53 protein-coding genes (2 of these 53 running past the window's edge) are annotated in these 57,671 nt (G+C 36.6%); 25 read left to right on the forward strand and 28 right to left on the reverse strand.

All coding sequences use genetic code 11. The features are described from left to right. From G7Y57_RS02830 to gldN, 9 genes are all read left to right on the forward strand, one after another. Positions 1–357 carry the 3' portion of a plasmid pRiA4b ORF-3 family protein gene (locus tag G7Y57_RS02830; protein WP_165020876.1) on the forward strand. Its footprint begins 207 nt before the window's first position, so only the last 357 of its 564 coding nucleotides appear in the window; its start codon lies beyond the left edge, outside the window; the stop codon is at positions 355–357. Beyond that, entirely contained in the window at positions 354–1,259 is a 906-nt protein-coding gene (miaA, locus tag G7Y57_RS02835; RefSeq protein WP_165020653.1) for a tRNA (adenosine(37)-N6)-dimethylallyltransferase MiaA, read from the forward strand. The genes G7Y57_RS02830 and miaA overlap by 4 nt, the downstream gene beginning before the upstream one ends. Before the next feature lie 146 nt (positions 1,260–1,405). Then, positions 1,406–1,900, forward strand: a complete 495-nt coding sequence (locus G7Y57_RS02840) for a hypothetical protein (RefSeq protein ID WP_165020654.1) — start codon at positions 1,406–1,408, stop codon at positions 1,898–1,900. A 73-nt stretch (positions 1,901–1,973) separates the two neighbouring features. Continuing rightward, complete coding sequence (locus tag G7Y57_RS02845) at positions 1,974–3,179, forward strand: DUF763 domain-containing protein (protein ID WP_165020655.1); 1,206 nt, start codon at positions 1,974–1,976, stop codon at positions 3,177–3,179. 42 nt (positions 3,180–3,221) lie between these two features. Then, the gene (locus tag G7Y57_RS02850; protein ID WP_165020656.1) at positions 3,222–5,264 is read left to right on the forward strand and encodes a WG repeat-containing protein; all 2,043 of its coding nucleotides are present in this window, start codon (positions 3,222–3,224) and stop codon (positions 5,262–5,264) included. A 16-nt stretch (positions 5,265–5,280) separates the two neighbouring features. Next, positions 5,281–5,841: a hypothetical protein gene (locus G7Y57_RS02855; RefSeq protein WP_165020657.1), complete on the forward strand. Its 561-nt coding sequence runs from the start codon at positions 5,281–5,283 to the stop codon at positions 5,839–5,841. Between the two features lie 91 nt (positions 5,842–5,932). Next, the gene (locus tag G7Y57_RS02860) at positions 5,933–6,880 is read left to right on the forward strand and encodes a type IX secretion system membrane protein PorP/SprF (RefSeq protein ID WP_165020658.1); all 948 of its coding nucleotides are present in this window, start codon (positions 5,933–5,935) and stop codon (positions 6,878–6,880) included. A gap of 77 nt (positions 6,881–6,957) precedes the next feature. Continuing rightward, positions 6,958–8,382: an SUMF1/EgtB/PvdO family nonheme iron enzyme gene (locus G7Y57_RS02865; RefSeq protein ID WP_165020659.1), complete on the forward strand. Its 1,425-nt coding sequence runs from the start codon at positions 6,958–6,960 to the stop codon at positions 8,380–8,382. A 5-nt stretch (positions 8,383–8,387) separates the two neighbouring features. Continuing rightward, the gene (gene gldN / locus G7Y57_RS02870; protein ID WP_165020660.1) at positions 8,388–9,401 is read left to right on the forward strand and encodes a gliding motility protein GldN; all 1,014 of its coding nucleotides are present in this window, start codon (positions 8,388–8,390) and stop codon (positions 9,399–9,401) included. 59 nt (positions 9,402–9,460) lie between these two features. Here the strand turns inward: gldN and G7Y57_RS02875 are convergent, their stop codons facing one another. Next, positions 9,461–12,706 carry a UvrD-helicase domain-containing protein gene (locus tag G7Y57_RS02875; protein ID WP_165020661.1) on the reverse strand — a complete coding sequence of 1,082 codons (3,246 nt, stop codon included), beginning with the start codon at positions 12,704–12,706 and terminating at the stop codon, positions 9,461–9,463. Next, on the reverse strand, positions 12,684–13,028 hold the full coding sequence (locus G7Y57_RS02880) for a translation initiation factor (RefSeq protein ID WP_165020877.1): 345 nt from the start codon (positions 13,026–13,028) through the stop codon (positions 12,684–12,686). Before G7Y57_RS02880 ends, G7Y57_RS02875 begins: the two co-directional genes overlap by 23 nt. A 153-nt stretch (positions 13,029–13,181) precedes the next feature. Between G7Y57_RS02880 and G7Y57_RS02885 the strand changes: the two genes are divergently transcribed. From G7Y57_RS02885 to G7Y57_RS02895, 3 genes are all read left to right on the forward strand, one after another. After that, complete coding sequence (locus G7Y57_RS02885; RefSeq protein ID WP_165020662.1) at positions 13,182–13,589, forward strand: DUF4332 domain-containing protein; 408 nt, start codon at positions 13,182–13,184, stop codon at positions 13,587–13,589. A gap of 210 nt (positions 13,590–13,799) precedes the next feature. Continuing rightward, a complete protein-coding gene (locus tag G7Y57_RS02890) occupies positions 13,800–14,270 on the forward strand; it encodes a porin family protein (protein WP_165020663.1) in 471 nt (156 codons plus the stop codon). A gap of 127 nt (positions 14,271–14,397) precedes the next feature. Further along, positions 14,398–14,901, forward strand: a complete 504-nt coding sequence (locus G7Y57_RS02895) for an outer membrane protein (protein ID WP_165020878.1) — start codon at positions 14,398–14,400, stop codon at positions 14,899–14,901. Between the two features lie 84 nt (positions 14,902–14,985). Here the strand turns inward: G7Y57_RS02895 and G7Y57_RS02900 are convergent, their stop codons facing one another. Next, on the reverse strand, positions 14,986–16,257 hold the full coding sequence (locus G7Y57_RS02900) for a peptidase U32 family protein (RefSeq protein WP_185153910.1): 1,272 nt from the start codon (positions 16,255–16,257) through the stop codon (positions 14,986–14,988). Between the two features lie 12 nt (positions 16,258–16,269). Next, a complete protein-coding gene (locus tag G7Y57_RS02905; RefSeq protein ID WP_165020664.1) occupies positions 16,270–16,812 on the reverse strand; it encodes a DUF4924 family protein in 543 nt (180 codons plus the stop codon). 340 nt (positions 16,813–17,152) lie between these two features. On the opposite strand from G7Y57_RS02905, the gene G7Y57_RS02910 reads away from it, so the two are divergent. Continuing rightward, on the forward strand, positions 17,153–17,986 hold the full coding sequence (locus tag G7Y57_RS02910) for an MBL fold metallo-hydrolase (protein WP_165020665.1): 834 nt from the start codon (positions 17,153–17,155) through the stop codon (positions 17,984–17,986). Positions 17,987–18,169: 183 nt separating this feature from the next. Here G7Y57_RS02910 and G7Y57_RS02915 read toward each other — a convergent pair whose 3' ends face one another. From G7Y57_RS02915 to G7Y57_RS02925, 3 genes are all read right to left on the reverse strand, one after another. Next, entirely contained in the window at positions 18,170–18,535 is a 366-nt protein-coding gene (locus tag G7Y57_RS02915; RefSeq protein ID WP_165020666.1) for a DUF3868 domain-containing protein, read from the reverse strand. A gap of 65 nt (positions 18,536–18,600) precedes the next feature. Continuing rightward, positions 18,601–19,473, reverse strand: a complete 873-nt coding sequence (locus G7Y57_RS02920; RefSeq protein ID WP_165020667.1) for a helix-turn-helix domain-containing protein — start codon at positions 19,471–19,473, stop codon at positions 18,601–18,603. A gap of 309 nt (positions 19,474–19,782) precedes the next feature. Further along, complete coding sequence (locus G7Y57_RS02925; protein WP_165020668.1) at positions 19,783–20,499, reverse strand: pirin family protein; 717 nt, start codon at positions 20,497–20,499, stop codon at positions 19,783–19,785. 145 nt (positions 20,500–20,644) lie between these two features. Here G7Y57_RS02925 and G7Y57_RS02930 point away from each other — a divergent pair, with 145 nt between their 5' ends. The 6 genes from G7Y57_RS02930 (at position 20,645) to G7Y57_RS02955 (ending at position 29,114) form a co-directional block, all read left to right on the forward strand. Further along, positions 20,645–21,559 (forward strand): LysR family transcriptional regulator, encoded by a 915-nt coding sequence (locus tag G7Y57_RS02930; protein ID WP_165020669.1) that lies wholly within the window; start codon positions 20,645–20,647, stop codon positions 21,557–21,559. A gap of 64 nt (positions 21,560–21,623) precedes the next feature. Beyond that, positions 21,624–22,400: a hypothetical protein gene (locus G7Y57_RS02935; protein WP_165020670.1), complete on the forward strand. Its 777-nt coding sequence runs from the start codon at positions 21,624–21,626 to the stop codon at positions 22,398–22,400. 510 nt (positions 22,401–22,910) lie between these two features. After that, entirely contained in the window at positions 22,911–26,066 is a 3,156-nt protein-coding gene (locus G7Y57_RS02940; RefSeq protein ID WP_165020671.1) for a SusC/RagA family TonB-linked outer membrane protein, read from the forward strand. 19 nt (positions 26,067–26,085) lie between these two features. Beyond that, the gene (locus G7Y57_RS02945; RefSeq protein ID WP_165020672.1) at positions 26,086–27,699 is read left to right on the forward strand and encodes a RagB/SusD family nutrient uptake outer membrane protein; all 1,614 of its coding nucleotides are present in this window, start codon (positions 26,086–26,088) and stop codon (positions 27,697–27,699) included. 139 nt (positions 27,700–27,838) lie between these two features. Beyond that, positions 27,839–28,420: a DUF1287 domain-containing protein gene (locus G7Y57_RS02950; RefSeq protein WP_165020673.1), complete on the forward strand. Its 582-nt coding sequence runs from the start codon at positions 27,839–27,841 to the stop codon at positions 28,418–28,420. Positions 28,421–28,547: 127 nt separating this feature from the next. Further along, positions 28,548–29,114 (forward strand): hypothetical protein, encoded by a 567-nt coding sequence (locus G7Y57_RS02955; RefSeq protein ID WP_165020674.1) that lies wholly within the window; start codon positions 28,548–28,550, stop codon positions 29,112–29,114. Between the two features lie 6 nt (positions 29,115–29,120). Here the strand turns inward: G7Y57_RS02955 and G7Y57_RS02960 are convergent, their stop codons facing one another. From G7Y57_RS02960 to G7Y57_RS03015, 12 genes are all read right to left on the reverse strand, one after another. Beyond that, positions 29,121–30,104, reverse strand: a complete 984-nt coding sequence (locus G7Y57_RS02960; RefSeq protein WP_165020675.1) for a tetratricopeptide repeat protein — start codon at positions 30,102–30,104, stop codon at positions 29,121–29,123. Between the two features lie 291 nt (positions 30,105–30,395). Next, positions 30,396–30,884, reverse strand: a complete 489-nt coding sequence (locus tag G7Y57_RS02965) for a hypothetical protein (RefSeq protein WP_165020676.1) — start codon at positions 30,882–30,884, stop codon at positions 30,396–30,398. A 189-nt stretch (positions 30,885–31,073) separates the two neighbouring features. Further along, a complete protein-coding gene (locus tag G7Y57_RS02970) occupies positions 31,074–32,573 on the reverse strand; it encodes a PspC domain-containing protein (RefSeq protein ID WP_165020677.1) in 1,500 nt (499 codons plus the stop codon). 10 nt (positions 32,574–32,583) lie between these two features. After that, positions 32,584–32,919: a PadR family transcriptional regulator gene (locus tag G7Y57_RS02975; RefSeq protein WP_165020678.1), complete on the reverse strand. Its 336-nt coding sequence runs from the start codon at positions 32,917–32,919 to the stop codon at positions 32,584–32,586. An 11-nt stretch (positions 32,920–32,930) separates the two neighbouring features. Beyond that, positions 32,931–33,518, reverse strand: a complete 588-nt coding sequence (locus G7Y57_RS02980; RefSeq protein WP_165020679.1) for a PspC domain-containing protein — start codon at positions 33,516–33,518, stop codon at positions 32,931–32,933. A 312-nt stretch (positions 33,519–33,830) separates the two neighbouring features. After that, positions 33,831–34,619, reverse strand: coding sequence for a tetratricopeptide repeat protein (locus G7Y57_RS02985; RefSeq protein WP_165020680.1), 789 nt, complete (start codon positions 34,617–34,619; stop codon positions 33,831–33,833). 223 nt (positions 34,620–34,842) lie between these two features. Next, the gene (locus G7Y57_RS02990) at positions 34,843–36,237 is read right to left on the reverse strand and encodes an alpha-L-fucosidase (protein ID WP_165020681.1); all 1,395 of its coding nucleotides are present in this window, start codon (positions 36,235–36,237) and stop codon (positions 34,843–34,845) included. Positions 36,238–36,509: 272 nt separating this feature from the next. Further along, a complete protein-coding gene (locus G7Y57_RS02995; protein ID WP_165020682.1) occupies positions 36,510–38,792 on the reverse strand; it encodes a TonB-dependent receptor in 2,283 nt (760 codons plus the stop codon). Positions 38,793–38,993: 201 nt separating this feature from the next. After that, entirely contained in the window at positions 38,994–39,563 is a 570-nt protein-coding gene (locus tag G7Y57_RS03000; protein WP_165020683.1) for an RNA polymerase sigma factor, read from the reverse strand. Positions 39,564–39,585: 22 nt separating this feature from the next. Further along, positions 39,586–40,002, reverse strand: a complete 417-nt coding sequence (locus tag G7Y57_RS03005) for a hypothetical protein (RefSeq protein ID WP_185153917.1) — start codon at positions 40,000–40,002, stop codon at positions 39,586–39,588. Positions 40,003–40,181: 179 nt separating this feature from the next. Continuing rightward, positions 40,182–40,391 carry a 4Fe-4S binding protein gene (locus G7Y57_RS18160; RefSeq protein WP_165020684.1) on the reverse strand — a complete coding sequence of 70 codons (210 nt, stop codon included), beginning with the start codon at positions 40,389–40,391 and terminating at the stop codon, positions 40,182–40,184. A 183-nt stretch (positions 40,392–40,574) separates the two neighbouring features. Further along, the gene (locus G7Y57_RS03015) at positions 40,575–42,008 is read right to left on the reverse strand and encodes an alpha-L-fucosidase (protein WP_165020685.1); all 1,434 of its coding nucleotides are present in this window, start codon (positions 42,006–42,008) and stop codon (positions 40,575–40,577) included. A 239-nt stretch (positions 42,009–42,247) separates the two neighbouring features. Here G7Y57_RS03015 and G7Y57_RS03020 point away from each other — a divergent pair, with 239 nt between their 5' ends. The 3 genes from G7Y57_RS03020 to G7Y57_RS03030 all read left to right on the forward strand — a co-directional run bounded on the left by G7Y57_RS03020 (position 42,248) and on the right by G7Y57_RS03030 (position 44,461). Beyond that, entirely contained in the window at positions 42,248–43,117 is an 870-nt protein-coding gene (locus tag G7Y57_RS03020) for a cation diffusion facilitator family transporter (RefSeq protein ID WP_165020686.1), read from the forward strand. A gap of 25 nt (positions 43,118–43,142) precedes the next feature. Next, complete coding sequence (locus G7Y57_RS03025; RefSeq protein WP_165020687.1) at positions 43,143–43,661, forward strand: DUF2867 domain-containing protein; 519 nt, start codon at positions 43,143–43,145, stop codon at positions 43,659–43,661. A gap of 146 nt (positions 43,662–43,807) precedes the next feature. Continuing rightward, positions 43,808–44,461 carry a YceI family protein gene (locus G7Y57_RS03030; protein ID WP_165020688.1) on the forward strand — a complete coding sequence of 218 codons (654 nt, stop codon included), beginning with the start codon at positions 43,808–43,810 and terminating at the stop codon, positions 44,459–44,461. Between the two features lie 51 nt (positions 44,462–44,512). On the opposite strand, the gene G7Y57_RS03035 is transcribed toward G7Y57_RS03030, so the two are convergent. The 6 genes from G7Y57_RS03035 to G7Y57_RS03060 form a co-directional block, all read right to left on the reverse strand. Beyond that, complete coding sequence (locus tag G7Y57_RS03035) at positions 44,513–45,412, reverse strand: DMT family transporter (protein ID WP_165020689.1); 900 nt, start codon at positions 45,410–45,412, stop codon at positions 44,513–44,515. Between the two features lie 75 nt (positions 45,413–45,487). Beyond that, positions 45,488–46,030, reverse strand: coding sequence for a hypothetical protein (locus G7Y57_RS03040; RefSeq protein WP_165020690.1), 543 nt, complete (start codon positions 46,028–46,030; stop codon positions 45,488–45,490). Between the two features lie 76 nt (positions 46,031–46,106). Beyond that, entirely contained in the window at positions 46,107–48,383 is a 2,277-nt protein-coding gene (locus G7Y57_RS03045) for a GH92 family glycosyl hydrolase (protein WP_165020691.1), read from the reverse strand. 164 nt (positions 48,384–48,547) lie between these two features. Then, complete coding sequence (locus tag G7Y57_RS03050; protein ID WP_165020692.1) at positions 48,548–51,031, reverse strand: TonB-dependent receptor domain-containing protein; 2,484 nt, start codon at positions 51,029–51,031, stop codon at positions 48,548–48,550. A 238-nt stretch (positions 51,032–51,269) separates the two neighbouring features. After that, positions 51,270–51,620: a hypothetical protein gene (locus G7Y57_RS03055; RefSeq protein WP_165020693.1), complete on the reverse strand. Its 351-nt coding sequence runs from the start codon at positions 51,618–51,620 to the stop codon at positions 51,270–51,272. A 2-nt stretch (positions 51,621–51,622) separates the two neighbouring features. Further along, the gene (locus tag G7Y57_RS03060; protein ID WP_165020694.1) at positions 51,623–52,006 is read right to left on the reverse strand and encodes a DUF6249 domain-containing protein; all 384 of its coding nucleotides are present in this window, start codon (positions 52,004–52,006) and stop codon (positions 51,623–51,625) included. Positions 52,007–52,161: 155 nt separating this feature from the next. Here G7Y57_RS03060 and G7Y57_RS03065 point away from each other — a divergent pair, with 155 nt between their 5' ends. Both G7Y57_RS03065 and G7Y57_RS03070 read left to right on the forward strand, forming a co-directional pair. Beyond that, on the forward strand, positions 52,162–52,716 hold the full coding sequence (locus tag G7Y57_RS03065; RefSeq protein ID WP_165020695.1) for an RNA polymerase sigma factor: 555 nt from the start codon (positions 52,162–52,164) through the stop codon (positions 52,714–52,716). Next, positions 52,713–53,108: a hypothetical protein gene (locus G7Y57_RS03070; RefSeq protein WP_165020696.1), complete on the forward strand. Its 396-nt coding sequence runs from the start codon at positions 52,713–52,715 to the stop codon at positions 53,106–53,108. The genes G7Y57_RS03065 and G7Y57_RS03070 overlap by 4 nt, the downstream gene beginning before the upstream one ends. A 70-nt stretch (positions 53,109–53,178) precedes the next feature. Here G7Y57_RS03070 and G7Y57_RS03075 read toward each other — a convergent pair whose 3' ends face one another. Then, positions 53,179–54,984: an alpha-L-fucosidase gene (locus G7Y57_RS03075; protein ID WP_165020697.1), complete on the reverse strand. Its 1,806-nt coding sequence runs from the start codon at positions 54,982–54,984 to the stop codon at positions 53,179–53,181. Positions 54,985–55,113: 129 nt separating this feature from the next. On the opposite strand from G7Y57_RS03075, the gene G7Y57_RS03080 reads away from it, so the two are divergent. After that, entirely contained in the window at positions 55,114–56,028 is a 915-nt protein-coding gene (locus tag G7Y57_RS03080; RefSeq protein ID WP_165020698.1) for a dimethylarginine dimethylaminohydrolase family protein, read from the forward strand. Positions 56,029–56,100: 72 nt separating this feature from the next. Here G7Y57_RS03080 and G7Y57_RS03085 read toward each other — a convergent pair whose 3' ends face one another. Further along, entirely contained in the window at positions 56,101–56,403 is a 303-nt protein-coding gene (locus G7Y57_RS03085; RefSeq protein ID WP_165020699.1) for a hypothetical protein, read from the reverse strand. Between the two features lie 401 nt (positions 56,404–56,804). Next, on the reverse strand, positions 56,805–57,671 hold the 3' portion of the coding sequence (locus tag G7Y57_RS03090; RefSeq protein WP_165020700.1) for a helix-turn-helix transcriptional regulator. Its footprint extends 33 nt past the window's final position; 867 of the gene's 900 nt are visible here — the last part of the coding sequence; the start codon falls outside the window, past its right edge; its stop codon occupies positions 56,805–56,807.

Below are 57,671 nucleotides of genomic sequence, written 5' to 3' on the forward strand. Positions count from 1 at the left end.
TCCGACGAAGATTCCTTCACGATGAAAACATCTGTTTTAGATTATTTCTTAGAAGATGAAAAACAGAAAATGATGTATGTGTTCGATTATATGACCGAACGTGCATTTTTCATGGAACTGCGTGAAATCATTACCGGTAAATCTCTCGAAAAAGCTGTTTGTACGAGATCAGAAGGTGAGCCTCCTGCCCAGTTTGTAGATTTCGATACACTCGAAACTGAAGCTGTTACAATAGATACCGGCGAAAATTTTTATGGTGATGAGGGTTATGACCTGGATGAACTTGATGCCGAAGGTTTCGATGGTTTGGATGATGGCACAGATGGTGCTGCCCCGAGTGAAGAGGAATTTATATGAAACAATTAATTGTTCTGCTGGGACCTACCGGAGTAGGTAAGACGGCACTTAGCCTTCGTTTAGCAGAGCATTTTAAAAGTCCTATTATCTCGGCAGACTCACGGCAATTTTACCGTGGATTAGAAATCGGAACAGCCGCTCCTACCGCAGAACAAATAGAGCAAGTCGAACATTTTCTTGTTGGTAACTTAGATGTTACAGATTATTATAGTGCCAGCGAATTCGAGAATGATGCTCTCTCAATAATATCGCAACAACATAAATTGCATGATGTAATAATTGCATCGGGTGGTTCTATGCTCTATATCGATACCCTATGTAATGGTATTGATGAAGTGCCCACTATCGACGAAAATTTGCGTAGCGAGGTTTACGATTTATTTGAAAAAGAGGGGTTGGATCCCATTCTTGCTCAACTGAAAGTGCTCGATCCTTTTTTTTATGATCAAGTGGATTTGAAAAACTACAAGCGTGTAATTCATGCTTTGGAGGTTTGTTTAATGACAGGCAAGCCTTATTCATCCTTTCGAACTAAAACAAAAAAACACCGCCCGTTTAATATTATAAAGATTGGCTTAATGCGCAATCGGGAACAACTTTACGAGCGTATCAACCACCGTGTGGATGATATGATGAAACAGGGATTGCTTGATGAGGCGAAACGGTTTTATCCACAGCGACAGCTTAATTCGCTAAACACAGTAGGGTACAAAGAACTCTTTAAATATTTGGATGGTGAATGGACACTGGACTTTGCAATCGAAAAAATAAAACAAAGCACCCGAATTTATTCTCGCAAACAAATGACATGGTTCAAGCGAGATCAAGAGATATATTGGATAAACCTTTCGGAGGTAAATGAAGAGGAGGCTATGGAACAAATATGCCATCTTGTTTGTTAAGTTAAGATATTAAGGATTGGAGTGTGGTGCTTTGGATAATAAGCTTACCATTAACTATTTATATTTCAATGTGTAAAAGTGGTTCCAATATTTTTTATTATTTTTGTATTTAATTGTAGAAAATTTAAATAAACACAATAGGATATATGAAAAAAAGATTCTCTTCATTGATTAAATTATCGCTGGTAGCATTGCTTGTCTTAGGCGGCTTTTCGGGTTGTACGAAAGAATATTATGATGTTTTTAATAATACCACAGTAGTAGGTACCGAATTGTATAATGGCTATTTTACTGTCAGACAAAACCAATGGCAATGGAATGCTGGTACTCAGCGTTATGAGCGTTACGAAGATGTTAGAGAAATAGATGAATTTATTTATGATAACGGTAGCATAACTGTTTCTACTTTTCTACTTTTTGATGATGGTTCGGAGAAACAAACAGCTCTGCCTTATCCACAAGCTCATAAAATTGCACCTAACGTTACGCTTGTAGAGAATATCGGTTACGAAATCACTCTGGGAAATCCGACTAGAATCTGCTTCTTCATGCAGTATCTTGAAGGTTCGAATTTAGTGCAAACAACAGACTTTCTTGCCGATTACGAATTCAAGGTTTCATTAGTTTGGGTAGAACCCTAAATTTCTATAGATGATATATCTAAAGCAACCGTAAATTGAAATATGGTTGCTTTTTTTATCTACTTTCGCAGCTATGAAAAGAGGACATGCCGATTTACCGCTTCATTATGGAACAGTACCCCCGTGGCTGGCTCAGCGAATGAGTCTGTTGGGTGGTGCTATTGTTGAAGCTATAGTGTTGGAGTATGGGCGCACGGCTTTGCTTCAACGGTTGAGTGATCCTTTTTGGTTCCAATCATTAGGGTGTGTTTTAGGTATGGACTGGCATTCGTCAGGAATTACCACTTCCGTAATGAACGCCCTGAAAAAAGCTATCAATAAACGCTCCGAAGAATTAGGAGTTTATGTCTGTGGTGGGCGGGGTAAATCGTCTCGTCAGACGCCTGCCGAACTCATTCAGATAGCAAATAAAACCGGATTGAACGGTGATGAACTCGTTCGTAATAGCAAATTATCGGCTAAAGTAGATAATACAGCCGTACAAGATGGTTTTCAACTCTATCTTCATTCGTTTATTGTAACGGTCGAAGGTGAATGGGCTGTTATTCAGCAGGGAATGAATCCGAACGAACGGATGGCAAGACGCTATCATTGGCTATCGTCGGCCATCGATTCGTTCATCGAAAATCCTCACACATCGGTTTGCGGCAGAAACCAAGGGCTTATTCTTAATCTTACTGATAAACTAGCAGCTCCGACCAAAGGGGGAATACTTGAACTTACTCACGAATTACCCGATAAATTAATGCGTGAAATATCGCTTATCTTACCCCGTCATCACGAAGTGGAGGCTAAAGATGTTAATCTCAAGCGTCTTGGTGCTGCTCTTATTCTAGCGCATGAGACTAATATCAAAGATTTTGAGTCGTTATTGTTACTCGAAGGTATTGGTCCTCGCACAGTACAATCGTTGACATTGGTAAGCGAGGTGATACACGGTACACCATCACGATTCTCCGATCCTGCACGATTTGCTTTTGCTCATGGAGGAAAAGATGGACACCCTTTCCCCGTACCTTTAAATATTTATGATGAAACGATCGACATATTCGATAAGGCAATCCATCAGTCTAAATTGGGGGATAAAGACAAATCGGATGCCCTGAAAAATCTGTCGCGTATCTCGCAGGAGATGGAAAAAGGTTTTGTTCCGAACAATTATTTTGATGATTTGGTGCAAAAAGAACGTGATACATCTTATCTTTACGGTGGCAAAACAGTATTTGGTAATGCAAAGAAGCCAAAAGATAAAGGGCAACAACTGAAGTTGTGGGATTAATTTCCTGACATATTTATATAACACAATAATTACAAACTCAGAATGAAAAAAAAGATCGTACTAGTCAATATATTACTCCTTTTCACACTTTTAACAGTAAAATCCCAGAACGAATATAAATTCCCGGAAGGAACAACCATTCAGGGCGCTAAAGAATTATTAGAAAGAGAATTGCCGCATATAGACGATTTTTTAGAACTTAGAGCTATTGCCGGACTTAAGATTGGTCCGGGTGATGTGGATGAAACTGAAGAAGAGGAGGACGATGTAGTCAATTTGAGTAGCATTAAGCCAAAGCTTCTCTCTAAAAAGGAACTAAAGAAGCAACTCACTGCTTTTTTTAACACGGTTGAATTCTATCAGGAATTAGGATATCCTCAGTCTAGGATAAATCCGAGCTATAGTTCATATTCACTGGAAGATATTATTCGCCTCGAATTGAATGATTCTGATACAGCGTCTTTTGTTTTGAGAAAGTTGTTCTATAAGGATGGGACAACCGATATCTTGGCGCAAGATAATATATCAAGGCTTAATCTTCCCAATATGAAGACTGTAGATAGTGCTTTGGTTGATCTGAGTTTTAATTATCCGATTGATTTTACTAAAATATCTATGTCAGAACGCAATCAGAGATACGAGGAAGGTGAAAGTTTTATCCAATTGCAGTCGATAGGAGGTAAGGAAGTCGAATTGGTTTGTAGTAGGGATTTGTATAAGAAAATCAGTAAACAAGATGGAACTACAAAAGACGGCAAGACCGAAGCAACGAGAAGGAGTTCTTATAATTCTGCACCTTCGCCCGAAATGTTTGATTATGTCGAAAAACTTAAGGTTTTTATAAATGAAATAATCGCTAATATTGATGCCGGAAAATATCAGACAATAGAGGATTTGGAAGAATACGTAAAATTAAATGTACCGCAGGATATTTCTGTTCAGTCAGAAAAGCAAGATATTACATTGTCATATTATTTCCCCAAAAAGATTGATGAAATAAATCTTTATTTTCCCATATACGATACGTTCAAGTATTCAACCATTATAAGAAATGTTCAATTGGACTCATATGAACGGGTTAATTTTTCTATTGCAACAGATACCGAAAAAGAAAAGAGGGGAATTGTTGATAAATCGGGAAATTGGATCGTAGAGCCGCAATATACTTCTTTAGTTCATGTTTCGGGGGTATTTTACAGTGGTTCTCTTGAAGAGGAATATCTTCAGACATCATATAAGTTAGATTCAATAGGAAAAAAATTAAACCCTTATGGGTTTTTGATCGATCGTGTATTCGATTCTTTCTTACGTATACAAAATGAAAACGAGCTTTTTGGTATAGCTGATACAGATGGCAACGTTGTAATACCACCGCGATATGCACAAATAAAAGATTATGAATATGGTTCGCTTTTTATTGGTGTAAATTATATCGATAGTCTTTCGCAAACAATGGAGCTTTACGACTTTAAGGGACAGAAGGTTCTGCCAGATATATATAATACGATCGAAATAAGCAGTGATATAATGGAAGCCGTCTCTATATCAGAGGGCAAGATTCATCTTGCAATTTATGATAGAGAAACAAAAGAGGAGTTGCAGAACGAGTGGTTTGACGAAGCTGAATATGAAAGATCAAGATATCTTTACAGGCACTATGATTTTGATCAGGGAAATTATAACTATGAAAATATGCAAGGTACAATTGTGATACCCGCACTTGATGGTTATGAATTTGTAGATGAAGAGTTTTTCGGACAACTAGTGCGTGTATCTAAAGAAGATGCTGAGAATGAAGATGAAAAACTATATGGCTATGTAAATATAAAAGGGCAGCTGGTGATTCCTGCGATCTACGAGAATGCTATGCCATTCAAAGGAAAGTATGCTTATGTAGAAAAAGACGAAAAGGGAATGCTTATCGATGCTAATAACAATATTCACAGAGAGTTTTCGTCGCGGCTATGGAATGATATTTATTACTACTTAGAGCCAAGAACCGTATACATTCTTGCAGATGGGGAATCGTACGATATAAACGGAGATAGGATAGGATTGGAGTTTACAGATCCTGTGATCGAATAACATACTCCTGAATTAAATGAGAATTAAGTTTATAATACTATTGTATTTTTGCCTCACAACTTCGACTATATTGGGGGTAAATCTGGCTCAGAATGACTGTCTTTTGGAGCTGGATGAAAAGGGTGTAATTCCGGAACGTAATCAGCAGATTATAGATAGTGTAATTAAGTATGGTCCCTTCATCTCATCGACATATAAGAAAGCTGTTTGTACCGAATTGATTATTCCTATAATAGCGAAGTTTCATAAATTGGATAAGATAGATAAGAATCGTATAAGGATTATTACAAATCAGAATATCCAAACTTTACTCAAGGAAAATTCGCCTATACCGAAAGGAGTGTATTACGCTCTGGTAGAAAAAGGAATAGGGGCGTCTATTGATAAAAAGGAAGATGTATTACCTGGCGATTTTGTGCAATTTTGGACATCAACATGGGGTCATTGCGGTATTTTGAAAAGCATTAATATCGAAAATAATACAATGGAGTTATATTCATCCTTCCCTTCTACTAATGGATATGGTGTACAACGATTTCGAATTCCGGAGTACTGTTTTTTCGTAAGAATGAAGTGAAAAGTAGTCTGCAATACAATTTATCGACCGTTTAATCGTTTATTATTAATAAATTGTCGTTATTTTGCAGTCTGATATTGCAGTTTTGTGAATGAAGATTAGATTATTAGTATTACTCATCATATTTTTAAGTGTTGGTGTCAATTCCATATATGGACAATGGGATGCCCAGGTGAGTCAGTACTGGAAAATAAAAAACTACTATAATCCATCATTCATCGGAGAAACTGAGAGTATTGAGAATGTTTTGTTACATCGCCGTCAATGGGTAGGTATGCCCAAGGCGCCAAATACATCGATGGCTTCGTTCAATATGCCTTTCGAATTTTTCGGGAAGAAACATGGCTTTGGTTTTTTGGTAGTAAATGAAGATATAGGATTGTTTTCTAATACAACAACCGCTTTACAATATGCGTATAAGTTCAAATTTAAAAAAAACAGATCGTTGAACGTTGGTATTCAGGGAGCTTTAGCTAACATCAATTTTGATGCCGGTCAGATTCGTATTCCTGAGAGCGATTATCATGATCCTGCCGATCCTGCTATACCGGGTGGTGGAAGTGATAAAACTATTGATGCTTCTCTCGGGGTATCGTGGGTAACGCCTAATTATTATATTGGGTTTTCGGCTAGTCATTTGTGGGAGCCGGCTTTTGATCTTGATGAGAATCATTCGTCCTATATGGGGCGCGCCTTTTATCTGATGGGTGGATACAATATAAAGCTACGGAATCCGTTGATAGAATTTCAGCCGTCTGCTTTTATTAAGTCCGATGCAGTCGTTACACAGGTAGATGTGACAGCTAAAATAGAATATAATAAGATGTTCAATGGTGGAATATCTTGGAGAAAAGACGATGGTGTTGTATTTTTGCTCGGTGTTAGAATTAGAAACATAGATGCAGGTTATTCTTATGACTTAACAACCTCCGATATTTCGACGGTTAGTAATGGAAGTCATGAGTTATTTCTGCGTTATATCATACCCCTCGAAAAGAAAAAACCGATGGGTGCACAAAAAAGTGTGAGAATATTATAATTTGAATTTTTGAACAAAAAAAGAAATAAAAGGTTTTAGTATATAATATCTAAACCTTGAGATATGAAAGAACAACTATGAAACATTTATTATTTGCAATCATAGCATCTTTGGTACTATTAACATCCTGCGGCAAGTCGATAGGAACAGGTAGTATAGGTGGCGAAGTTGTTGGAGAGAAATCTTCATCATGGGCAGAGCCTTCACCCTTCGGTATGGTATTAGTTTCGAGAGGTTCCATCGAAATGGGACCGGCCGAAAGTGATTCGCTGTGGGATATAAAAGCTAACCCTAAAGGTGTGTCAGTCGATAATTTCTGGATGGATGAAACAGAGGTAACTAACTCCAAATATCGTCAGTTTGTATATTGGGTGCGCGATTCTATTATTCGCGAACGCTTAGCTGATCCGGCTTATGGAGGAGATGAAACTTACAAAATCACCGAAGACAGATATGGCGATCCGATCAAACCATATTTGAATTGGAGAAAAGCTATTCCTAAAAGACCATTAGAAGACGAGGAGCGTGCAATAAACAGTGTTACATTTATCCATCCTATAACAGGTGAAAGACATATCGATCCGAGTCAATTAAACTTTATCTACGAATGGTACGATTATACAGAGGCTGCGAAGCGCGGTAACCGTCTGAATCCGCAAGATCGGGTGTTGAATACCGATATTACAGTAAATCCGTCGCAAGTTGTAATGATATCGAAAGATACTGCCTATATGAGTGAAGATGGTTTACCTGTGAATGAAACGGTTGTTCGTCCGTTGACATCTTTGTTTGATTTTCTTCATACTAAAATTGTGAATGTATATCCCGATACTACGGTTTGGGTGAACGATTTCAATAATGCATATAACGAACCTTACATGCGGATGTATTTCTCGCATGCAGGTTACAACGATTATCCGGTGGTAGGTGTTACTTGGGAACAAGCAACGGCTTTCTGCGAATGGAGGACAAAGTTCTATCGCATGGGACAATCTAACAACGCACGTCCTATCGAACAATACCGTCTGCCAACCGAAGGTGAATGGGAATTCACTGCTCGTAACGGGCGTACTGAAAACAAATATCCTTGGGATATAGATGGTACAATGAATGAAAAGGATTGTTTTATGGCCAACTTCAAACCGGGCGAAGGTAATTATACAAAAGACGGAAATCTTATTCCAGCGCGTGTAGCTTCGTACGCTCCCAATCGTTTTGGTGTGTACGATCTGGCAGGTAATGTTGCCGAGTGGTCATCGACTGCTTATGCCGAATCCGGACCAGCTATGATGGATGATATAAACCCTCAGTATCGATACGATGCGGCAAAAGAAGACCCTTATGCTATAAAGAAAAAAGTAGTAAAGGGTGGTTCATGGAAAGATATCGGTCGTAATATTCGTGGTGATATGAGAGATTCCGAATTCCAGAATCAGCCACGATCTTATATTGGCTTCAGATGCGTGAGAAGTCAGGTAGGCTTTGCAAAATCGAAAAAGTAATGATGATGAAAAAGATATTTCAACTAACTGCAATATTGTTTAGTTTTTTATGTGTAGCTCAGTTCGGGTATGCGCAGGAGGAACAAACCGAGTCGTTGCGGGAAAGACTGGCTCGCAGGCAGCAAGAACAACAGCCTCAAGGTGCGACTGTACCGCGATTGTCGGTGCGTGCAGAAAAAATGAACGAGACACAAACAAAAGATTTGTCGAATGCTACATGGGTACGCGAAGTATATCGTGTGCTTGATCTCGGGAAAGGAACAAATGCAGCTTTATACTATCCGGTGGAGCCTATTGGAGACAGAATGAATTTATTCACTATGATCTTCAAGCTTATGGCGCAAGGAGATTTAGTGGCATATAATTTTCTTGATGGACGTGAAGTCTTCAATGATGAGAATAAAGTCAATTTCAAAGATGTGTTGGAGAGGTTAAATATTCCTTACCAACAAAATGGAAATACGTTTATCTTCAATGAGATGGATATTCCAAGTAACGAAGTTTTGGCTTATTATGTGAAAGAGGCTTGGTATTTCGATCAATCCAACTCTGTTCTCGATACGAAAACGATTGCTATTTGTCCCGTATTGCTTCGTCAGGATGATTTTGATGTGATTTCGGGTAAATACCCTCAGTTCTGGATTCCGTACGAAAATTTACGTCCTTATGCTGCTCGTATGCCTATTATGACTTCCGACCTGAATAATGCGATAACTAAAACGGTTGACGACTATTTTAGAATGCGTTTGTTCGAAGGTGAGATATATAAGACAACTAATATGGAAAATAAAATATTAGCCGAAAAATATAAAACCGAAGAGGAATTGAAACAGGCGAGAGAAAAGATTGAAGGAGAATTGACAAGTTTCGAGAAAAGCCTGTGGGTAGTCAATGACTCGATCAATCCTCAAAATACAAATACTAAAAAATCGAACAATAGTAAACCGAAAACACCGAAAGCAAGTAAACCTAAAAATACATCATCCAGCCCGACTTATTCGGCAAGAGATAGACGCTGATTGTTGGTTTAATCATATAAAGGAAAAGGAGGTAATACATATTACCTCCTTTCTTATTTTTAAACTTCTATCACTTTTCCTAATTTGATATAGCAGATGTAGCCTTTTACTTCACTATAGCCCATTTTGCTGATTTGATCGGCATAATATTTTACCTGACGAATGTATTTTTTATCTTCCTTTTCGCCGAACTTATAATCAATGACAATCACATCATTGTCTTTAATCATAACACGGTCGGGTCTGATAAATGTACCGTTAGGTTGTAATATCTGGACTTCGTTCAGTATTCTGTATTCACCCGTATACCAACGTGAAACAATTGGGTCGGAAAGATAATTGTGTAACAAAGATATGACTTCATCTTTCTGTCTGGTTGTTATATCTCCTGTTATATGATAACTTTCTGCCGCACTCTCTATGTCCTCAATTGTATTGATGCGGCTTACAATTTCGTGCATTAATGTGCCATAATCGCGTTGACCGGTGTCGGTAAAATAATATTTGTTATTCAATAATAATTTCAAACGTTGATCGTAAGAGACGCTTGGCAGGATATCTATATCGATTTCATTAACAGAATGGTCTGTTTTTCCTTTTTTGATTGCCTTATAATCTTTTCCCAAATCGAGTATACAATTTTCTTCGTCTATGTACTGCGACAAATCAACCAACTCCCTGTCATCAGTAGGCAAAATATCGGTCGAGTTTATACATTTCCACAAAAGAGAAGATATATTATTCACCTCATCTTTTTTAGGTTTAGGACAAAAAGCTATCAGCTCGTTTTTAGCGCGGGTGAAAGCCACATAAAGAACATTGAAGTTGTCGATAAATGCATGCAGCCGCTCGTCAAAATATTCATACTCAAAGATTGTATTTTTCAACTTCTGCGAATACTTCACAGGCACAAGGTGAAGTCTGTCGAACGGTTCTGTCTCAGGATGACACCAGAGGATAGTTGTTAGTTTATGATCTATTTCCCAATGACAGAAAGGCAGAAGTACAACATTAAACCCTAAGCCTTTCGATTTGTGTATGGTCATAATGCGGATAGCATCCTGACCATCGGGTGTAAATATTGTTTTGGTCGATCCTGTTTCGTCCCACCATATGAGGAAAGAATCCAGATCTGACGAATTGCGAACCGTAAAGTCCAGTACCATATCGAGAAACGACTGGATATAAATCTGCTCATTATTCTCCATCGCATCGTGAAACAATTCGAATATTTCTTCAGTCATTTCATACAATGGCAATTCACGTATGCGGTTTAATTCGTTCAGTACTTCTTGCGGTAACTCATCGTTTTCAGAAAAGTACTTCTGTAGGGCATCTTCGGCTTTAAGCTGATTACTATATTTGAAATATTCGTATATAGCTAAAGCTTTGAGTGAGGCATCCAACGGGTTACGCAAATATTTGAGTAGGGCGATAATAAGTTTTATACTCTTCGAATTACTGACAAACAGCGCTTCATCCGATATAATGTCATAGTGATATTTCGAATTGGGGTGGAGACTTTTATATTCCAATAACCTGTTGGCAACCTCAGCACCTTCTTTTTTTGTGCGGACGAGTATCGCTATATCTTTAAGTTTGTAACCTCTGTCTTGTAGCTGTTCTATATGCAATGGTAATTGTTCCAGCACATACGATTGCCAATCGTGTTCTTCGGTATCTACAAACTCTATTTTTACATGCCCCTCATTATCTTTGTGGCTATCGGGTATATGTTGATATAATTGATCGTAAGCCTTGGTTATTCTTGAATAAAAAGGCTGTAAACGTATGTCGGTTGTTTCTTCGGGCAGAACCTTATTGTATGTGTCTTGTAACAATCGGGCACCAGATGAGAATATCGCATTGTTGAAATTAATGACATTGCGGGCACTTCGCCAGTTCATGTCGAGTGTTTCCCTGTATATTCCTTCCGATTTAAAATCAATGTCGAGTTGCTGATCCAGTAACTTCCAATCCGAATTTCGCCAGCGATAGATACTTTGCTTCACATCGCCTACTATGAAATTCTTATTTCCATCTGCAAGACTGTCACGTACTAATGGAAGAAAATTACCCCATTGCATACCCGATGTGTCCTGAAACTCATCTATCATATAATTATTGATGCGTGTACCCACTTTCTCGTAGATGAACGGAGATTCGTTTCCTTCGATTATACGATTCAGCAGTTCGGTTGTATCCGAAATCAGCATTATGTTATTCTCTGCTGCATATTGGCGGATTTTTTTATCCACATCACCCAATATACCCAGTGTAAAGAAGTATCTGTTTATCTCATACGCAGTCTGGTAAGTGCGCGAATTATCGTAATGTACAATGATATTACAGACACATTCATTCAGTTCGGCAAACAAATCTTCTATTTTGTTTTTTGTCGCAGCATCGGCTTTAGCTACATACCAGTTTGAAACATCATTCTCCAGCTTCCTAAAGGTAGCGGTTGGTTCTTCAATCTCCCCTTTTGCCCATTTGAGAAATGTTTTGAATGGCGATCTGCCCCCTCCTTTAAAGTCTTCGGGTGTCAGCCCATAGCGGTTAATTATATTGAGTGCTTTCTCTCCTGTTTGCTGTGATATTTGTTCAAAGTTTTGAATAATGGCAAAAAGCATATCCTTGTAATCGGTCATCAGCTCCTTGTCTTCAATGTCACTTTGCACCTGATTGCTATATGCCTTATAGCTTTCCTTGAATATTTCGGATGAAAGGGATTGTATATCGTTACGGATATTCCATGTTTCTCCGTTCTCTACTTTCTCCTCCGAAAAGCGGATGAGCCAGTCGAGCAGTTGTTTGTTTTCGCTGCGCTCTAAATCGAAAAGCATTGAATCTATTGCCTCTCCCAGTACTTTGCCAGTGTCCAGTTCTACATTATAACCTCCGCCTAATCCTATTTCACGGGTAAAAGCGCGCATGGTTTGTTGAAAAAACTTATCGATAGTGCTTACCGAAAAAGACGAGTAGTCGTGAAGAATACGCACAAGAATATCGCGAGCCTCTTTCCTTACCCGTATCTCATTATAGCCATATTCAGACGAAAGAAGTTCTATATAATCCGACTTGCGATTTGTTGCCAGATTAGCTAATTCATCAATAATCCGGCTTTTCATCTCGTCGGTAGCCTTATTGGTAAAAGTTACGGCTAGTATATGGCGATATGCAAATGGTGATGAGAAAAGAAGGCACAAGTACTCGGCGGTCAGGCGATGGGTTTTACCCGATCCTGCCGATGCTTTGAATACATGTAAGTTTATTTCATCGTCAAATGCAACGTGATTTGGCATAGCCTTCTTTTTGCAATATTTCTAAGATTTTATTTCTGAAATCACCTTGAATAATGATTTCTCCATCTTTCACAGAGCCTCCTACACCACATTTTACTTTTAGTAGTTTTCCAAGTGCTTCGAGGTCATCGGTAGTTCCGATAAAGCCTGTGATAAGAGTCACGGCTTTACCTTTACGGTTACGCTTATCTAGTGATATTCTTAGAAGTTGTTTTTCTTTTAGCAATGTATTTGCTTCAACTTCATCCTCTGAATCATATTTAAAGTCTGGATTTGTGGAATACACAACATTCAGACGGTCTTTCCAGTCGCTCATACTGATATTGGTTTTTTATTCTTTACAAATTTAGTTTAAAATAAGTGACGATGGAAGAAAAGTATGGCTAATATCAAAACTTATTCGTAATAATATCTGTTATAAATTTATTGTATATATCATATGATGCAAAGTATTAATTATTAAATAACTAGAGTTATGTCATATCCAGTAGAACAGATAGAAGGAGTTGGGGCCGTATATGGTGAGAAGCTCAAAGCAGTAGGTGTAAAAACCACAAATGATCTTTTAGATAAAGGAGCGACAAAGAAAGGTCGTGCAGATTTAGCTGAAAAAACAGGCATTAGTGAATCTCTTATATTGAAATGGGCTAACCACGCCGATTTATTTCGTATCAAAGGTGTTGCAGGTCAGTTTTCGGAATTGCTTGAAGCTGCTGGTATAGATACAGTTAAAGAATTTAAGCATCGTGTAGCAGAGAATTTACATTCTAAGTTGGAAGAAGTAAACGCATCGAAAAAATTAACAGGTCGTGTGCCTTCTGTGAAAGAATTGCATGACATGATTGAATTGGCAAAAGGGCTGGAAGCCAAGTTGACATATTGATATGTCGTTTTTTGGCGATAGAAAGTGACTTCTATATATTGATATAAATTAATTTGGATTTAAAAATGTAATAGTTATTAAATAAGCTGGAAAATAGATTGATAGCCTATTTTACAGTCAGAATGTCATGTGAGAGATTGAACCTTTTTATAATTAGGTTGTTTAATTTTTAATTAAGCTTTCAATTTATTAAAATTTATATAAAATAACATGAAAAAATTATTACTATTAGTAGCTCTTGTAGCTTTTTCGTTTAGTGTGTATGCCCAAACAGGTTTTAATTCAGCTTTAGTTAAAGCGGGATATCAAACAGATGCTAAAAGATTTGGTGTTGGAGTAGAAGGTCGTTACTCTATTATGGAAAATGTTCGTATCGCTCCGGAAGTGACATTCTTTTTTCCTAAAAATCACACTATGGGATTAGATGTAAACATTAATGCTCATTATGTATTGCCTTTGCAAGACGGTTTTTCGATATATCCACTAGCTGGTTTTGCAATGATAAACAATCGTTATTCAAATGATGGCAATTCAAATTCGAATACTGATTTTGGATTTAATTTAGGTGCAGGTGCAGAGTATAGCATAAGTCCTAAGAACTTTTTAAATTTAGATTTTAAATATACATTTACTGACCATGATTTTGGCGTTATAATGCTAGGGTACGGTTTTAGATTCTAATGAGTTACATTGTTTCTTTAGAAAAGGCAGTTCGTTATGAACTGCCTTTTCTATTTGATGGTATTGCTTATGTATTAATTTTAATGTATTTTTGCAAAGAATTATAAATTTTACATAAAACAACATGATGAAAAAATTATTACTATTAGTAGCTCTTGTAGCTTTTTCGTTTAGCGTAAACGCTCAAACAGGTTTTACTTCAGCTTTAGTTAAAGCAGGATATCAAACAGATGTTAAAAGATTTGGCGTTGGAGTAGAAGGTCGCTACTCTATTATGGAGAATGTTCGTATTGCTCCGGATGTAACGTTTTTCTTTCCTAAAGATAAAACTATGGGAATGGACATAAACCTTAATGCGCATTATTTATTTCCGTTGAAAGATGGTTTTACTGTATATCCACTTGCAGGTTTTGCAATGATAAATAATCACAGATCTTCTCAAAAAATTGGAGAAATCTCTGGTCAGACAGTAGAAATTCCATCTAGTTCAAGTACTGATTTTGGATTTAACTTAGGAGCAGGTGCTGAGTATAGCCTAAGCCCTAAGAACTTTTTAAATGCAGAGTTTAAATATACATTCAATGATTGGGATTTTGCAACAATAATGCTTGGATACGGATTCAGATTCTAATAAAAGCATATAGTTCATAAAATAGAAAAAGGCAATTCATAGTGAATTGCCTTTTTTCTGTTTATTTTAATATATCATCAGCTTTTAGTCTTTTTCTATAAAGCGTTTCTTTTTCTCTACTACAATTACTTTGAATAGCTTATCTCCCGGGCGGATTTTGTCAGCTATTTTTATCGAAAACTTCTCACTTTTTACAGTTTCATCCACAGATTTCAGGTCGACGCGTATTTCATCTACAATGTGGTTTACAGCTCCTGTAGTAGGTCCTGTTATTAGAATTTCATCACCTATTTTCAGCGATTGAGTTTCCATCAAAAATTCGGCAACACCAATGTTAGAAAAGTATTTAATGCCCTTTCCGATATATATTTTGCGCTTGGTTGCACCTGATCCATAATTGCTCGACCATTCGCCAAGGCGTTGACCAAGATAATAGCCATCCCAAAATCCACGATTGAAAACTGTTGCTAAGCGTTCGTTCCATTCTTCTACTTTTTTTTCCGAGAATGTTCCTTCACAATGTGCTTTGATAGCTTCCCTATAGCATTCTACAACTGTACGCACATATTCAGGTCCGCGCGCACGCCCTTCTATTTTGAATACACGTACACCTGCATCCATCATCTTATTCATGAAGTGGATTGTTTTCAAATCCTTGGGAGACATGATGTATTCGTTGTCTATTTCGAGTTCTATATCGCTTTCTTTATCTTTCACAATATAGCTTCTCCGGCACAATTGGTTACATGCTCCGCGGTTGGCCGAAAGATCTTTTTCGTGTAAGCTCAGATAGCATTTGCCCGAAACAGCCATACAGAGTGCGCCATGGCAGAACATTTCGATGCGAATAAGCTCTCCACCCGGTCCTGTGATGTTTTGCTCGACAATATCATTATAGATTGCTGCTACCTGATTGAGATTCAATTCGCGGGCAAGCACTGCTACATCGGCAAATTGTGCATAGAATTTGAGCGAATCCGTATTTGTTATATTTAATTGAGTAGATAGATGTACCTCGACCCCTATGCTGCGGGCATACATCATCACGGCGACATCGGAAGCAATGATAGCCGATAATTCAGCCTCTTTAGCTGCATCCACTATTTTATGCATCAATGTGATGTCATTGTCATAAATGATCGTATTTACTGTAAGATAACTTTTCAGGTTGTTCTTTTTACAGATAGAAACGATATTTTTTAAATCTTCGACAGTAAAGTTATTTGACGATTTGGCACGCATATTTAGCCCTTCTATACCGAAGTATATAGAATTTGCGCCACCTTGTATTGCAGCAGCTAATGAATCGTACGACCCCACAGGAGCCATAATTTCATAGTCGGATATATTTTTCATTTATTTCTTGTTTTATAATTCTAAACCGTTTTCACGGTTTTCTTTATATTTGATAGAGAGTAGTCGTAAGAATGAGCTGATCTGCGAAATAGCGGCTTGAGTTTCGCCCGATACTTCTTTCTTCTGTAGTTTCATCAATAGAAAGCCATACAGAGCAGAAAAACAAGTTTCTAGTTCGGGAATGTTTTTGTCCGGCGATTTGGAGCGTAACTCCACTATAAAGGATAGGGTCTTATAGTAATCTGCCGTATAGTCGGATTCTTTAGATGATTTTAGTAGTTGCAAGTGTAGGTCTGTAAGGTCGAGTATTACATTCTTGTTAATTACCAGATGTCCCGATTCGGTAATACCTTCCCTGCGCATCATGTCTATAAGGCCTTCGTACCATTCTTTAGTTTCGGCTTTAATTTCCTCCGGCTGTGCATATTGCTCTATTATTGCTTCGTCAATTTTATCTATATCTAGTTCATAGGCACGTATCAGATCTTCTACTTGCCACATATATAGTAAGTATTCTGCAATATTGTCTTGTTTAAGTTTTTTAGCTATAAGCATTTCAGTGAAATTTAAGGTTACAAAAGTAAAGAATAAAAATGAGAATATGGTTTGTGTGAATGATCTATTTGCTTATATAGACTTTGTCTATGCACTTATAGTGATAATATATTCAATTTGTTGTGAACAAAGTTATTGAATCTTTGTTTTTATAATAAGAGCAAGAGAAAACAGGTGTATTTTTTCATAGTGTGTTTAGATGATTGTTTGGTTAATAATTATTGGTTTTATCCAACCTGTTTTCATAATTAGTGTGTTAAAGTTAGTTTTAGTATTAGTTTTAGGTTAGGAAGAGATGGTTGTTGATAATCGTCTCTTCTTTTTTTATATCTTTAATCTCATGTTTAACGTTACAACAATAGAAAGCGGATACTTTATGGCAGATGGCGGTGCGATGTTTGGGGCTATCCCTAAGCGTGCATGGTCTCGTAAGTATGTGTGTACAGACGATAATCTCTGTTCATTAGCTATGCGTTGTGTACTGGCTGTATCTTCGGATGGGAAAAGGAAAGTATTGATTGATTTGGGTATGGGAGATAAGCATCTTAGTCAAGTTAATTATTACCAGCCATATGATCTGCTTAATATTGCGGATGCTTTAGATTCTCATGGTTATCATTCGAACGATATTACGGATGTGGTGCTTACTCACTTGCATTTCGATCACTGCGGTTATGCAACACTGAAAGATGTAAATGGAGATGTCATGCCCTCTTTTCCTAATGCTAACTATTGGTTGAGCGGGCAGCAGTGGAGAAATATATTATCTCCCAATCGTTTAGAGCAGGACGCTATTTTTGCTGATAATATTCTTCCGATTCAGGAAGCCGGCCTACTTCATTTGATAGACGAGGATACAATGTTATATGATGGTTTCCGACTTCGCCTTTTTGATGGACATAGTGTCGGGCAATTGGTTGTCTATATAGAGGGTAAAGATGGTGTTATAGTCTTTCCTGGGGATTTAATACCTACCTCTGCACATGTGTCGCTGGAATGGATATCGGCTTATGATCTATGTGCCTTAACCTCTTTGACTGAAAAGCAGCGTTTTCTGGAAGAAGCTGAAAGCAATAATTATATGCTGATTTATTACCATGATGCACGTGTGGTAAAAAGTAAAGTGAAGAAAATAAATGATAATTATAAAGCAACTGATTTGCACTATTTGTAGTCAATAAAAATCTCTTATTGTTTGTATCCCGTATTCTTGTATCATTATTAGTGATAGGAATTTCTAAGAAACAAATCCTGCGGACCTCACGGCTCACAGGATTCGGACTTTACAAAACTACGCTTCAAATTTACAAAACTGAACTTGAACTGGTTTTATAGCTCTTACCTGAAAATAGAATGATTAAAATTTTGTAAAATTTACTTCAGCATCACTCATCCAATCTTCATATTCCACTTGAACGGAATAGGAGTGGCTGTGATTTAAATCTTTTTCTGCATCGAAAGCTTTATATAATTTATATCCTGAATGTATAGCCTCTTCGCCCAACGATCTTACTAGTTTCTTATATCCTTTGTGCCGCTCACTCCCGTTTATAAGTATGTACGGCAATTCTTGCTTGTGCTTCCCCTCAGTTAGTGTTGGTATAAGCATCATAGATTCGTTTTCTCCAATTGGAATATATGGAATGTTGATATCCAGATCAATTTGGAGAGATTTTCCTTTTTTCTTCTTTTTAGATTCTTCAACATTAATCAATGGATTCATATTTTTCTGGTTTTTATAACGATGTAACAATACTATTTTCCTTACTTTACTATATATGGTATATTCTATTTATTCATCCGATATTGAGAAAGAGACATGCCTGTATGTTTTCGGAAAAAGCGGCCTAGAGACGATTGATTCGCAAAATGTGTTTTTGTCGCAATTTCTTGAATATTTAAAGTTGAGCACTTTAATAAATCTTTTATCTCCAGTATTATATATTCCAAAATCCATTCTTTCGCCGATTTGCCACTAATGGTTTTAACTACTGTTGATAGATATTTGGGTGTGATGCATAATTTGTCTGCATAGAAAGCGACATCTCTATTTTCCTTGTAATACTCTAGTATCAGTAGGAAAAAATTATAGGCTAATTCTTCTTTTCGGGCATCCAGACCTGAGCTTTTTGACGAAACTGTATTTTTGTAATTATTATAAAGATCCAGATATAGAAGGCGAAGAAGGTTTATAATGTATTCTCTACGAAATAGATGTTGAGAATTCGATTTGCTGTATATCCAGCGATAATAATTGGTGAAGTTATCAACCTCTTTTCCTATTAATTTATAATGACTTTTTGATCTCATATACAAAAAGAAACTAGCTGAGAATCTGCAAATGCCACTAAGTACATCATTGAATAGAGAATGTGACATAGTGAAGTAGTCTATTGAGAAATCGGAGCTGATTTCTTTTGCAGACACAAATTGGCCGGGAAGAATAACTATTAGTTGGTTTTTGTTTAAGAGATATTCATCATTATGTATACTAATTTTTACACTTCCGGTCAGGCATAAACCAACCAGGCCAAAGCGTGCATAAGAAGGAAATGGGGTGATAGGCATATGCTTAGAATCCTTATATACCCTAAAGTCGTTTTCCAATGGGTCAACAACGTCTTCGTCCTTGAATGAAACTGTATTTTTACAATATAGCATTTTGGTGTCTCTTTGAGATTGCAAATATATAGTATTAAAGTTTTCGATAATTAAACAGTGGTCATCTGGTATCATATTGTAGAAATATGGTATTTGTGATTGCTGTTTTAGTTAAAATAATATAGTTTGTGAGGTATGTTAACCAATTTAGGAAGGGATTTGTTCGTGTGATATTTCTTAAACTATTTGAAAAAAATATTATTTATGTTTCATTCTTGTTGCTATGTATGTTGTTTGTAAATAGATTTTTAAGAGAAAAAGAAAAGCCCTGGAGAGATCCAGGGCTTTTCCTAAATTAGGTTTTCTATATTAGAATTCCATAGGTATATCCATTAATAGAATACGAGCATTTTCAGTGTTAGCAGTTATTTTAATCGTATCAGTTTCCCATATTCCTATTCCGTCGCGGTGGTGTAGCTTTTGGTCGCCAATAGTAAACTCTCCTTCGACAACCATTGCGTATACTCCATTACCTTTTTTCTTAGGTTGGTAATCAAAGCTGTACTCTTTGTCGAAAGTTCCTAAACTGAACCATGCATCCTGATGTATCCATAAACTTTCACTATCTCCGTTTGGAGAAACGACTAGAGTCAGTTCATTTTTGTTATGTATGAAGTCGAATGCTTTCTGTCCATATCTAGGCTCCACGTCTTTTTTATTAGGAAATACCCATATTTGGAAAAGATTGACCGGTTTGTCACGATTTGCATTGTATTCACTATGTGTGATACCCGAACCGGCACTCATCACCTGTACCTCTCCTGAATGGATTACTTCCGTATGTCCCATACTATCTTTGTGTTCCAAATCCCCGTATAGAGGTATTGTTATTATCTCCATATTGTCATGGGGGTGTGTACCAAAACCTTCACCACCTTGCACTATGTCGTCATTTATAACCCTTAGTGCTCCAAAGTGGATACGGGACGGATCATAATAATTAGCAAAACTGAATGTATGGTATGTGTCTAGCCAACCATGATAAGCATGTCCTCTTGTCGATGCTTTGTATAATACTGTTTTCATATATTTACCCTTTCTTGTAATTGTTTAAAATGCAGATAGATTGCTTTTCTGCTTTACAAAGATAAGGATATAATATCTATTTGTAAAATAGTAAAATTAATAGATATGTATTAAAATATGAATAGATAATTTGTATCTTTGTAATATGGTTAATTTTGAATGGTATAGAACATTTAAGGCAATTTATCAAGCTGGTAATCTGACAAAAGCTTCGCATGAACTTCTTATATCCCAGCCCAATGTGAGTGTTCAGCTTGCAGCCTTGGAGAATCATGTCGGACATAAACTGTTTGATAGGTTACCTCGTAGATTAGTACCTACGGAATATGGCAAATTGCTCTACACGCAAATTGTAGAATCGGTAGAAAATTTGGAAAAGGTAGAAACTGAATTCCGAAAATCGGCTTTGAAGCGAAATAGTACTATTCGTTTGGGTAGTCCGATCGAGTTTTTCAATAATTACTTAGTTGATAGACTAGGAGAGTGTAAGTCTAATTTGAATGTGGAGTTTGCATTAACCAAAGACTTGATTGATCGCTTGGTTAAGCAAGAGTTGGATTTTGTGATAGCTACCCAACAGATAGAAAAGCCTGATGTTTTTTATCTTCCGATTATGAATGAATCTTTTATGATTGTTGCAGATAATTCTTTTGATAGTCATGTTTTTGATAACTACATAGCTGATAATAATCTGGTTGAGGCTGAAAAATGGCTGATAGCTCAAGCTTGGATTACTTATGACAATGAGTTATCTCTTATTCGTCGTTTTTGGCGGGAAAACTTCAATAAAAGACCTCTGATAAAACCTCATTATGTAATTCCTGATATTAATATAATTTTGAAGACGGTAAGCTTAGGTAACGGGATTAGTGTGGTGTCCGATTTATTTATTAATAAGTGTACTGGTGATAGCAATATGAAGATATTGTGGAGAGGTATTGTTTCAACTACGAATACATTATTTTTAGCTTATAACCCTTTGCGTGTAGAGGCTTCCCGAATTGACGAAATGAAAAATTTGCTAGCTTTAAAAACTGATACTCTGAATGAATTTGTATGAGTTATATCTTAGATTCTGATAATAAATAGTTAATTTTAGAGTTCATATAGTAAAGGTTTGTATTATGAAAAAGCTATTATTCTTGTTGTTAATCGTTATTTCAGCTAACTCTTATGGTCAGATTGAAACAGTAAAGGATAGCATTCCTTTATTTGATAAAAACAATAACATTGAATTGAGAAACGAGCGAATAGATAATTATTTGCGGACGGACGATGCTTCATTATTAAAAGAACCCCCTGCCGCATACGTTCCCGATTATCAACCTTTGCGAAAAAATAATTCGGAGCCGATCGATTTTAGTTTGCCTCCAATGTTTTATGATCCTTTTTCTACAATCTTTCCCAATGCAATAAATGTCCATAATTTATTTGCAAACGATTATAGCTATTCCGCTTTTTATCGGCTTTCCGATCAAGCCTTTTTAACTACGCTTTCCACTCAGGATACTTACCCCACATTGGGCGCAATAAGAGTTATGAACGCCCGATTTGGGTATCAACCGACTTCTTGGCTGCAGATGTCGGGCGGACCTTATGTGTCTAAGTATAACGTACATGGTGCGCATTATAATGATATAGGTGTGGGAGGGAATATGAAATTTCTTTTAACTGATCGTTTTCGTGTCAATGTCTATGGTCAGTACTCTGCTTTTGGGCAGCGTAATAATACAGGTTCTCCTGTGGTGGGTGTGTATCCGCAGTCTTATTATGGTGGTACTGTTGAATTTAAAATAACGGAGAAATTTGGCGTCGAGGCGGGCATGGTTCGCGAGTTGAATCCTTTTAATGGTAAGTGGGAAACACGTCCGGTTATATCACCGGTTTTTTATGCCAAATAATCTTTCTATTTACTTTACTGGCTAATTTTTTACAATTGTTTTGTTTATTTGATATTAAATGTAAATAACGTTTTGGGTGTTATTCTAAAATGTTATTTCTTCTTATGTCTTCTTGTCTTGATCCCAAAGTATTATTTATAGTTAAATTAACATAAGTTAAATTGAGGTGTTCTGGCCCATCTAGATTTCTGTGTCTTGATTTGTATCTTGCTATTTCTGTCCTTGCTTCTACTTAATATGCATATTTTAAATTATTTACATATTGGGTGTAAGTTGTTGTGTGCTTTTCTTTTCAGCTTTGTATGTCTATTGTTTTTAGTCGCATCTTTTGTTTGATCAAATGTTAATGTGTGTTGTACAACATCTGCTAAAAGGTATGATTTTTAGAGGAATGTATGAACATATGATGAATTTTATTTTATCTTTGTGACAGGATTTGTTGACATATATTAGAATATGATCAATGAAATACACAGTGTTTTTTAATATTTTAACTAAACTCAAACATCTATGAGAAATGCATTTTCATCTTTGGTGAGGAGAAAAAGTATTCATTCTAAGTGTCTTATAGCCATGCTGGCTGTAGGTAGCTGTAGTGTTGCTGCATCTCCAAGTATCTATGCGAAATCGGAAATGGGCGTTTATGAAGACATGCAGCAACAGACCAAAACTGTTGTTGGTACAGTGTCTGATGAAATCGGAGAGCCTCTTTATGGGGTAAGCGTCAGAGTGAAAGGTACTACTGTTGGTACTATCACTGATCTTGACGGTAAATTTACGTTGCAAGTACCGACTGGTAATTCGGTGCTGCAATTTTCTTACATTAGCTACTTGTCTCAAGAGGTTAATGTTGCTAATCAAACCAATGTAACTATTGTTCTTAAGGAAGATAGTCAAATGTTGGATGATATCGTAGTAGTAGGATACGGTGTTCAACGTAAGTCGGATGTTGTAGGATCTATTGGTGTGGCTACAGGTGAGCAATTGTTGCAACTTCCTGCTAATAATGCATTAGAGGGACTGAAAGGTCGTGTTGCAGGGGTAGCTATTTTTAATACAACAGGTAATCCACTTGGTGATAAAGGCCCTCGTGTATTGATTCGTGGTGTAAACTCTATTAACACAGAAACAAATCCTTTATATGTAGTTGATGGGGTTCAAATGGCCGACATTCAATTTTTAAATCCAAATGATATTGAGCGTATGGAGGTGCTGAAAGATGCATCTGCTACAGCTATTTATGGTGCCCGTGGTGCTAATGGGGTTATCCTTGTTACTACTAAAAGAGGTACCACCGGTAAAAAAGGAACAGTTGTTTCATACGCGGGTTGGTTAACAGTTTCTACTTTGTTTAAAGAGATTGATGTCATGAATTCTGCTGAATTTATGGAAGTTCAACGTATTGGTAGAGCTAATATACCGTATTTTGATTCATCAAAAACAGCTCAAGTTCCAGATACATCTAATAAAGATCTTTTCGATTCTAATGGTAATCCTTTGTATGATACTAACTGGCAAAGAGAGGCCACACGCGATGCGTTTTCTCATAGCCATCAGGTAAATATTCAAAGCCAAGGCGATAAGTCATCTGTAGGAGCATTCTTCAATTTTACAGATCAACAAGGTCAGTTGATTAATAACTATGCGAAACGATTGAATGCTAAATTGACTTACGATACAGATGTGAACAAATGGTTGTCATTTAATACTAACTTAATGATTAACCACGTTTGGGGTAATTCAGTTGAAGACTTTGGTGGTGGACAAGATGCTCGTCGTACGATGCTTGAAATGCCTCCTATTTTCCCTGTGAAGTACCCTGACGGAACATATTCTAACAGTAGTGGTACTAATCTTGGACTAGAATCTATGCCAAGCCCTGTTCATGAATTAACTGAGGTGAAAAGAAATCGCTATAAAACTAAGATTTTTGGTAACTTAGCAGCTACTTTCCATATTCTTCCGGGTTTAGATTTAAGAACTCAAATAGGGGTTGATGCGAATTTCAGACAATTCAAATTATACCAAGGAACTGATTTGATCAACATGTCAGCAGGTTCAAGCGGTAGAGCTTTTATTAATAGAGAAGACCATCTTTTCTGGCAAGAAGAAACCTATTTGACTTACATAAAGACTATTAATAAGGTTCATCGTATTAATGGTACTTTAGGTATGGCTTGGTCTCAAAATACTACAGACTCAAATAATAGTGGAGATGTTAGATACTTCCCAGATGATTTCTTCGGATATAACAATCTAGAAGCCGGCAGCCAACCTTCAAGTCCTACATCAGGGTGGAGCAGATGGTCGATGCACTCTTACTTCGCTCGTGGTAGTTATGCTTTCAAAGATCGTTACTTAGCAACTGCTACAGTGCGTGTCGATGGTTCTTCCCGATTTGGAGGAAACAATAAGTATGCAACATTCCCTTCTTTGGGACTAGGTTGGATCATTACCGAAGAAGACTTTATGAAAGAAGCATCGTGGATATCTAATTTGAAACTACGTGCAAGTTATGGTTCTACTGGTAATACAGAAATAGATACTTATAGATCTCAAGCTCCTTTAATTTCTAGTACGCTTTTATTAGGCGGAGTTAGAAGCCCTTATAACTATTTGGAACGTTTTCCTAATCCGGATTTGAAGTGGGAGAGAACCAATCAATTCGATGTCGGAGTAGATTTCGGTTTGTTTAATAATAGAATTAATGTAGAAGCATCATATTATTACAAACAAACTAAAGATTTATTGCTAGAGCGTCCGATCCCTTATACTACAGGTTATGGTGTTGTTTGGGATAATATTGGTCAGGTTGATAATCAAGGTGTTGATTTGATGATTAATACTACTAATATTGAATCAAAAGATTTCCGTTGGGAAACAACATTCAATATGAACTACAATAAGAATGAAATTAAGAAACTAGGTGTAAATAATGAAGATATTTTCATGGATCCGAATTTCCTTAGTGGTAATATTATTCTTCGCGTAGGTGAATCGTTAGGTACATTCTGGGGATACGAGCGTTTAGGTACATATAGCTCTGACGAAGGTGCTGCCGAAGCAGCAAGAGCAGCTGCAAAAGGTGAATCTCCTTCGTTCGTAGCAGGTGAAGCGAAACGTTCTGCAGATAAGAAAATCCTAGGTAAAGGTATGCCGGAGATAACAGGTAGTCTTATAAATCATTTCTATTATAAGAATTTTGATTTCACTGTAGATCTTCAATTTGTATCAGGAGCTGATGTTAGACAAAATTTCTTCCATTCACTTGAAGATAGAACCGGTCTTACTAATACTTTGAGTACAACTTTATATGATGCTTGGACTGAAACTAATCAAAATACAATGATTCAGAGAATTCGCCATGCTGCGGTTTCCGGACAAAGTTCGCAAAGTGACTCTCATTGGGTGGCTAACGGTGCGTATATCAGAGGTAACTTACTTCAATTAGGTTATACTGTTAGCCCGGGTGCATTGAAGAAAACAGGATTATCTTCTCTACGTATCAATGCAAGTGTGAAAAATGCATTCGTGATCTGTTCTAGCGATTTCAAAGGATATGATCCGGAATCAACTTCTTATGATAATAAGTTTGGACAAAATACATTTTTCTTCCAATATCCTACATCTAGAGTATATTCATTGGGTGTAAATCTTAGTTTCTAAAAAATAAAAGGAATATATTATGAGAAAATTTTTATATACAGTCATTACGCTGGCAATTTTAGGATTTAGCTCCTGTAATGACTTCTTAGAAGAAGAAATGAGATCACAGAAGGATGGTACTAAACCGTTCACCTCTGCGGCCGATGGCCGTGCTGCTGTGAATGCTCTATACAGACAAGGTTTCTCCGGCATGTGGGGTGCGGGCTCATATACAGCGTCGAGAGCTATGTATGACGGATATTTATCCGGATTGTATGAGAATGTATCATATGCAGGTATGAATACTTTTATTACAAATGCCTTGAACTTAGAGGTTGATTCTAATGTAAATGATGGTGATTTGAGAGATTATTGGTCGCCTCTATATGTGGAGATTTCCAGAAGAGCAAATTATGCTATCAAGAATCTTCCGACATGTCCGGGATTGACGGATGCTGAACGTGCCAGATTATTAGCCGAGGCTAAGTTCTTTAGAGGAATGAACTATTTCTTTTTAGTTAAACGTTTCGGACCGGTTCCTTTAATAGATGTTCAATATACATCTTTAGCTGATGATAATTTCTATCCTAATCGCTCTTCAGAGAAAAAAATCTATGATTTTATTATTAAAGATTTGACTGAAGCGCTTAATGATGGAGGTTTAGCTGATACAGCATTTCCGCTTAATGGCATGCGAGTGTCTAAAGGTAGCGTTTTAGCTCTTCTTGCTGATGTATCTTTGAATATGGGTGGTTATCCACTACAGGATAAATCTATGTATGCGAAGGCGGCAGCATATGCTGATCAGCTAATAAAAGATCCTGCTTATGCTTTGATTGAAAGTGCGGATAAAGCAGAAAATAGTGTATATAATGTTCTTAGAACTTCAGATGTTGAAAAAGAATATTTATACCAAATAGAGTATGATGGTGTTATTTCTGATTCGGGACCGTATAGTGCGTGGTGTTTTCCTGCTGAGACCCATAAAGTATTTGGACTTAAATATGATATTGTAAATGACTGTTTAACTCCAATTCCAACTTTCTTGAATGTGTATGATAAGACAGATGACTTACGTTATCAAGATGGTCAATATTTCCATACTGAGTTTAAAAACCGTTTGACGGGAGAAGTTATTCCGTTATCAGTAGGCCGTGTTAAAAAATATCCATTCTTCTTTTTTGAAGAAACGGCAGCTGTTATAGATACTAAAAATACTAAAGATAGAGTTGTATATAGATTAGCAGAAATGTATTTGATTTATGCTGAAGCTAATACTTTAGCTACAGGTAATGTATCTGCTTTGGCTATTAGTCGCTTGGCTAAAATACAAGCTCGTGCATCTATATCTAAAACGCAAGCTGACATAGAGGCTCGATTAGCGACATTATCTCCGGATGCTTTCGTAAAAGAAGTTTGGAAAGAAAGAATGCGTGAGTTGATATTCGAAAATAAAACTTGGATGGATGTTACTCGTACTAGAAAATATCCTTTGCTTGATGCTAGTGCTACTGCTGCTACATTCCAGTTTGTGGATGTAATTGGAGCTAGAAATGGTAGAGGAAGAACATTCACCGAGAAAGATCTTTTGTTACCATATCCTAACTCTGAAATACAAAGAAATCCTAATCTAATGGCTGAACCATTAAATTAATATTCTTTATTTCTATATATAAAAGAGGAGCTTTAAGCTCCTCTTTTTTTGTAGCTACTATATTTGTTATTTTATATCTTTTTGCACATTGATTAAATAATAATATATTTGTGTACACTTATCCCTTAGAAACACAACAATGAGGAAATTAATTACAATCCTACTCTTATCTTGCATATCCTTTATTTCTTATGCGCAAGAATCAGACTTTTATAGACGACTGTCTACCGCAGCTATAGAGCTAACCAGAGATAAAGTAACTTATGATCCTGCTTATTATAGTATTCCCTATCCGAATGGTGATGTACCTGCTGGTAAAGGTGTTTGTACAGATGTGGTTATTCGTGCATATCGTAAACTTGGAATTGATTTGCAGCAAAAAATGCATGAGGATATGAAAGCTAATTTCAGTAAATACCCTACAAGATGGGGTATGAAAAAGACTGATCGGAATATTGATCACAGGCGGGTGCTGAATCAGCAAATGTATTTTTCACGCTTTGGAATTGTTCTGCCAATATCGGATAAAGGAAGCGACTATAAGCCGGGTGATATTGTAGCATGGGATTTAGGTGGTGGTATTACGCACATTGGTATAGTCACAGATCGTCAATCTAAGGATGGCCTACGTCCTCTTATTGTTCATAATATTGGTCGGGGACAGGTACTTGAAGATATGATATTTAATTTTAAGATTACGGGTCATTACCAATATAAATAAAAGAGATTATTTAACTTTAGGCATTGTTGTTTATCAGTTAGAGTATTCCAATTAATTTCGTAAGATTATGTATAGATATTTGAAGTGCATTATTCCAACAATTACTATTGTCATTATTTTTCTGTTTATGGCTTGTGGGGAAACTAAAAAGCCTTTTGATAAAGAGAAAGGTGTCGATTTTACCGAAACTGATAATCTTCAATATCTGGATAGTATGATAATGGAATATATAAATCCGGATATGGAGGTGATTGAGATTGACTTTAGAGCAGCTGATACAGATGATGATACTTTTTCGATCGGAAAGGGTAAAGCTATTGTTTTTTACGTAGACCCTCAAAACAATAAAAAGAGAAAAGCTATCATCATTGATTTAAAGGATGGTACATCTAAAGAAGATACAACGTATAATGCGACAGAGAATTCAAAAAAATACAAAGGTCATAAGATTGCAGTAATGAATTGTTGTTCAATGATTGCCAACAATATAAATAAGGCTATGGAAATATTGGATGCAGATGATATTTCTGTTGATGGTATAGGAACATATACTATTACTCTGCACAATAAGCCAAACAAAGTAAAACATAAATTTTCGCTAAAGAAGCGTACGGGATCTGTAGATAGACGCGTTTACTACGACGAATATCGTTTCGAAGCAGATGGAAAAGGGAAGGTTAAGAAGCTAAAATAAATTATTTCAGCCTTGTTTTTGTTTCTTTGAATGAATTTCCTTAATGACTTTTCGGGTTGTTTTCGTTCTGCCAATTCCGGCTTTTGCCATTTCATTGATTCCTTGAGAATTATCAGGATCGAGACTTAGTGCTTTCATATAGTCTTCAACGGCATTGTCATATTCACGCAGTAATTCATAAGCAAATGCCCGTTTGGTGTATGCACCGGCGAAGCAAGAGTCTATATTTATCGCCTTTGTATAATCATTAATTGCATTTTTGTATTCACCTATATTTGTATAAGTATTTCCTCTGTTACAATAGGCTACAACGTCCATAGAATCTATCTGTATTGCCTGATTGTAATCTGCAATGGCACTCTGATCGTTACTCAATTCGACGTATGCATTTCCTCTATTTATGTACACATCGACAATGTAAGAAGGATTTAATTTTATAGCCTTCGTGTAATTGTCAATAGCTAAGTCATATTTTTGTAAATCTTCGTAAATGATTCCGCAATTATAATAAGCGTCAGTATAATTTCCATTAATATTTATCGCCTTGTTATAATCAATCAATGCTAAACTATCGTTTCCAATGCCTTGATATGCTACACCACGATTAAAATATCCACTGGCCTCTGTCGAATCCAATTCAATATTTATATTGCAGTATTCAATCGCTTTATCGTAGTTCTCAATATTGCAATACTCATTACTGATAAATGAATAGCATTCTTTAAGCAGAATGGTCTTCTTTCGAGGGGTAATGAGAGCTTCATCCATATTTATTTGCTCTATAATCCCTTCAAAATTTAGTATTCTATCATTTGGATTCTTCAGGCTGTCAAGAGTAACAAGCATTTGATGGCGGAAAGCAGCAATATGTTTGTCCTGTTCGAGATCTTTATCGAATAGTTTACAAGAATTACCGGCTATCATTATAAATGAAAGGCAAAGCACCGGTATTATTTTCTTTATATATCTTCTTGAGTTGCTAGTGAGCATTTTTTTAAAGAATTAAGTTTGTTCCTATTGCAAAGATATATAAAAAGCTTTATATACTATGCGCTGTATCTATTTCATATTAAAGCAAAAATATCTACCTATCTCAGGCAGATATTTTTTTCATAGTAGTGTTTATGTATTCGAGAAAGCATTTATATTAGCTCCCCTATATATAAAACGAAAGAAAGGTTAACTTGTTACATATTCACGAGAAAAATTTATTTGCATATTCGCTTATTCACAAAAAAGAGCCTGCATAATTGCAGGCTCAACATAGTGGGTGAGGATATTTTATTTTTGGAATACCTCAATTAATGATGCAGATATAATTTTATTCGCATCAATATTTAATTCTTTGGCAACAACATCTTTTAGGTCTAGTGAGATGTAAATAGTTTTAGTCCCTTTATCCTGTATAATTGCAGTCTGTTTATTGTGCACGTTATCGTTCAATTCAAAGACATTATTAACAGTGAGTTTATAAGTTCCATTTATTGGCTCATTGCCATTCGAAGAGAAAATGTAGGTTCCATTATCAGCGAATTTATAAGTAGACCCTTTGCTATTGTCGTTATAACTGCTAATGAAGTTTTCAATCTGTTTTCCTAAATCGGCATTATCTCCTACATTTACGTTTGGTTGAGTACTTTTGTACGTCCACACACCCACAATATCAGTAGATATTGGAATTTTGGGGTCATCTTCGTTGTCGCATGAAATAAGTGTAAAACTAGTAATAAAGACTAAAATGAAAAGTCTGCTCAGTAATTTTGTATTCATAAAGTGATTTGTTTTGTATTTTGCGGTTGCAAAGATAGAAATAAGATGTAAGTAATAAAAGTTCAATTTGTTATTAATATAAAAATTAATCGGACAGCAACCTATTTGGCTACTATCCGACGAATAAGAAAGAACTTATTTATTATCAATAGAAAATTCGATACATTTTAGATGTAATTAGAAACTGGATCAATCGAAATCCCAGTCCCAATCTTGGTGCCATCCCCACTTGTTTATACAGCCATTGCGATGAAATCGATCTGAATTAAACCTGTAATAGTCTCTTAGAGGTTGTTCCACAATAATAGTTTTATTAGCAGGGGTTTTAATTTTGATCGAAATTATCTCTCTATCCCATGGATTGTCATTATCATACCACTTAGGGCTAATGATGAATAAAGAGTCTTTACTTGTGTAGTCTAGGCGCAAATTATTCGCTCTTTGCTGTGCATCATCATAAGTTCTGCTAAAAACCTTTTTATCTACTTCTACCGTGCAAGACGTTAATAAAGAGTCTTGCTCGATTTGTACTCTGGGTAGAATAAATACAGCTCTATCTCTACCTTTAAGCCTGTTAAAATACAGGTTAGGTGTATTTGGTTGCTGGGTAGCATTTTTATATTCATCGGCTATTCTAATATATATGGTATCAGAGTTCGTAGCCAGAGGAATATTCTCTAGAGAGGAAGCTTCATATCTGTAATTCTTTGCCCAAGAGATGCCCTTGTTTCCTATATAAAATGCAGCACCGAACCAGAAGCACAATCCTACAATGAAGCTAACCAGCGTTGTAGGTGTAAATCTAGATCGACGTAATCCTTTTACAAACAGGTTGAAGAGGCCGACAAGAGGGAGAATAAATAGCAATACCATGGCGATTCTAAAATCGATAGTATTCATACCTATCAGTGCTAAATAATTTCGCACATTAAATATTTCCGTATCGAAATACAACCATAAGAGTGTTCCCGAAATGGCGATAAGTCCTATAATTGTTATTACGGCAGCAAATCCAAAAATAAAATTGAAAAATACCCTTATAAAGTCAGTAAAAATACTTCCTCGGTATTTCTTGTTTGTAGCAAATAATTCGCGATCTTCTATATTCTCTATCGAGGGATTAGTTCCTGTCATAGATACCTTTTGCTCAAAAGTTTTAGCTTTAGGTATTATTATTGTGAAAATAATGTATGCCAATACAACTGTAGCGGCGGCTTTGAACGAGAATATGTTTAGTATTAATATTATACCAATCAATGCTATGCGTATTGCAGCCGGATCTACTCTGAGATAATGTCCTAATCCGCTACATATTCCGCTTATAATACGGTGGTCGGAATCACGATATAATTTTTTCTTGAAGATATCGAAAGTACCTGTCTCCTCCGCTTTTGAATGATTGCTATTATCATTTGTTGCAGCTTCTTCATCTCCAAAATCTTTCGGATTGCCCATTATCTTTATTGTCTCTTGGGCATCTTCTAGTGTAACGGCAACATCAGTATTATTGATGCGCATGATTAATAGTTCGCTCAGACGCGCCTCTATATCGGCAACAATTTCTTCAGCTTCCGGATTTTTATCAAAATGCTTTCTGAGAGCTTCCAGATACGTTTTCAAAATATGATAAGCATCCTCTTCGATACTGAAAGCTAAGCCGCCGATGCTTACTTTTATAGTTGGTTTCATATATTTGTTTTTATTTGTTTCTGATATTGTCTATTACCTTCACAAGATCTATCCAAACATTGTCGAGTTCATTCAACACGGCACGTCCTTTTTCAGTTATAGCGTAATACTTACGGGGAGGCCCTTGCGTTGACTCTTCCCAGCGATAGCTTAATAAACCCTGATTCTTTTGTCGGGTAAGCAAAGGGTATAGTGTCCCTTCTACTACTATCATTTCCGAATCTTTCAGTTCGCTGATAATTGCCGATACATAGGCATCTTCTTTCGAGAGTATGCTTAAAATGCAATACTCAAGAATACCTTTGCGCATTTGCGCTTTTATATTGTCTACATTAATTGTTTCCATGAGTATTTGTTTTATTTGTGTTCGTATGTATATCTTCTAATATTCTCGGCTGTGGGGGCGAAACCTCTCATAGCTAATTTTTGAGGAACAGTATTCGCTATAGGAGCTACTATCCATATCACAATATAAGTTATTAGTGCGGCTCCATATAGGAAGAAGATCGCTACAAATAATATTCTTATAATTGTTACATCAACGTCAAAGTAAGCTGCTAGTCCTGTACATACACCAGCAATCATTTTTTCATCGGGATTTCGATAAAGACGTTTTTCTCCTTTTTGATAACCTTCGTTATCCGCCTTGTACCTTGTGCCCGATGTGCTTGTTTTGGGTTCTTCATCAAACTCAGTTTCTATCACACCCAAATGATCTATTACTGTTTCTACAAGTTTCATATTTACTACCTGATTAGAATACTTCATCTCATCCTGAAATATTTCGGCAACACGTGCTTCTACATCTTCCATCACCTCACGTGCTTCGTCAGCATCGGGAATTGTTGCCTCAAAGCGTTTCAAATAATCTTTCAAACGAAAATACGCATCATCTTCTACTGTAAAGTTGATACCTCCTATACTGACTTCTATTACTTTTTTCATAATATTTCATATTATAATTTTATGCACAGTTGTTTGTTATGCAAATATATGTAATAATATTAGTACTATGCAATACATGGTAGCTCTATTTTATTTATACTAATTTATTATATTGCTGTTTAATAGTTGATTATGCGTTATTCGGTTTTGGTTAATTAACTTTAATTAACCTATTTAGTTTTTTTATTTGTTGATTCCTAATTATTAAAGTTGGTATTTTAGCAGGTAAAGGTGTAATATTCAGAAATAAAAAGGCCGTACTTCTAATGGAAATATTAGAAGCACGGCCTTTTTTTACTTATCTTTTATTGTCTATTCTTTCTCGTGGAGTTTCTCTTGTGCATAATCTAGAGCCTTTTCAACATCATTTCTCAAATCTGTTAAGTCTTCTGTGTCTATCTCTAATACAGTTTTGTAATCTATAATGGCTTTTTCATAGTCATTAAGCTCCATATAGGTATTTGCTCTGTTGAAATAGGCAATAGGAGACTCTTCCAGCTCAATAGCATAACCGAAATCTATAATGGCTTTTTCATGCTGCCCCATTTTGTCGTATACCAATCCTCTATTATTGTAGGTGCTTGCGTATGATGAATCTATGCTGATAGCTTCGGTCAGATCTTTTAGAGCCTTCTCATACTGTCCCCGATTGCTATATAACGATCCCCGGTTGTAGTAACTCATCATATTTCCGGGTTCCAGAGCTATTATTTCGGTGCAGGTTTCTATTACTTTTTCTTCTTCGTTCATCGTGAAATATACCGCAGCCATGTGCTGATATACTTTCGATAAGAGGCTGTCACGCCACGCTGTAGTTTTCTTGTATGTTTCGTCAGCTTTTATTCGATCGATGGTTTGCTCCAATGCTTTTATTTTATCTTTAGGATTGCCTAACTTATCGATCATAGCTTTTACATCGCGCGAAAATCCGGTAGCAGTCTGTTCGGCCTGTTTTTTCTTTTTTGCAACATACATAAACATACCTATCATTGCCAGCATTAAGATGGCGAATAAAATAATTATTCCGGTAGTTCCCATGCTGTCTACGACATTACACGATGTGAATAGGAAAGGAAATAGAAGTATATAAAGTTGTTTCATACTCATTTATCAGTTTAGAACAAAAGTATTAAAATTACTCATTCATAATATTGATTGTTCTGTATTTTTCAAACCCATTTTTAAATTTTAATCATTACCCGTGATCAATGAATATGAAGTAATTATCATACAATCTGATGATTGAGTTTGTTTATTGATTTATAAAGAAGGAGCGACCTAAAAGTAAATTTCGAGTCGCTTCTTCTTTTATGAGCTTTGTCAGTTATAGTCTTTCATTATACACTCCAAATTCGGCAATGGTGGGGGCAGCCTTAGATCCATCTATTGAGATGCGAACTTTATTACCCCATACACGATCGAAGCGATGGATTTTGATTATGTCAGATTTAGCACCTGAGAATAAAGGCTTCCACTGATCATTCGATAGATATTCTAAGCGATATGTTTGAATATCGTTCTTTAGATTCTTTTCAACAAAAGTTATCATGTTTATGGGCTGCTCGTTACCTAAATCAACTTCCCACCATGGTTTCTTAATTTGCGGATTTGATTCCCATCCCGATCTGAAATTATCATCGTTAGCAAAATCCATTAGTTGCATATCCGAGCTCCAGCTTGAATTCGACGGTTTGAATTTTGCGATATTAGACGAAATAATAGGTGCTTCGGCTACAGGAAGCTTATTTGTTAAAGGACCTTCATTTTTCCATAGTTTACCTATTTGGCGAAAAGCTGCCACAGCGTTATCGTCTATTAGTCCGTCGCGATTAGGTGCTGCATTCAATATGAAATTACAGAATACCTTATTGAATGGAACGATATTATCATTTACTAAAAATGCCGGGTCTTTTACCGGTGTAGTAGGGAAGCTTTCTTTCCAGAACCAGTTTTCGTTGATTGGTAAGCAAGACAGAGCCGGTAGCTTATTGCTCTCTTTCGATATATGTTGTCCTGCACCTTGTTCATACGATTTGATATCGGTATAAAACAGAGCCTCGGTAGGATACTTTGCTGCATTCAGGTCCATGATCAAACAATTAGGCTGTAATGATTTTACCAGATAGTAAATATCTTCGAATGGTATTTCATCATAAGAAATTCGTGACCATGGAGCATCCCATCCATCTATAACTAGTGCTTTAATTTCACCATAATTAGTTAAGAGCTCTGTCAATTGAGCTTTCACCATATCTATATGTTTAGGCGTTATATGTCCCGGGCGTAATTTATGATGTGTATCTAAAATGGAATAGTACAGCATTACATTCAAACCTTCGGCTCGGAATGCATCTACATATTCTTTTACAACATCGCGTTTGAAGGGACTACTCATAACACTATAATCGGTAGTTTTAGTATCCCAGATACAGAAGCCACTGTGATGCTTTGTGGTGAGGCAGCCGTACGACATATTAGCTTCTTTTGCTGTTTTTGCCCACTGACCACAATCTAGTTTTATCGGATTGAAAATCTCAGGCGAAGCATCGGGGTCGGCCCAGTCGTCAACCATATATGTCGGAATATTGAAATGGATAAACATTCCAAAACGTAGGTCTACAAAATCTTGCTGTAATTGCAATAATGATTTTTGCTGTGAAGATACTGATAAGGAAAACCCTAATAATATAATAAGGGTTAGTAAAAAGGTTTTTTTCATGCTTTACTTCTTAAGGTTAATGCGTCAAATAATTATAATACTAAGATAGATATAATTCTTATTTTATGAAAGGATGAGCAATGAGTTTTACCCGTGAAATATACAAAAAGAGGGTGTGTCACAAGTAATTTCTCGTATGATATTGTCATACTGAACGGAGGGAAGGATCTCTCGATGGATAGTCAAGATTCTTCACTTCGTTCAGAATGACAAAAGAGAATAACACTTAGACAGTGTACACTTATTTATGACACACCCTGTTTATTTATAAATCAAAATTGTCCGAGCTTTATTCCCATAAAAAAGGTGCGTGGTAGCCCCGGGCCATACATGTATCCTGCATCACGGTTCGGTCCTCGGTCAAAGTCTTCTTGGAAACTATTAAATATATTCTGAACACCGCCGTATAATTGTAATGTGATTTTGTTGCTTATAGGGAAATCATAGGCTAACTTCAATGATAAATCAAAAAAATCGGGAGTATGTTTTAATTCGTTTTTAGGTATATATCCTGCGAAGTGGGGTACAAACATCCTGCCTGTATATATTCCAGACATCGATGCTGTCAGTTTTTTTGTTGGAGTGAAATTTGCAGCAAAAAAACCATATTCGTTCGGTGTGCGCAGCATTCGTTTGGTTGGCTCTACACTTGTGTCTTCGCTCCATTGTTCGGGTTCTCTGTAATTGCTTTGCTGGATAGTGAAGCCCGATTGTATTTGAACCCAATTAGCAGGTGTTATTTTTAATTCGAGATTTACGCCTTTTACTACTGCACCGCTACCATTACGTCGTTCTTTTATCATGTTGCCACCTTCATCAGTGCCAATTTCTTCCAATACAAACACATCGTCCAGGCGTGTATAGAAGCCGTCAGCTAATAAGTTGAAATTCCAACCTCCAACATCAAATGTATAATCAGCACTAAGACTAAAGCTATGCGAGTGCTCGGCTGACAAGTTTTTTGCATTCTCGATAAACGATACTTCGCCATTTACAGCTGTGATATGTAAATCTTCGTCGAATGTTTGAGGAGCGCGATAGCCTTCGGCATAACTTGCTCTCATATTTAAATTCCAGATAGGCGCATAGCGAACATTGATTCGTGGACTGAAAATAGGGTTGTCAATCAGATTATGCTTATCGAGTCGTGCTCCCAATAGGATTGTAAACATATCGTTTTTCCATTCATTTTGCAGATAGCCACCGTATATACGGGTTATCTGTTTCAGGTTGCGCCCGTAGCCTAACATTTCATCGTGGAGATTGTCGTAATTGAACTCGAATCCCGCAGTAACCTGAGCAGGCATGAAAAATAGGTTTGCCATCTGGTAAGAGTATTGCGCACCCGATGCCAAAGTCATATTATCTGTCGTTCCGTAAGCATTCGGATTGTAGTTTGCACCATAATAAGTGTCTCGTCCGGTATGTTGCAGCGAAGTATACAAATTTACATTATGTAGATAATCGCCGCTGAAAATATTGTAGTTTATTCCACCACCATTGATGTTGTGATCAGCCATTTCAGCTATTTGCACCTCATGAGGAGGCAATTGCAGACTATCTCCACCTCGGCGGTATTCATTAATGCGATGGTATTCTAATGTCAGTTTACTTAGGCTGGTCGGTTTGTAATAACTCCGAAAGCCATATGTTTGTGAATTCAGTTTTCCTAATTCTGAAAATCCGTCACCATCGGCATCCCATTCTCTACGGTCGCGAATCATACCGAACATGTATATCCCTGCTTTCTGATCATCGGTTATCAAGCTGGTATTCATTGTTAATACATTGTCTGGAGAATTGCCGTCGATTAGAGAAAACATATTACTTACCGAAAACGAATTGTTGCGAGGTTCTTTAGTTATAATATTGATTGTTCCTCCGATAGCATTTGAACCGAACAGAGCAGAACCTCCTCCACGCACAACTTCGACACGCTCGATCATATTTGCCGGGATTTGCTCGATACCATAAACTCCGGCTAAAGAGCTGAATATAGGTTTGCTGTCTATAAGTATTTGAGAGTATGGACCCTCTAGTCCATTTATTCTTACTTGTTGAAATCCGCAATTCTGACAGTTATTCTCTACTCGTAGTCCTGATTGAAAATTTAAGCCCTGAGCCAGATTGACGGAATTTGTAGTCTCCATCAGCTTTTGATCGACAACACCTACTATTACCGATGCTTCGCGGCGTTTGCTTTCATTTCGGTTTGCGGTGACTACCACATCATCGAGTTGTGTCTCCGATGCTTCCATGTGAAAATGTAGGTCGACATTATGTCCGGGTGTTAATAGAACCTCTTGTTCTTCTTGCTTGAAACCCATTGTTTGAGCAACAATAACATACTTTCCGGGTTTCATGTTTTTGATTATGAAATGACCACTCTCATCACTCACTGTCCCTAAATTTGTGTTTTTTACACCAATAGTAACGTAGGGTAGATGCTCTCCGCTGCTGTTGTCGACAACATGGCCACTTACGTTTATTGAAAGCTGGCTAAATAAGGAAATGGAGAATAATGATAGTAGTATCAGTAAGGTAAAACGTGACATATATTAGAGATTAAAGTAGCTGTATGAAAAAAACTGCGCAAAGATATATAAATTCATAGATTTATATAGTCGCTATATATAATGAAAATAAATACCTCTTATACCCATATATAGGTATAAGAGGTGTTTTGTAGTAATAGAAAAACGTCTTGAAAGCCAGACTTAAAAGACGTTTTTGTAAAATGATATCAGTCGTATTCGCTAATCTTCCAATAATTCAGTATATAAATGTCGTAGGCATTCTCGTAAGTGCAATACTGCATATCGTTTTCTCGATATCAATGTGTTGACTGCAACACCTGACACAGCAGATATTTCTTTAAAGGAGAAGCCTTCTAGTTCTGTGAGCTCAAATATCTCCCGTTGTTCTACAGGTAGGTCATTCAGGGCTAACTCCAACTCTTTCCAAACTAGAGAGCGTAAATACTCATTTTCAGGAGAAGCATCTTTGTCGAATAATAGTGTTTCTGTAATTTCGGTCAAAAATGAATCATTGTCACTTCCTGAATTAATATATGGCATTGCAACCTCTTTTTGTTTACGGCTACGGTCTACTATCTGATTGCGGGTTACCGAATATAACCATGATGATATTTGTTCGATAGGATTTTCCAACATATCCACTTTCGATAGTTGATAAAATACATTCTGCAATATATCTTCTCCATCTTCTTTCGACAGCACACGCTTGTTTATGTAGCTTTTTAACTGTGAACGGTATTTTTTGAATATATCTGAAACATTTAGGCTTTCAGCATTTGTTGTTGTCATATAAGATTATTAAACAGATAATTTACTGTTCCGGTGTTTGTTCTCCTCTTTTTTCGTCTCCATATCTCCTTTCATCATCGTACCTTCTATCATCGTCATCAAAAGGATGAAATCTCCTTATATGTTCTTTCATGTATTCTCTACGTTCTTGACGAGACATTCCTTCCATCTTTTCGAATACGTGACTATGTTTTCTACCATGACCACCAAAAAATCTCCTGTGCCTGCCACAACCACCATGTCCAAATTTACCAAATCCTCCGAATAATAAGCGACAAAGAATCAATAATCCTGCAGCTTGCCAATAGTTTATTGTTGTCCAGCCTATTATTTGAGGTATAAGGGCATTCCATAATAACATTGCAACTGCTATACCCAATGCCGCAACTGCGATAAAAATTAAAACTCCAAGGAATTTTTTTGTTTTAGTCATTTTCATAATTATCTATATTTCTAATTTATTACTATACTGATTTTTATTTCTTTATTAGTTTATTAAGAAGGGGATTAGTGCATTGCAACCCCACATTAATATTGTTACTATAATCGCTAAGACAGGTATAAGCATAATGTCGTTTATAGTTTTCTTTTCTTTTCTTTTTTCTTTTCCATAATCTATTAATTTATAAGTCTGATTGCTCCACTCTCGCATATTTCGATGCAACTAAGGCAACCTATACATTTATTTTGTTTTGATATCCTTGCGCATTCTTTATTACTCAAGAATACCATATTGAGTATCTGAGATGGGCAGACAGCCGCACATAATTCGCATCCTGTACATTTTCTGCTCGATATTTTTAATAATGTTTTTTCATCGTTTCTCATTTAATTTTACTAATCTTATTTATACACTCAAGATATCTTCTACTATCTAAGACGAACGACTCGAAATAATATTTTAAGGAAAATGAATTATTTTGATTATTGAAGGGAAATAATTCAACCCAAAAAGATAAAGCCCTTAGCTGTAGTAGCTAAGGGCTTTAGTATGTTGAGGAGAATAACAATTTATTTTTCCGTTACAAAAGAGAAAGCCAGAGCAGGCTGATCTGCAGGTAGACCTTTCGGAATATTTACCTCTATGCCGTTAGCTGTTTTTTTCCAACTTACCGTTTTTCCTGTTTGAAGGAATATAACTTTGCTGCCTTTTATCGGTTCGTTTCCTTTCCAAATAATAGTTTTAGGTAAGGGTTTACCCTCTTCTAGATTTGTAATAGCATATATTTTTTTGCCATCTTTACTTTGAGTAAACCATGTGGAACCATCATTATATACAGGTGTAATGCGCGTATTGTATATTGCCTCACCATTTTTCAATGTCCACTCTCCAATTTTTTCTAAGCGTTGCTCAACAGCTTGTGGTAGCGTTCCGTCGGGTTTAGGTCCGATGCCAAGTAATAAGCTTCCGCCTTTTGCTACAATCTCGACTAAAGTGTGTACAACAGTAGCCGGAGATTTATACTGATCGGTAGGCACATATCCCCAATCCCATCCAAGAGTGATGCAGCTTTCCCAAGGATTTTCGAGTTGAGTTTCAGGAATACCACGCTCAGGGGTTTGATAGTTTTCATATTCGCCCGGCACTGTGCGATCTACTACCAACAGTCCCGGCTGATGGCGGCGAGCCATAGCAGCAATCTTCGGCATATCTATATCTTGCGCTCCTTTGTAGGCTTTGCCTGCACGTTGTCCGTCGTTTTCGCGAGCAGGTCGTACCCAGCCACCGTCTAGCCATAGGATATCGATAGAACCATAATCACCATTCATAAGTTCTTCTATTTGGTTATAGGTGAATTCTTTGAATTTACCCCAACGCCAAGAGTTTTTTTCTGTGTCGTAGTTGTTGTTACGGGTTGGTGTAGCATATCTATCCCACCAATAGTATTGCGAATGCCAATCGGGTTTAGAATAATAAGCACCGATCATATATCCTTGGTCGCGAAAAGCGTTGAAAACCTCTTTCGCTACATTTTTGCGTGGATCGTTACGGAAAGCACCATTGGCAACAGAGAAATCAGATTGCTTCGTATCGAATAGGTTGAATCCATCGTGATGTTTTGTTGTAAATACAGCATAATTCATTCCTGCTTTTTTACCATATGCAGCCCATGCCGAAGGATTGAGCTTGTCTGGTTTGAATTCATTTATCGTATTCCAATACTGGCGCTTGTAATCGTCGTACGTAATTGTCGAATCGCGTGGAATCCAATCTTCTTCTTCCGCACAGATAGACCACGATTCAACTATACCCAATTGAGAGTACAGACCAAAGTGTATAAGCATACCAAACTTTTGATCTTGCCATTTATCAAGTTTTTCGAGAACTTGTTTGTCTTTTGGCCACGTGTATGTCGAGGAGCGACCATGCGCATACGTTTGAGCCGAAGCCGTTGATATTGCCAATGCTGACAAAAGGAATAATGATAGAATTTTGTTTTTCACTGGTAATTTGTTTTTATTGTAGATATTAAACAGTATTCAATTATTAGCAAAAATAATGATATATACTGACGTGAACAAGGGATCGAGGCGTATATATTCTATTTAATTAAAACTATTTATTAATAAATACATCTCTGGGAACTAATTACTTTAGGGGAATAATAGTTCTTTTTGTAAGCAGATTTAGCATAACAAAACTTATCTTTGTAACTATTACTTTCCTAATAGAGTAAAATACAATGGATAAAGAACAGACTGCGGTCAGGGCGACTTATTTTAGTATTATAGGTAATAGTGGACTTGCTTTAGTTAAGTGGCTGGCCGGATACTTCGGGAACTCTTACGCACTTATTGCAGATGCAATAGAATCTACAGCCGATATATTTTCTTCCGTTTTAGTCTTATTTGGTATAAAGTATGCAAACAAACCTGCCGATAAAGAGCATCCTTATGGGCATGGCCGTATTGAGGCGATTGTAACCTTTGCTGTTGTGGGGTTTCTTGTGGCATCGGCTACAGTTATATTCATCGAAAGTATCTCCAATATTCGCACCCCTCATGCATTGCCTAAACCATTTACACTTTTTATTTTAGGTCCGATCATTATCTGGAAAGAAGTATCGTATCATATCGTGATGCGAAGAGCCCGTTCGACAAATAGCACCTCTCTCAAGGCAGATGCCTGGCATCACCGTAGCGATGCTATTACTTCCGTTGCAGCTTTCATCGGTATATCATTTGCCTTAATAATGGGTGATGGATACGAGTCTGCCGACGATTGGGCAGCTTTACTTGCCTCGTTTGTTATTTTATACAATAGCTATAAGATATTGAAACCTGCTTGGGGTGAGATGATGGATAAGAATATGTATGACGATATGGTAGACGATATTTGTAATTTTTCAAAAACAGTAGACGGTGTACTTGATACGGAGAAATGCTTTATCCGAAAAACAGGTATGACATACTATGTCGATTTGCATATTATTGTCGATAAAAACCTTACTGTAAAGCAAGGACATGATATTGCACACCAATTGAAACGTGAATTGATTGAAGAAAAGCCTGAAATAGCGGATGTATTGATTCATATAGAACCATCATTTTAAATTCAATTTAATATTCTGTAAATCAATGAAAGTAAGTAGAACGAGTATTGTTTCAGATGATCTGATCTTTAAATATTTACCATCTTCCTATAAAGAATCATTTTATTGCGAAGTGCCTCATTCTGATAATCTGACAGCAGACGATTTACAGGTTGATTTTTGGACTGATTTACCTAAATGGATTGGTTTGTTGTTTCGCCTTCGCAATTGGCTGGTAAAACCTTTCGGACTAAAGCATTCTGAATCGGAGGTTGATGTTAAAGCCAAGCTTGTTGAATGTATTCGCTCGGGCGAAAGCTTCGATATGATGAGTATCCCTGATAAATCGGAGGACGAGACTATTTTCTGCTTAACCGACTCACATCTGACGATGTATTTCTCTATTCGTATAATTGAAAATGAGGATAATTTTAGCACTATTAAATATTCGACAGTCGTACAGTTTCATAATAAATTGGGATTCTTGTATTTCTATACAATCCTACCTTTTCACTATATAATTATCTTATACAAGATTAAACGACAAATGAAAAAACTTTTCTAATTTAGTGGAATTAAGACACTAAGTTAATTATAGGCACATAAGCTAATAGAAACTAACTATACATTATAGGTAAACTTTTTGTGTATGTTAACTGTTTATATTACAGTTTCAAATAATTTTCACACTAATTTAAAGTACATATATTTATGAAAGCGTATTATCTATTAGCATTAACGTTAATATTTGCTGCCTCGTGTAGCAACAATGCAAAAAATAAAGTGGACGGTGCTGACGCACAAGCAGTAGCTTCTGCTGAAGGGCAAGCCCTTAAAGTCGATTTATCTCAATCTTCAATTCATTGGACAGGTTTTAAAGTAGGTGGCAGTCACCATGGTACTTTAGGTATTAAATCTGCTGAATTGGCAATTAATGGAACAAATATAGCTTCGGGTAGCTTTGTTTTAGATATGAATAATATTATTGATGAAGATCTTTCGGATGCTAAACAAAAAGAAATGTTGGTAGGTCACTTGAAGAGTGCCGATTTTTTCGATGTAGAGAAATATCCGGAAGGAAAATTCGAGATAACTACAGTAGAGCCTGTAACCAGTAACGATTCTGTAACACATCGTATAAGTGGCAATCTTACATTGAAAGGTATTGAGAAAAACATCTCATTCAATGCATTGATAACAAAAGATGGTGATGTATATAAAGCGGTATCTCAACCATTCTCTATCAATCGTACCCAATGGGGTGTTAATTATGGTTCGAAAAGCATTTTTGCCGATTTGAAAGATAAAGCAATCAGCGATGATATGGAAATACAACTAACTATTGTAGCTAAAGCAGCTCAATAATAAGTAATTGAATAAAAAAGGCGCAAATCCCAACTGGGGTTTGTGCCTTTTTTATTCCAGCATAAATTCTTTTTGTAGACTCTTTTTTCGTTGACGCATAACACTCCACATCTGTAATATAACAGATAGTATAATGAGTCCTAATCCGATATAGAATGCAGGATCTAGGTCTTTTGCTTCTCCGAAAATAATCATGGCTAAGATAATGCTGTATATCGGCTCGAGATTGTAACTAAGATTGAGTGTGAAAGCAGATATGTGTTTGAGTGCTTGTATTTGCAGCATATATAAGCCAATAGTACATACAAGGCTGAAAAGTAATAAGTATATTATGTTTAATTTGCTCGGCACGAAAGAACCTACCGGAAAGAAATGCAGGTAAATTGGTAGTAACAGGCTTAAGCAGGCAAATCCGCCTACTATTTCGTAGAATAATGTTGTACCCCAATTGTATGTTATGCTTACTTTTTTATTCGTTATGACAAATAATGCAGCTAATGCAGAAGATACTGTACCCAGAATAATTCCGGTACGATAGCGAGTATCGAAATGGAAGATGAGAAAAATACCAAAAAGGGCTACAATGCTAAAAAGTAGTTCTTTAAATGAGATCCGATGGCGATTGATAATCGGTTCGAATATTGCGGTAAAGAATCCCGCAATGGAGAAACAGACTACACCAATCGATACATTCGAAGCTTTGATACTGGCATAAAAGAATACCCAATGCAAACCAAGCAATAATCCTACGCCTCCGATACGAAGCATATCTTTAAGCGGGACGCGTTGCAGTTTCTTACTTATCCACAGCATAAAGAAAAGTAGAATAGCTGTTATTAGCATTCGATACCAGACAAGTAATCCTTCGTTGAGGGTTATTAATTTCCCGAATATACCGGTAAATCCAGCAATGAGGATCGATAAATGCAGTTTGATGAATGCTTGCTTCATTTCTATATTCTAAATCGGATGTAAAGATAGTATATAGGATGAAATTTTGGATGTTAGCTAAAGATTCTTTTATCCTTATATACTAGTCCTTCCATAACATTTCATTTTATCGCGCGACAGTCTGAAATATTCCGTATATTCGATTGTTTTACCATTTGAGGCAAATGTTTTCTTATAGGTACATTTAACAAGTAATGCTAGTACTTCATCTGGTTGCATACTCTCATAAGGATTTACCCATGATGATTTTTCCTTTTCGTAGTTATTTATTTCATTCGTTTTTTGTGCTATTTTACGGTTGTAATATGCTATTCGTGTCGGATCATTATATTCCTTTATCAGCCCATCATTATATCGTTGCAATAGTATTTCCAATAGCTTTATTTTTTCATCAGCAAGATTTTTTTGTCTTTCAATTTCGTGTGCATAGAAAGTAAGACTATCCGCTACAGTAATTTTTTTTATTTCTTCTATTTTCTCAATCTTGATATCAATATCATTTACCGTCCCGTCAGTAGATTGAATATAGCTAATTATCGGAGATTCATCTTTTTGAGAGCAAGATACTAGTAAGATACTAATTGTTGCAATTAATATTAAAGGATAATGTTTTTTCATGTGCATATTTTAGAAATGTATAAAAACCACTTATACCGAGTAATTGTTAGGCATAAGTGGTTTATAAATGTTTTATTTAGTTCATAAATGATTTAGGACGATTATCGGGTGATGAAGCAAAATTCTTATTTGGCTCTTTTCCCATATAATATTTCAGTGTTCCACCTTTTGCGATATCCTGATGTAGGATATAACCTTTATCATACTTTTGTCCGTTGAGTTCTACCGATTGTATGTATATATTCTCTTTACTGTTATTGATCGCCTCTATTGCAAATGTTTTTCCTTCGGGCAATGCTATGGTTGCCTTGTCGAATAAAGGGCTGCCAAATACATATACACCATTCGAAGGGTTGACAGGATAGAATCCGAAAGAAGACATAACATACCATGACGACATCTGTCCGCAATCTTCGTTACCTATTATTCCATCATGTTTGTCGGTGTAGAAATGATCCATAATATAGCGCACTTTCTCTGCTGTTCTCCACTGTTGTCCGGCAAAGCTATAAAGATATGCAACATGATGGCTCGGCTCATTACCATGCGCATATTGTCCGATCAGTCCCGAGATATCGGGCGAAGCATCAGCTCCTAAGTCTCCTTCGGTAATGAATAGACTATTGAGCTTTGCAACAAATTGATCGTCGCCCCCGAATAATCCGATTAATCCTTCAGGGTCGTGCGGTGCGAAAAACGTGTATTGCCATCCGTTACCCTCGCAGAAATCGCCTACACCATGTACCGATTTGATCGGACTGTAAGGCGTACGCCATGTGCCGTCAGCCATTTTAGGTCGGATAAATCCTATTGCAGGGTCGAAATAAGTTTTGTAATACATCGAACGTTTCAGAAAATGTTCGTAATCCTCTGTTTTACCCATTTTCTTAGCCATAGCAGCAATGCCCCAATCGTCCACGGCATACTCCATTGCGATAGATGTTGCCTCGTGTTCTTTGTCGCAAGGGATATAACCACGTTCAAGAAGGTAAGGAACTGCTTTCTGATTTGGGTTTGTAGCAGACGATTTCATAGCAGAAAAAGCACGTTCTGCATCAAATCCCGTGAATCCTTTCAGGTATGCATCTGCTATTACAGGTACGGCACTATAACCGGGCATTTGATTTGTTTCGCCTCCGGCAAGTGGCCAGATGGGTAATTTGCCTTGTTGGTCGTATATGCTTAGCATTGAGTTTACGAAATCATCTACACGCTCTGGCTGTAGAATCGTGTATAATTGATGAGCAGTACGATATGTATCCCATAACGATAGGGTAGAATAGTTCTTGAATTTACCATTCGTGTTATATACTTTCTTATCGATACCTCGAAATTCGCCATTTACATCTTGGTATAAATTGGGAGCGATAAAAGCATGGTACATTGCTGTATAGAAAACTTTCTTAGCAGATTCATCATTTGTTTCCACTGTCACTTTTGCCAACTCTTTATTCCATTTTGCTTCAGCATCAGATATTATTTTATTGAAGTCCCAATCGGCTATTTCTGCATTTAAATTTTCTAATGCATTTGCACAACTGACAGATGAAATACCGACTTTTAACATTATTTCGTCCAACGGTTTATCGAATGACAGGACTCCTTTTACACCTTTTGTCCTCAGTTCATTGCCTTCTTTCGGGGTGTCGTCGTCAAAGACAGCTATTTTACTGATCGGCTGGTTACTTTTCATTGTGAAGTAAACTTCTTGATGAGGTGTCCATCCCGTAGAAATCCGGTATCCTTCAACTGTATATTCGTCTACCAGCTTGATGTATGTGTCAATAGCTTTATCATCGTTACCTTCTTTCAGGTTAATCATAATACGTGAAGCATCCTCTGTTTTAGGGAAGGTGTATTTGTGGAAACCGACACGTTCGCTGGCTGTTAATTCGGCTTTGACTCCATTATCCATTAGTAAAGAATAGTAACCGGGACGGACGGACTCGTTTTCGTGTTTATAATACGAAGAATATGCTCCTTCTATATTGTTTTGTTCGCCTCTTTTTGTGCGTATTTCACCCGTATATGGCATTACTTGTATATCGCCCAGATCAGCACAACCTGTGCCACTAAGGTGTGTGTGCGAGAAACCTATAACTATACTATCAGAATAATGGTAGCCTGAGCACCAGTCCCAACCTTTAAAAATATTGTTTGGTCCAACCTGCACAGCTCCAAATGGAACGTTTGCACCTACAAATACATGTCCATGCTCCCCCGAACCTATATAAGGGTCTACGTATTGAACTAAATTTGCATTACTAATGGGGGTAGGTTGCTGTTTTTTATCACCGCACGATATAAGGCACGCCGACGTGATAAATGCAGCGAAAATAAGCTGTTTTTTCATGGTTTAGAAATTGGTTTTATTATTATATTAAAGTCTCGAAGTTAGTAAATTTATCGCATTTAATTAAGTATGTATATACAAAATAATAGTATAACAAAAAATACCTCACAGCATTTTAGATCTGTGAGGTATTACTATCATTTTGTATTTATGGAATAATAACTTTATTGCCCTTGTCCTCCGCTTCCTTGTCCACCTCCTTGATCACTACCGCCTGACATAACATCATCGTTTGTAATACCGCGTTTTGTTTTCTTAATTTGAGCTTTCATTTCTCCAAAACGGAATGAAATTCTAATGCCGAATTGTCTGCGGTATATTGTATTTTGTGATTCGAAATGGAATTCTCTTGTATCGATAATGTTCTCGAACTTGAAAGAATCGTTAAACGGATTTTGTGCATATAAATTAAATGTCAGCTTGTCAGACATAAAACTTTTCATAAGGCTTAAACTATGAAAATTAAATGCGGAATATTTCCCTTGTAGATTCACTCTTGCGCCAAAGTAACCGGCATTGACTCCTGCTTTCAATGTCCAAGGTAGAGTATACTGAGCTCCGCCGTAAACGCCGGCATCGAATCCGCTATTGGCTAAGCCTGATCCATTATTGGCTTTGATGTCGGTATATCCACCCCATATATTGCTATTGATTCGTAGTTTCATGCTAGGTGTCCAATTTGTATAGACAGACATTCTAAGGTTTTTATTTTCACCTATATTTTCATAAGTAGACTCGCTGATTCCATTATTTATTCTGTTAACAGTCTCAATAGAATTGTTTTCAAAATTATAAGAAGCATTCAGGTTGATATTCAACTTGGGATTGAAAAACATATAGTTCGAACTAATAGAATGGCTTTTCACTACATCCAGATCAGGATTACCGTATTGTATGAAATTCGGATTAGATGTGTTTCGGTAAGGATTTAGTTGTCGGATGCCCGGACGCGAAATGCGCATGTTGTAGCCAAAACGAATATTCTGCGTTGGTTTCAACTGGTACGTTACGGTTGCCGAAGGTACAAGATCATTATGTTCAGTTTTGAAATTCATTTCTGTTTTTATTGGAAATTCCACATCCAACTTGGTTGCTTCGAAACGTAGCCCTGTTTTAAATCCCCATTTCTTTATTTTTGCACTGTAACTACTATAGGCGGCGAGTATGTCGTTACGATGTCTGAATTCATCATTATAAGAATCTATTTGTATCCAATTGCCGGCATCATCCATATTGGATTGGCCACTATTACTATTATTCAAGCGGATAATGTATTTAACCCCGGCTTCGAGAGTATGTATTTTCCCAAAGGGTGCAGTAAAGTCTGTCTGAAAAGTATGTTCTCTCATGTAGGCATCCGAAAACTGTCTGTTAGTTACTGCATATCCCGGAGGCGTTCCGCTAATAATATCGACTATGTTATTCGATTTGCTATCTACTGGAGAGGTGCTAAAGCGGTAAGAAAAAGTTAATAACTGATCTTTTTTATGAAAGGTTCGTTGGTAATCAGCATTAAGGTCGGTACTTCCATACGTGTTTCTTGATTCACCGTCACGTTCGTATTTGTAAATGGAATTGTAGTTGACATCCTGTAGTTCAGTAATCAGATCGCTAAGAGAAGTGTTCTTTCCGCCATATCTACTGAAACCGACATTGATAAGGTTGAGTGTGTCCATTTCGAAGCTAAATTCACCTGATCCATATTGTCCGTTACCTTTGTTTTTACCACTTCCGTTTTCCAGAGTATACTTTTCCGCATCGTCATAAAAAAAGTTTTTGAATGATGTCTGAGCACCTCTCGGATTATTGTACGTATATATATTGTAATTACCCGTAAAACCGATCTTACCATATTTCAATGACAGATATGCACCGGTATTAAATCCGTCCTGACTGTTTGCTCCGGCATTGAGTGTTGCTGTGTATCCACCCAAAGATGATTGCTTATGAGTGATTATATTAATAATTCCGGCTACCCCTTCTGCGTCATATTTAGCTCCGGGTTCGGTTATCACTTCAATATCTTTGATTGTATTTGCAGGCATGCTTCTCAATACATCTTTCGGGTTGCTGGTAATCATATTCGATGGTTTACCATTCATGTATATAATGAAACTTGACGATCCCTTTACCTGTATATTATCTTCGCCGTCAACAGTAACCATCGGTACTTTCTTTAGCATTTCCAGTACATTGTTCGTCTTCGATTCGGGGTCGCCTTCGAGGTTATATGTTATCTTATCAAAATCGACTTTTACCAATGGGCGCTGTGCTGAAACGACTATTTCGGATAAAACATGAGAATCGTCAGCCATCTGTATTTTACCCAGATCTAACAGTTTCTGATCATCAATCGTAATCGGTTTTGTTATTTCTGTTTTTCCTATGAACTGAATAACCATAAGATATTCTCCTTTCTTAGTCATAGAGAATTTGAAATTTCCATTCTCGTCGGAGGGCAGAGCCGTTACAACGTTTGTTGGATTGCCTTTCTCTACAATTTTTAATGTTGCATAGGGTATTGTCTCATTTGTTAGGGAGTCTACCAGTTGACCTTTGATGGTGACATTCGCATCAGGTTTTACCTGACCAGAGATAGTAGTTGCTGCAAATGCCAACAACAGAAGTAATAAGAAGCGTATTCTCATAGGTTTAAGGATGTAGTGTTTTTTATAGATATTTTTAACAAAGCGCTAATGTTATCATTTTATTGTAAATAATGAGTCTTGTTTTCTTATTTTTAACAATTAATAATCACGTTGTTTTTTAATGATATCACCGATCAAAGTAATTGTTAATAACAAAAGGGTATCTAATAATCCTATTAGTACCCTTTTAAAAAATCACTATTTTTAACTAAACTGAACTTGTGTAATCAATGCTTATTCATCTGCAAACAGGTATCTCGCTGATTGTGTATACTGCGCCATGTAACTCTATATACCGATCTTTGAGGGTATCGATACTCACTGTGACACTATTATCATCGCTTTCATTTCTAACAAATCCAATGGAAACATGTACTGTATCGTCTTCATTTCGCGATGCGCGAAATCTATTTATTTTCAAATCTGGATCTTTCCACGAAATAATTATTTCACTGCTGCTTTTACGGCAAAGGTTTATTTTATCGGGATTTCTGTCCGTAAAGGAACCCGTTTGCCTCATATAAAACCAACCGATGGCTAACAGAGTAATAAGCACGACAGTAATTGATATCCCTATAATCCCTTTCATAATTAATCTTTTTTGCTGCCTTTTCTTTCTACAAAATAGGCAATGACTAATCCCAGTCCGCCAAATACAGCAGCACAAGCCGGATAAAAGGCATGTATTGCATTATCTGTAACCCGTATGCCTTCGGTAGACATATCTACTATAACTGCAACAACAACTCCGAAACCTATTCCTAAAAGCAACATGCCAATTTTAATAGCCCACGAACCAGAGCCTTTTTCAAGTATAGGCAAATTCAATTGATTACTTAGGGCTTTCATATCAAGACCTTCCGTTAATTTGTCTATTATTGCCATGCGTTCGCCACGACGAACAAACAATTCAAAAAGACGATAAATAGCAAATGCTATAATACCGACAACTAAAATAGGAGCTAAATCATTCATAAATTTATAATATTAAAAGTTAAACATTCTCGTTGTTTCGTTTGCTCATTTTGACGCACTACTTTTGAGAAGGTTACAATAATATCAAAAATATTTTTCTATAATCTTTTTATTCTACATTTGTAACCTTTACCACCATAGTGCGTCATACGGTTATGGCAGATTTCGATGATATATATTTTGTTCGCCAAGTAAAGGACGGTAATACTAATGCATTCGTGCATATAGTACGCCGTTATCAGAGAATGGTGCTTACTATTGTCGGCAAAATTGTTATCAATAAGTCTGATGCGGAAGATATTACTCAGGAGGTTTTTATAAAGGTTTTTCAATCATTGGATAAATTCCGCGAAGAATCTGAGTTTGGTACATGGCTCTATCGTATCGCTTATAACACAACAATATCGCAGTTACGCAAGCGTAAACATGATTTTGTAGCTTTCGAAGATCATTCTGAAAATATAAAAGATGAAGATATTACCGAATCGATAGACGAAATAAGCCATGAGGAGCGTATGCAGTGTCTTGATACAGTGTTAAGTCGGTTATCGCCCGAAGATGCTTTGATGATTACAATGTTTTATCTGAATAATCATAGCATACAGGATATTAGCCAAATAACAGGTCATAGCATTGCAAACGTGAAAGTAAAGTTGCACAGAACAAGAAAAATTATGAACTTTGAAATAAATAAACTCATACAACAATGAAGAAGCATGAAAGTGATAGACTAAGGAGTTTATTTCATGAAATAAATTCTACCGAACCCTCAATCGACTTTGAGGATCGCCTTATGCAGCAGATACAAATGGTTGCAGAGAAACAAAAAAGTGAGCGATCAGTTCGTACCAAAATCGTAATGCTCCTAAGTGTTGTTGCAGGAGTTGTAGGGATATTCGGTATTCCGGCACTTATTTTTTATATCTTAGGGTGGTCACCAAATAGCGATCTGCAAATGTTGAAAAGCGATTTGAACTTTGGATTCTCATCTTTGAATTTTAGCTCGTCCATTATATCGGTATCTTGTATTGCTCTTGCTTTACTGATCGGTGATACTCTTATCCGCAAACATTTGTGGAATAAAGAACATAAGCATCAATGAAAATACTTACATATCACTACTAGAAAAGCCCCTGAATAAATATTTATTCAGGGGCTTTTTTAAGAATTTCTTATTGTGCTATTTTCAAAGTCCAAGCTGCGCGGCAAGGAATCTCTGTAAATTTGATAGGACTCACATCTATTATCATTTGTCCGTTCTGATAAGTCCATGGTAAATTACCTTCGCGACCAAGCAGTGTAACAATAGAGTTATCTGCGGGTTTGTCTATATTCAATACACATTTATCGTCTTGCCACTCCAGTAGGATAGCATAAATATTATTTTCTTTTTGAGTATAGGCAATATAGTTTTTCAATGAACCGTATGTTGCATTCAAGCCATGAGGTGCATTTGGTGTGTTATCAGTATAAAAAGCGGTATGTGGAATAACCTCTTCCTTTTGAGATTTAGAAGACCAGTTAACTACAATAGAAGCATTTTGAACGTCTTCGAAATATTCTACTTTAATAGGATATTTTACGCCTTTTTTCAGTTTGATACTGTTCTTATGGGTTTGTGTAGTTTGAGCACCTTGAACAAATCCATCTGATGTCTGATCTTGTTTCTTCCATTGATCTATAATCAGCTTATTGTCTATCCAAACACGCACACCATCGTCTGCCTTAGCTGTAAAAGTATACTCCTCGCTATAATTAGGGGCAATATATCCAGTCCATTCTCCTGTGAAATTATCAACACGGATTCGCGGATCGGGAGAATTACGTACCCAATTGAAGTTGATAGTAGAGTCAATTCGATTAATGGTCATAGGCTTTTCTTCGATATGTTTCTTATAAGCATGTGTACCATAAATAGCTTCGCCGTTAACATTGAGCCATTCGCCAAGTTGTACTAGTCTTTCCTGTTGCAATAATGGTATTTGTCCGTCACCCGCAGGGCCTACGTTTATCGTTAAGCCACCACCATTGGCTACCAACGAAGCAAAATGATGAATAAGGTCTTCTTCTGTTAGGTAATTCTCTAAAGGTTCATTTCTATTTAGTCCAAAAGAACGTCCAAGTCCTCTAACCTCTGCCCAAGGGCGGTCTGTCATTGTAATACCTGCACTGTATTCGGGAGTTTTGAAGCCATAATCGGCACCAGATCCCCATCTGTCGTTGACGATAGCGTCTTTGCCTACTAAGTTGTAGTACCATGCGATAAGCTCACGGGCATGCCATTGCTCTGCACTATTCCACCACTCTCCATCGGTAAATATTACGGAAGGTTTATATTTACCTATTACTTCTTTGAATTGAGGTATCATATGTTGATCAACATAACGAGCTATAGAATCGTTAGGGTCTATTTCCCAGTAATGCAATGGATTAGACCATTCAGGTAGTGAGTAATATAATCCCATCTTTAGTCCCTCATTTTCTACGGCAGTAGTCAGTTCTCCTACTATATCGCGTTTAGGGCCTGTTTCTACCGAATTCCATCCCGGAGAATATTTACTACCCCATAAGGCATATCCGTCGTGATGCTTCGATGTCAGTATTACATATTTTGCTCCTGAGCGTTTAAAGAGCTCTGCCCATTCTTGTGGATTGAAGATTTCGGCTTTGAATAGGCTTCTAAAATCTTCATATTTAAAATCAGGACCATATACACTCTTTGCAAAGTTTACAGCTTGAGATCCTCCGTCACGCCAGCCTTTGTAGGCCCACTCGGAATAGCCTTCCTTTTTAGTCCACGAAGGAACTGAATATAGCCCCCAATGGATGAAGATTCCAAGTTTTGCATCGCCAAACCATTGAGGATATCCACGTTCTTTTATAGACTCCCATGTCGGTTCTACTTTCTGATTTTGACCCTGTACCATAAATGATGATAGGAGTAGTACAGAAATAATTGTAAATAGGTTCTTCTTCATGATAAGATTTAATTATTAAAATATTTTCAAAGATAGAAAAATGTTACTAAAGTATAAAATAAGACTTGGTTGATTGTTACTATTTTTGTACTTAAATGCATTATCTTTAGACTCAAATAACAAAAAGATATGAATCTGAATATACAGAATGAGACAGCACGATTGAAAACTGTTGTATTAGGTCAACCGTATTCTATCGGAAAAGATCCGGCCGTAAACGAGACTTATGATGCTAAATCGTATGAATCGGTTAAAAATAATACTTATCCTCGTGAAGAGGATATTGTTGCTGAAATGAGTGCTTTTGAGCAGGTTTTACTGAAATATGAGGTAAAAGTATTTCGTCCGCTTATTTTACCTAATTGTAATCAGGTATATGCCCGGGATGTTGCTTTTGTGATAGACGATAAAATAATAACATCGAATATAATACCCGAGCGAGCGGATGAGCAGGAGGCTTATGCTCCTATTTATAGTAAGATTGCTTTTAATAAGATATATAATTTGCCGGAGAAAGCGCACGTAGAGGGTGGTGATGTCGTTTTATACAATGATGTTGTATTTGTGGGTACATATACGGCGGATGATTATCCGAACTTCAAAACAGCACGGACAAATGCCTATGCAATAGATTTTATGAAAGAATTATTTCCTAATAAAACATTTGTACCTCTTGAGTTGGAAAAGAATGATACAGATCCTCGTAAAGGAATTCTACATCTCGACTGTACCTTTATGCCGGTCGGAAATGGCAAAGCAATAATCTACAAAGATGGATTTCGCAACCCGAATGATTATAATTATTTAATCGATTTCTTTGGCAAAGGAAATGTCTTTGAAGTAACACAGGAAGAAATGTATTATATGAATACCAACATATTTTCTATATCGCCATCTGTAGTAGTAAGTGAAGAGCGATTTAGCAGACTGAATCAGTTTATGATTAATGAATGGGGGATAACAGTAGAAAGCATTCCTTATTATGAAATATCGAAGATGGGAGGGTTATTACGTTGTTCTACTTTACCCTTAATAAGAGAATGAGTATTTAAATGCTATAGCATAAAAAAGGCCAAGACGAATATAGTCTTAGCCTTTCTTTTTTTATGTATATGCTTAAGCGTTGGCTTTAGCCTTTGCTTCAAATTCTGTTAATTCGTCAGCTAGTTTACCGGCCACATCGCCTGCTACCTGATTGATTTTTTTCTTGCCTTTTCGTACTTCTTGTCTGGCAATAACGCCTGCACGTAAAGCTTTGCTTTTGCCAATAACCAAACCGTGATCTAGTTCTATTTTAGCCTTATCTGCTGCTTTGTGCGCTTTCTCGTACAATTCTTCTCTTTTTTCTTCGTCTACTAACTTCAATGCTGCGTATACACCTAGTGCGCCAACAGCCAATCCCACTAAAAATCCCTTCATAACTTCTCTATTTTGTAAGTTAAACATTTTCTACTTGTTGTTTCAAATATACTTCAATTATCAATTTAACAATCTCATAGAAGCAAAAGTTTATAAATAATTAGTAATTTATCTTATCTAATTTATTCCGAAGATAATAGTGATTAATTGAGATTGTATTTATCAGTCAAGAGATGTGGTAGCGATGAAAAAAAAATGAGGAAGTCCACAAAATCCCTTCGTAGACTCCCAACCTTAACACAAACTTTACAAAACTACACAATAGAGTTAATTGTAATCCAAATCTCACGACAGGATTCAATTTTATTACTCAGCACACTCTTTTTATTTATTTAAAAAGACTATGCAAATATACGTGGTTTTAACTTTATGTGAATTACAGATATCAGCCAGAATATATACTATTTCGACCTTTCTTTCTTTTCTGTATGGATGAGGAATGTTTCTATCTTGCCACTGTCACGTATTTCTCCGGGAGTTGCTCTAAAGTGGGTTTTGCAAAAGTTATTAAAATGTGATGGGGATGAGAATTCATATTCGTTGCTTATCTCTTTGAAAGACTTGGCACTACCGTTTATTTCATGTAGAATGTTTCTGGCTCGTTGTTCAAGCATCCAGTTATAGACCGAAATGCCAAAAACTCTTTTGAATCGTTTTTGAAATCCCGATAGGCTATAGTGCGACAAGTCTGCTAGTTCTTGTGCTGTTTTTGCTTTATGATGATTTTGATGAATGAAATCGGAAAAACTGATATCATTCGTTAAGTGTAGATAGAAAAAATCCAAAAGATCTTTCTTAGTATAGTAACCTCGCAGTATGTAAAAGAATTCCTTAATTTTCGCATTAAGCAAAAAGACACATTTTAAACCGTCTCTCATGTAGAATTCAAGGCCCTGAGTGTAGTTCCATGCAACTTCGTTCATGGTTAGGAATGTTAAATCATGTTTGAAGTCGGCATCTTTATCTTTTTCTAATAGGAGATTTTCTGTGGCAAAACAGTCGCAAAGCTTTGTAAGCGAAGTAAGTTTTAAAATCAGCAGGGTTGTACTCTCCTTAGCTTTAGATGTAAATTGATAGCCCGAAGGTAAATGCAGAAATTCACCTTTAGAGATTATTCTATCAGAAAAATCTCCAAAAGAAAGGCAAAGTTGCCCTTTTGTGATAAGGATGATTTTGCTGTCTTCTGAAAAGAAGTTCCATCCTTGTCCTTTATTTATTGTAAAGCCTTGAATTATTGGCTTTTCTGGTTTATCGTAGTTGTAACAACT

The organism is Dysgonomonas sp. ZJ279, assembly GCF_011039205.1.
Lineage (GTDB): Bacteria > Bacteroidota > Bacteroidia > Bacteroidales > Dysgonomonadaceae > Dysgonomonas.

Excerpts from the sequence above, each read along its gene's own strand:
- miaA (WP_165020653.1), top strand. The coding sequence starts at position 354 with ATGAAACAATTAATTGTTCTGCTGGGACCTACCGGAGTAGGTAAGACG.
- G7Y57_RS02840 (WP_165020654.1), top strand. The coding sequence starts at position 1,406 with ATGAAAAAAAGATTCTCTTCATTGATTAAATTATCGCTGGTAGCATTG.
- G7Y57_RS02845 (WP_165020655.1), top strand. The coding sequence starts at position 1,974 with ATGAAAAGAGGACATGCCGATTTACCGCTTCATTATGGAACAGTACCC.
- G7Y57_RS02850 (WP_165020656.1), top strand. The coding sequence starts at position 3,222 with ATGAAAAAAAAGATCGTACTAGTCAATATATTACTCCTTTTCACACTT.
- G7Y57_RS02855 (WP_165020657.1), top strand. The coding sequence starts at position 5,281 with ATGAGAATTAAGTTTATAATACTATTGTATTTTTGCCTCACAACTTCG.
- G7Y57_RS02860 (WP_165020658.1), top strand. The coding sequence starts at position 5,933 with ATGAAGATTAGATTATTAGTATTACTCATCATATTTTTAAGTGTTGGT.
- G7Y57_RS02865 (WP_165020659.1), top strand. The coding sequence starts at position 6,958 with ATGAAACATTTATTATTTGCAATCATAGCATCTTTGGTACTATTAACA.
- gldN (WP_165020660.1), top strand. The coding sequence starts at position 8,388 with ATGAAAAAGATATTTCAACTAACTGCAATATTGTTTAGTTTTTTATGT.
- G7Y57_RS02875 (WP_165020661.1), bottom strand. The coding sequence starts at position 12,706 with ATGCCAAATCACGTTGCATTTGACGATGAAATAAACTTACATGTATTC.
- G7Y57_RS02885 (WP_165020662.1), top strand. The coding sequence starts at position 13,182 with ATGTCATATCCAGTAGAACAGATAGAAGGAGTTGGGGCCGTATATGGT.
- G7Y57_RS02890 (WP_165020663.1), top strand. The coding sequence starts at position 13,800 with ATGAAAAAATTATTACTATTAGTAGCTCTTGTAGCTTTTTCGTTTAGT.
- G7Y57_RS02895 (WP_165020878.1), top strand. The coding sequence starts at position 14,398 with ATGAAAAAATTATTACTATTAGTAGCTCTTGTAGCTTTTTCGTTTAGC.
- G7Y57_RS02900 (WP_185153910.1), bottom strand. The coding sequence starts at position 16,257 with ATGAAAAATATATCCGACTATGAAATTATGGCTCCTGTGGGGTCGTAC.
- G7Y57_RS02905 (WP_165020664.1), bottom strand. The coding sequence starts at position 16,812 with ATGCTTATAGCTAAAAAACTTAAACAAGACAATATTGCAGAATACTTA.
- G7Y57_RS02910 (WP_165020665.1), top strand. The coding sequence starts at position 17,153 with ATGTTTAACGTTACAACAATAGAAAGCGGATACTTTATGGCAGATGGC.
- G7Y57_RS02915 (WP_165020666.1), bottom strand. The coding sequence starts at position 18,535 with ATGAATCCATTGATTAATGTTGAAGAATCTAAAAAGAAGAAAAAAGGA.
- G7Y57_RS02920 (WP_165020667.1), bottom strand. The coding sequence starts at position 19,473 with ATGCTATATTGTAAAAATACAGTTTCATTCAAGGACGAAGACGTTGTT.
- G7Y57_RS02925 (WP_165020668.1), bottom strand. The coding sequence starts at position 20,499 with ATGAAAACAGTATTATACAAAGCATCGACAAGAGGACATGCTTATCAT.
- G7Y57_RS02930 (WP_165020669.1), top strand. The coding sequence starts at position 20,645 with ATGGTTAATTTTGAATGGTATAGAACATTTAAGGCAATTTATCAAGCT.
- G7Y57_RS02935 (WP_165020670.1), top strand. The coding sequence starts at position 21,624 with ATGAAAAAGCTATTATTCTTGTTGTTAATCGTTATTTCAGCTAACTCT.
- G7Y57_RS02940 (WP_165020671.1), top strand. The coding sequence starts at position 22,911 with ATGAGAAATGCATTTTCATCTTTGGTGAGGAGAAAAAGTATTCATTCT.
- G7Y57_RS02945 (WP_165020672.1), top strand. The coding sequence starts at position 26,086 with ATGAGAAAATTTTTATATACAGTCATTACGCTGGCAATTTTAGGATTT.
- G7Y57_RS02950 (WP_165020673.1), top strand. The coding sequence starts at position 27,839 with ATGAGGAAATTAATTACAATCCTACTCTTATCTTGCATATCCTTTATT.
- G7Y57_RS02955 (WP_165020674.1), top strand. The coding sequence starts at position 28,548 with ATGGCTTGTGGGGAAACTAAAAAGCCTTTTGATAAAGAGAAAGGTGTC.
- G7Y57_RS02960 (WP_165020675.1), bottom strand. The coding sequence starts at position 30,104 with ATGCTCACTAGCAACTCAAGAAGATATATAAAGAAAATAATACCGGTG.
- G7Y57_RS02965 (WP_165020676.1), bottom strand. The coding sequence starts at position 30,884 with ATGAATACAAAATTACTGAGCAGACTTTTCATTTTAGTCTTTATTACT.
- G7Y57_RS02970 (WP_165020677.1), bottom strand. The coding sequence starts at position 32,573 with ATGAAACCAACTATAAAAGTAAGCATCGGCGGCTTAGCTTTCAGTATC.
- G7Y57_RS02975 (WP_165020678.1), bottom strand. The coding sequence starts at position 32,919 with ATGGAAACAATTAATGTAGACAATATAAAAGCGCAAATGCGCAAAGGT.
- G7Y57_RS02980 (WP_165020679.1), bottom strand. The coding sequence starts at position 33,518 with ATGAAAAAAGTAATAGAAGTCAGTATAGGAGGTATCAACTTTACAGTA.
- G7Y57_RS02985 (WP_165020680.1), bottom strand. The coding sequence starts at position 34,619 with ATGAAACAACTTTATATACTTCTATTTCCTTTCCTATTCACATCGTGT.
- G7Y57_RS02990 (WP_165020681.1), bottom strand. The coding sequence starts at position 36,237 with ATGAAAAAAACCTTTTTACTAACCCTTATTATATTATTAGGGTTTTCC.
- G7Y57_RS02995 (WP_165020682.1), bottom strand. The coding sequence starts at position 38,792 with ATGTCACGTTTTACCTTACTGATACTACTATCATTATTCTCCATTTCC.
- G7Y57_RS03000 (WP_165020683.1), bottom strand. The coding sequence starts at position 39,563 with ATGACAACAACAAATGCTGAAAGCCTAAATGTTTCAGATATATTCAAA.
- G7Y57_RS03005 (WP_185153917.1), bottom strand. The coding sequence starts at position 40,002 with ATGAAAATGACTAAAACAAAAAAATTCCTTGGAGTTTTAATTTTTATC.
- G7Y57_RS18160 (WP_165020684.1), bottom strand. The coding sequence starts at position 40,391 with ATGAGAAACGATGAAAAAACATTATTAAAAATATCGAGCAGAAAATGT.
- G7Y57_RS03020 (WP_165020686.1), top strand. The coding sequence starts at position 42,248 with ATGGATAAAGAACAGACTGCGGTCAGGGCGACTTATTTTAGTATTATA.
- G7Y57_RS03025 (WP_165020687.1), top strand. The coding sequence starts at position 43,143 with ATGAAAGTAAGTAGAACGAGTATTGTTTCAGATGATCTGATCTTTAAA.
- G7Y57_RS03030 (WP_165020688.1), top strand. The coding sequence starts at position 43,808 with ATGAAAGCGTATTATCTATTAGCATTAACGTTAATATTTGCTGCCTCG.
- G7Y57_RS03035 (WP_165020689.1), bottom strand. The coding sequence starts at position 45,412 with ATGAAGCAAGCATTCATCAAACTGCATTTATCGATCCTCATTGCTGGA.
- G7Y57_RS03040 (WP_165020690.1), bottom strand. The coding sequence starts at position 46,030 with ATGAAAAAACATTATCCTTTAATATTAATTGCAACAATTAGTATCTTA.
- G7Y57_RS03045 (WP_165020691.1), bottom strand. The coding sequence starts at position 48,383 with ATGAAAAAACAGCTTATTTTCGCTGCATTTATCACGTCGGCGTGCCTT.
- G7Y57_RS03050 (WP_165020692.1), bottom strand. The coding sequence starts at position 51,031 with ATGAGAATACGCTTCTTATTACTTCTGTTGTTGGCATTTGCAGCAACT.
- G7Y57_RS03055 (WP_165020693.1), bottom strand. The coding sequence starts at position 51,620 with ATGAAAGGGATTATAGGGATATCAATTACTGTCGTGCTTATTACTCTG.
- G7Y57_RS03060 (WP_165020694.1), bottom strand. The coding sequence starts at position 52,006 with ATGAATGATTTAGCTCCTATTTTAGTTGTCGGTATTATAGCATTTGCT.
- G7Y57_RS03065 (WP_165020695.1), top strand. The coding sequence starts at position 52,162 with ATGGCAGATTTCGATGATATATATTTTGTTCGCCAAGTAAAGGACGGT.
- G7Y57_RS03070 (WP_165020696.1), top strand. The coding sequence starts at position 52,713 with ATGAAGAAGCATGAAAGTGATAGACTAAGGAGTTTATTTCATGAAATA.
- G7Y57_RS03075 (WP_165020697.1), bottom strand. The coding sequence starts at position 54,984 with ATGAAGAAGAACCTATTTACAATTATTTCTGTACTACTCCTATCATCA.
- G7Y57_RS03080 (WP_165020698.1), top strand. The coding sequence starts at position 55,114 with ATGAATCTGAATATACAGAATGAGACAGCACGATTGAAAACTGTTGTA.
- G7Y57_RS03085 (WP_165020699.1), bottom strand. The coding sequence starts at position 56,403 with ATGAAGGGATTTTTAGTGGGATTGGCTGTTGGCGCACTAGGTGTATAC.